This window comes from Pseudomonas idahonensis (genome assembly GCF_037903935.1).
GTDB lineage: Bacteria > Pseudomonadota > Gammaproteobacteria > Pseudomonadales > Pseudomonadaceae > Aquipseudomonas > Aquipseudomonas danubii.
Genome location: NZ_CP149586.1, coordinates 6250389 through 6306622, shown reverse-complemented (window position 1 = coordinate 6306622; position 56234 = coordinate 6250389). Strand labels below are relative to the sequence as shown.

52 protein-coding genes (2 of these 52 cut by a window edge) are annotated in these 56234 nt (G+C 63.7%); 30 read left to right on the top strand and 22 right to left on the bottom strand.

Translation table 11 applies throughout. The features are described from left to right. Together choW and WIN67_RS28565 are read right to left on the bottom strand one after the other, a co-directional pair. Positions 1 to 816 carry the 5' portion of a choline ABC transporter permease subunit gene (gene choW, locus WIN67_RS28570; protein WP_102862017.1) on the bottom strand. The gene continues 30 nt to the left of window position 1, outside the view, so only the first 816 of its 846 coding nucleotides appear in the window; its start codon is at positions 814 to 816; its stop codon lies off the left edge, out of view. Between the two features lie 65 nt (positions 817 to 881). Further along, positions 882 to 1829 carry a choline ABC transporter substrate-binding protein gene (locus tag WIN67_RS28565; protein ID WP_213665193.1) on the bottom strand — a complete coding sequence of 316 codons (948 nt, stop codon included), beginning with the start codon at positions 1827 to 1829 and terminating at the stop codon, positions 882 to 884. A 427-nt stretch (positions 1830 to 2256) separates the two neighbouring features. On the opposite strand from WIN67_RS28565, the gene WIN67_RS28560 reads away from it, so the two are divergent. Both WIN67_RS28560 and WIN67_RS28555 read left to right on the top strand, forming a co-directional pair. Beyond that, positions 2257 to 3633, top strand: a complete 1377-nt coding sequence (locus WIN67_RS28560) for an L-serine ammonia-lyase (RefSeq protein ID WP_102881116.1) — start codon at positions 2257 to 2259, stop codon at positions 3631 to 3633. A 447-nt stretch (positions 3634 to 4080) separates the two neighbouring features. Further along, positions 4081 to 5184: a GlxA family transcriptional regulator gene (locus tag WIN67_RS28555; protein ID WP_060841469.1), complete on the top strand. Its 1104-nt coding sequence runs from the start codon at positions 4081 to 4083 to the stop codon at positions 5182 to 5184. On the opposite strand, the gene aac(6') is transcribed toward WIN67_RS28555, so the two are convergent. After that, positions 5185 to 5631 (bottom strand): aminoglycoside 6'-N-acetyltransferase, encoded by a 447-nt coding sequence (gene aac(6') / locus WIN67_RS28550; RefSeq protein WP_102881115.1) that lies wholly within the window; start codon positions 5629 to 5631, stop codon positions 5185 to 5187. 65 nt (positions 5632 to 5696) lie between these two features. Further along, the gene (locus WIN67_RS28545) at positions 5697 to 5960 is read right to left on the bottom strand and encodes a hypothetical protein (protein WP_025131152.1); all 264 of its coding nucleotides are present in this window, start codon (positions 5958 to 5960) and stop codon (positions 5697 to 5699) included. Positions 5961 to 6273: 313 nt separating this feature from the next. On the opposite strand from WIN67_RS28545, the gene WIN67_RS28540 reads away from it, so the two are divergent. Continuing rightward, positions 6274 to 6702 carry a DUF4952 domain-containing protein gene (locus tag WIN67_RS28540; protein ID WP_110594394.1) on the top strand — a complete coding sequence of 143 codons (429 nt, stop codon included), beginning with the start codon at positions 6274 to 6276 and terminating at the stop codon, positions 6700 to 6702. Positions 6703 to 6954: 252 nt separating this feature from the next. Here WIN67_RS28540 and WIN67_RS28535 read toward each other — a convergent pair whose 3' ends face one another. From WIN67_RS28535 to WIN67_RS28515, 5 genes are all read right to left on the bottom strand, one after another. Continuing rightward, positions 6955 to 8115, bottom strand: coding sequence for a gamma-butyrobetaine dioxygenase (locus tag WIN67_RS28535; protein ID WP_110652405.1), 1161 nt, complete (start codon positions 8113 to 8115; stop codon positions 6955 to 6957). A 25-nt stretch (positions 8116 to 8140) separates the two neighbouring features. Further along, positions 8141 to 8617 (bottom strand): thioesterase family protein, encoded by a 477-nt coding sequence (locus tag WIN67_RS28530; RefSeq protein WP_110652404.1) that lies wholly within the window; start codon positions 8615 to 8617, stop codon positions 8141 to 8143. Between the two features lie 109 nt (positions 8618 to 8726). After that, the gene (locus tag WIN67_RS28525; RefSeq protein ID WP_110652403.1) at positions 8727 to 9692 is read right to left on the bottom strand and encodes an L-carnitine dehydrogenase; all 966 of its coding nucleotides are present in this window, start codon (positions 9690 to 9692) and stop codon (positions 8727 to 8729) included. 157 nt (positions 9693 to 9849) lie between these two features. Next, the gene (locus WIN67_RS28520) at positions 9850 to 10737 is read right to left on the bottom strand and encodes a 3-keto-5-aminohexanoate cleavage protein (protein ID WP_110594401.1); all 888 of its coding nucleotides are present in this window, start codon (positions 10735 to 10737) and stop codon (positions 9850 to 9852) included. 88 nt (positions 10738 to 10825) lie between these two features. Next, entirely contained in the window at positions 10826 to 11770 is a 945-nt protein-coding gene (locus tag WIN67_RS28515) for a choline ABC transporter substrate-binding protein (RefSeq protein ID WP_110652401.1), read from the bottom strand. Between the two features lie 194 nt (positions 11771 to 11964). Here WIN67_RS28515 and WIN67_RS28510 point away from each other — a divergent pair, with 194 nt between their 5' ends. After that, positions 11965 to 12924 carry a GlxA family transcriptional regulator gene (locus tag WIN67_RS28510; protein WP_339070350.1) on the top strand — a complete coding sequence of 320 codons (960 nt, stop codon included), beginning with the start codon at positions 11965 to 11967 and terminating at the stop codon, positions 12922 to 12924. A gap of 68 nt (positions 12925 to 12992) precedes the next feature. Next, a complete protein-coding gene (locus WIN67_RS28505; protein WP_102881107.1) occupies positions 12993 to 14168 on the top strand; it encodes an AAA family ATPase in 1176 nt (391 codons plus the stop codon). Between the two features lie 204 nt (positions 14169 to 14372). Here WIN67_RS28505 and WIN67_RS28500 read toward each other — a convergent pair whose 3' ends face one another. The 4 genes from WIN67_RS28500 to WIN67_RS28485 form a co-directional block, all read right to left on the bottom strand. Further along, on the bottom strand, positions 14373 to 14789 hold the full coding sequence (locus WIN67_RS28500) for a DUF3010 family protein (RefSeq protein WP_213665190.1): 417 nt from the start codon (positions 14787 to 14789) through the stop codon (positions 14373 to 14375). Between the two features lie 34 nt (positions 14790 to 14823). After that, positions 14824 to 15147 (bottom strand): helix-turn-helix domain-containing protein, encoded by a 324-nt coding sequence (locus tag WIN67_RS28495; RefSeq protein ID WP_110652400.1) that lies wholly within the window; start codon positions 15145 to 15147, stop codon positions 14824 to 14826. Next, positions 15131 to 15385 carry a type II toxin-antitoxin system RelE family toxin gene (locus tag WIN67_RS28490; protein ID WP_102881104.1) on the bottom strand — a complete coding sequence of 85 codons (255 nt, stop codon included), beginning with the start codon at positions 15383 to 15385 and terminating at the stop codon, positions 15131 to 15133. Before WIN67_RS28490 ends, WIN67_RS28495 begins: the two co-directional genes overlap by 17 nt. 99 nt (positions 15386 to 15484) lie before the next feature. Then, on the bottom strand, positions 15485 to 16399 hold the full coding sequence (locus WIN67_RS28485; RefSeq protein WP_102881103.1) for a LysR family transcriptional regulator: 915 nt from the start codon (positions 16397 to 16399) through the stop codon (positions 15485 to 15487). A 181-nt stretch (positions 16400 to 16580) separates the two neighbouring features. Here WIN67_RS28485 and WIN67_RS28480 point away from each other — a divergent pair, with 181 nt between their 5' ends. Genes WIN67_RS28480 through WIN67_RS28470 form a run of 3 tightly spaced genes read left to right on the top strand, consistent with a single transcriptional unit; the run spans position 16581 to position 18833 of the window. Continuing rightward, positions 16581 to 17918: a nucleobase:cation symporter-2 family protein gene (locus WIN67_RS28480; protein WP_339070349.1), complete on the top strand. Its 1338-nt coding sequence runs from the start codon at positions 16581 to 16583 to the stop codon at positions 17916 to 17918. 58 nt (positions 17919 to 17976) lie between these two features. Continuing rightward, on the top strand, positions 17977 to 18486 hold the full coding sequence (locus WIN67_RS28475) for a nucleoside deaminase (protein WP_102881101.1): 510 nt from the start codon (positions 17977 to 17979) through the stop codon (positions 18484 to 18486). Beyond that, positions 18483 to 18833: a hydroxyisourate hydrolase gene (locus WIN67_RS28470; protein ID WP_102881100.1), complete on the top strand. Its 351-nt coding sequence runs from the start codon at positions 18483 to 18485 to the stop codon at positions 18831 to 18833. The genes WIN67_RS28475 and WIN67_RS28470 overlap by 4 nt, the downstream gene beginning before the upstream one ends. Positions 18834 to 18940: 107 nt before the next feature. On the opposite strand, the gene WIN67_RS28465 is transcribed toward WIN67_RS28470, so the two are convergent. Then, positions 18941 to 19342 carry a lysozyme inhibitor LprI family protein gene (locus WIN67_RS28465; protein ID WP_110594409.1) on the bottom strand — a complete coding sequence of 134 codons (402 nt, stop codon included), beginning with the start codon at positions 19340 to 19342 and terminating at the stop codon, positions 18941 to 18943. Positions 19343 to 19578: 236 nt separating this feature from the next. Here WIN67_RS28465 and WIN67_RS28460 point away from each other — a divergent pair, with 236 nt between their 5' ends. From WIN67_RS28460 to WIN67_RS28420, 9 genes are all read left to right on the top strand, one after another. Continuing rightward, positions 19579 to 20556: a dipeptidase gene (locus tag WIN67_RS28460; RefSeq protein WP_102861999.1), complete on the top strand. Its 978-nt coding sequence runs from the start codon at positions 19579 to 19581 to the stop codon at positions 20554 to 20556. Between the two features lie 161 nt (positions 20557 to 20717). Further along, positions 20718 to 21248: a 4-vinyl reductase gene (locus WIN67_RS28455; RefSeq protein ID WP_102881098.1), complete on the top strand. Its 531-nt coding sequence runs from the start codon at positions 20718 to 20720 to the stop codon at positions 21246 to 21248. Between the two features lie 15 nt (positions 21249 to 21263). Next, a complete protein-coding gene (dgcA, locus tag WIN67_RS28450) occupies positions 21264 to 23324 on the top strand; it encodes a dimethylglycine demethylation protein DgcA (protein ID WP_102881097.1) in 2061 nt (686 codons plus the stop codon). Between the two features lie 147 nt (positions 23325 to 23471). Next, positions 23472 to 25421, top strand: coding sequence for a dimethylglycine demethylation protein DgcB (dgcB, locus tag WIN67_RS28445; protein ID WP_339070347.1), 1950 nt, complete (start codon positions 23472 to 23474; stop codon positions 25419 to 25421). Further along, positions 25421 to 26641, top strand: coding sequence for an electron transfer flavoprotein subunit alpha/FixB family protein (locus WIN67_RS28440; protein WP_110594416.1), 1221 nt, complete (start codon positions 25421 to 25423; stop codon positions 26639 to 26641). Before dgcB ends, WIN67_RS28440 begins: the two co-directional genes overlap by 1 nt. Before the next feature lie 9 nt (positions 26642 to 26650). Next, positions 26651 to 27421 carry an electron transfer flavoprotein subunit beta gene (locus WIN67_RS28435; protein ID WP_339070346.1) on the top strand — a complete coding sequence of 257 codons (771 nt, stop codon included), beginning with the start codon at positions 26651 to 26653 and terminating at the stop codon, positions 27419 to 27421. 1180 nt (positions 27422 to 28601) lie between these two features. Next, entirely contained in the window at positions 28602 to 32054 is a 3453-nt protein-coding gene (locus tag WIN67_RS28430; RefSeq protein WP_339070345.1) for an alpha/beta fold hydrolase, read from the top strand. A gap of 129 nt (positions 32055 to 32183) precedes the next feature. Then, positions 32184 to 34052 carry a hypothetical protein gene (locus tag WIN67_RS28425; RefSeq protein ID WP_339070344.1) on the top strand — a complete coding sequence of 623 codons (1869 nt, stop codon included), beginning with the start codon at positions 32184 to 32186 and terminating at the stop codon, positions 34050 to 34052. Between the two features lie 47 nt (positions 34053 to 34099). Next, positions 34100 to 35356 (top strand): metallophosphoesterase family protein, encoded by a 1257-nt coding sequence (locus WIN67_RS28420; RefSeq protein ID WP_102881091.1) that lies wholly within the window; start codon positions 34100 to 34102, stop codon positions 35354 to 35356. 180 nt (positions 35357 to 35536) lie between these two features. Here the strand turns inward: WIN67_RS28420 and gbcA are convergent, their stop codons facing one another. Next, positions 35537 to 36832: a glycine-betaine demethylase subunit GbcA gene (gbcA, locus tag WIN67_RS28415; RefSeq protein ID WP_102881090.1), complete on the bottom strand. Its 1296-nt coding sequence runs from the start codon at positions 36830 to 36832 to the stop codon at positions 35537 to 35539. 290 nt (positions 36833 to 37122) lie between these two features. Here gbcA and gbcB point away from each other — a divergent pair, with 290 nt between their 5' ends. Further along, complete coding sequence (gene gbcB, locus WIN67_RS28410) at positions 37123 to 38223, top strand: glycine-betaine demethylase subunit GbcB (protein WP_102881089.1); 1101 nt, start codon at positions 37123 to 37125, stop codon at positions 38221 to 38223. 70 nt (positions 38224 to 38293) lie between these two features. Here gbcB and WIN67_RS28405 read toward each other — a convergent pair whose 3' ends face one another. The 3 genes from WIN67_RS28405 to WIN67_RS28395 all read right to left on the bottom strand — a co-directional run bounded on the left by WIN67_RS28405 (position 38294) and on the right by WIN67_RS28395 (position 41857). Beyond that, complete coding sequence (locus WIN67_RS28405; RefSeq protein WP_339070343.1) at positions 38294 to 39121, bottom strand: nitrilase-related carbon-nitrogen hydrolase; 828 nt, start codon at positions 39119 to 39121, stop codon at positions 38294 to 38296. Next, entirely contained in the window at positions 39118 to 40563 is a 1446-nt protein-coding gene (locus tag WIN67_RS28400; protein ID WP_102881087.1) for a purine-cytosine permease family protein, read from the bottom strand. Before WIN67_RS28400 ends, WIN67_RS28405 begins: the two co-directional genes overlap by 4 nt. 253 nt (positions 40564 to 40816) lie before the next feature. After that, entirely contained in the window at positions 40817 to 41857 is a 1041-nt protein-coding gene (locus WIN67_RS28395) for a threonine aldolase family protein (protein ID WP_306382315.1), read from the bottom strand. Between the two features lie 116 nt (positions 41858 to 41973). Here WIN67_RS28395 and WIN67_RS28390 point away from each other — a divergent pair, with 116 nt between their 5' ends. From WIN67_RS28390 to fdhA, 8 genes are all read left to right on the top strand, one after another. Continuing rightward, positions 41974 to 42714 (top strand): TraX family protein, encoded by a 741-nt coding sequence (locus WIN67_RS28390; RefSeq protein WP_339070342.1) that lies wholly within the window; start codon positions 41974 to 41976, stop codon positions 42712 to 42714. 266 nt (positions 42715 to 42980) lie between these two features. After that, positions 42981 to 44234, top strand: a complete 1254-nt coding sequence (locus WIN67_RS28385; RefSeq protein ID WP_047289636.1) for a serine hydroxymethyltransferase — start codon at positions 42981 to 42983, stop codon at positions 44232 to 44234. Positions 44235 to 44257: 23 nt separating this feature from the next. Then, positions 44258 to 45508, top strand: a complete 1251-nt coding sequence (locus WIN67_RS28380; RefSeq protein WP_016964291.1) for a sarcosine oxidase subunit beta family protein — start codon at positions 44258 to 44260, stop codon at positions 45506 to 45508. Positions 45509 to 45522: 14 nt separating this feature from the next. Further along, positions 45523 to 45825 carry a sarcosine oxidase subunit delta gene (locus tag WIN67_RS28375; RefSeq protein WP_011063902.1) on the top strand — a complete coding sequence of 101 codons (303 nt, stop codon included), beginning with the start codon at positions 45523 to 45525 and terminating at the stop codon, positions 45823 to 45825. Next, positions 45822 to 48839: a sarcosine oxidase subunit alpha gene (locus WIN67_RS28370; RefSeq protein WP_110594433.1), complete on the top strand. Its 3018-nt coding sequence runs from the start codon at positions 45822 to 45824 to the stop codon at positions 48837 to 48839. The genes WIN67_RS28375 and WIN67_RS28370 overlap by 4 nt, the downstream gene beginning before the upstream one ends. Positions 48840 to 48997: 158 nt before the next feature. Beyond that, positions 48998 to 49630 carry a sarcosine oxidase subunit gamma gene (locus WIN67_RS28365; RefSeq protein WP_047306416.1) on the top strand — a complete coding sequence of 211 codons (633 nt, stop codon included), beginning with the start codon at positions 48998 to 49000 and terminating at the stop codon, positions 49628 to 49630. A 118-nt stretch (positions 49631 to 49748) separates the two neighbouring features. After that, positions 49749 to 50606: a formyltetrahydrofolate deformylase gene (gene purU, locus WIN67_RS28360; RefSeq protein ID WP_060841437.1), complete on the top strand. Its 858-nt coding sequence runs from the start codon at positions 49749 to 49751 to the stop codon at positions 50604 to 50606. Positions 50607 to 50790: 184 nt separating this feature from the next. Continuing rightward, entirely contained in the window at positions 50791 to 51990 is a 1200-nt protein-coding gene (gene fdhA / locus WIN67_RS28355; protein WP_047306414.1) for a formaldehyde dehydrogenase, glutathione-independent, read from the top strand. 101 nt (positions 51991 to 52091) lie between these two features. On the opposite strand, the gene WIN67_RS28350 is transcribed toward fdhA, so the two are convergent. Continuing rightward, entirely contained in the window at positions 52092 to 52364 is a 273-nt protein-coding gene (locus WIN67_RS28350; RefSeq protein WP_092309094.1) for a hypothetical protein, read from the bottom strand. A 293-nt stretch (positions 52365 to 52657) separates the two neighbouring features. On the opposite strand from WIN67_RS28350, the gene WIN67_RS28345 reads away from it, so the two are divergent. Together WIN67_RS28345 and WIN67_RS28340 are read left to right on the top strand one after the other, a co-directional pair. Then, a complete protein-coding gene (locus WIN67_RS28345; protein ID WP_102881082.1) occupies positions 52658 to 52948 on the top strand; it encodes a type II toxin-antitoxin system RelB/DinJ family antitoxin in 291 nt (96 codons plus the stop codon). Further along, on the top strand, positions 52908 to 53228 hold the full coding sequence (locus tag WIN67_RS28340; RefSeq protein WP_306766516.1) for a type II toxin-antitoxin system YafQ family toxin: 321 nt from the start codon (positions 52908 to 52910) through the stop codon (positions 53226 to 53228). Before WIN67_RS28345 ends, WIN67_RS28340 begins: the two co-directional genes overlap by 41 nt. 62 nt (positions 53229 to 53290) lie before the next feature. Here the strand turns inward: WIN67_RS28340 and WIN67_RS28335 are convergent, their stop codons facing one another. From WIN67_RS28335 to WIN67_RS28325, 3 genes are all read right to left on the bottom strand, one after another. After that, positions 53291 to 53854, bottom strand: coding sequence for a hypothetical protein (locus WIN67_RS28335; protein ID WP_110594435.1), 564 nt, complete (start codon positions 53852 to 53854; stop codon positions 53291 to 53293). A 150-nt stretch (positions 53855 to 54004) separates the two neighbouring features. Further along, positions 54005 to 54679 carry an anti-sigma factor gene (locus tag WIN67_RS28330; RefSeq protein WP_110652386.1) on the bottom strand — a complete coding sequence of 225 codons (675 nt, stop codon included), beginning with the start codon at positions 54677 to 54679 and terminating at the stop codon, positions 54005 to 54007. Further along, complete coding sequence (locus tag WIN67_RS28325; protein ID WP_102881080.1) at positions 54676 to 55320, bottom strand: sigma-70 family RNA polymerase sigma factor; 645 nt, start codon at positions 55318 to 55320, stop codon at positions 54676 to 54678. Before WIN67_RS28325 ends, WIN67_RS28330 begins: the two co-directional genes overlap by 4 nt. Before the next feature lie 186 nt (positions 55321 to 55506). Here WIN67_RS28325 and WIN67_RS28320 point away from each other — a divergent pair, with 186 nt between their 5' ends. After that, positions 55507 to 56070, top strand: coding sequence for a DUF2780 domain-containing protein (locus WIN67_RS28320; RefSeq protein ID WP_123389832.1), 564 nt, complete (start codon positions 55507 to 55509; stop codon positions 56068 to 56070). Between the two features lie 138 nt (positions 56071 to 56208). Further along, positions 56209 to 56234, top strand: partial view of a DUF350 domain-containing protein gene (locus tag WIN67_RS28315; protein ID WP_339070341.1) — the start only. Its footprint extends 403 nt past the window's final position; 26 of the gene's 429 nt are visible here — the first part of the coding sequence; the start codon lies at positions 56209 to 56211; its stop codon lies beyond the right edge, outside the window.

Sequence of the window (56234 nt, the reverse complement as noted above, 5' to 3'; positions counted from 1 at the left end):
TTGTTTGCAGATGCGGTCGAGCATGATCGCCAGCAGCACGATCGCCAGGCCGGCTTCGAAGCCCAGGGCAATGTCGGCGGTGTTGAGTGCGTTGACCACGGGTTTGCCCAGGCCGTCGGCGCCGACCAGGGCGGCGATCACCACCATCGACAACGACAGCATGATGCATTGGGTAATACCGGCGGCGATGCTCGGCATGGCGTGGGGCAGCTCAATGCGCGACAACAACTGACGGCGCGAACAGCCAAAGGCCTTGCCCGCGTCCATCAACTCTTGTGGAACATCGCGAATGCCCAGGTAGGTCAGGCGGATCGGCGCGGCAATGGCGAACACCACCGTGGAGATCAGGCCGGGTACCACCCCGAGGCCGAACAGGGTCAGGGTCGGGATCAGGTAGACGAATGTGGGGACGGTCTGCATCAGGTCCAGGACCGGACGCATCATGGTGTAGAACAGCGGCTTGTGCGCGGCGACGATTCCCAGGGGCACGCCGATCAGCACGCAGACCAGGGTGGCGAACAGCACCTGGGCCAGGGTTTCCATGGTTTCCTGCCAGTACCCCAGATTGAGGATCAGCAGGAAGGACAGCACGACAAATACAGTCAGGCCCCATTTGCGCTGGATCAGGTGCGCCAGCAGGGCAATCAGGCCGATCAGGGCCAGGGGATTGAACCAGGTCAGCGCGAACGTCACGCCGTGGATCATGGTTTCCAGGGTGGTAGCGATCGCATCGAAGGTGCTGGCACCGTGTTTCGTCAACCAGTCTACGAAAGCCGCGATGTACTGGCCCAGGGGGATTTTCTGATCAGTGAGCATGGTATTGAACGTCCGCATGCAAGGAAAAAACAGCCCGGGCGGGCAAGCCCGCCCGGCGTAAGCGATTACTGGGCAAGCTTGGCCTTCACGGCTTCCAGGCCGGGTTTACCGTCAATGGTGGTCACGCCAGCGAGCCAGGTATCGAGCACCTGTGGATTCTTCTTCAGCCAGGCCTTGGCGGCCGCGTCAGGTTTCATCTTGTCGTCCAGCACGTTGCCCATCAGGGTGCTTTCCATGTTCAGGGTGAACGATAGGTTCTTCAGCAACTGGCCCACGTTGCTGCACTCGGTGGTGTAGCCCTTGCGGGTGTTGGTGTAGATGGTGGCCTGGCCGAAGTTGGGGCCAAAGAAGTCGTCGCCACCGGTCAGGTACTTCATCTTGAAGCGTGTGTTCATCGGGTGCGGTTCCCAGCCCAGGAACACCACCGCGGTGTCGCGACGCTGAGCGCGCTCAACCTGGGACAGCATGCCCGCTTCGCTGGACTCCACCACCTTGAAGCCGGCGTCCTTGAGGCCAAAGGCGTTCTTGTCGATCATCGTCTGGATGGTGCGGTTGCCGTCGTTGCCCGGCTCGATGCCGTAGATCTTGCCGTCCAGCTCCTTCTTGAACTTGGCGATGTCGGCGAAGTCTTTCAGGCCTTTGTCATACAGCGACTCGGGAACTGCCAGGGTGTACTTGGCGTTTTCCAGGTTGGCGCGCACGGTCTCCACGGTGCCAGCGTCGCGGTAGGGCTTGATGTCGTTTTCCATGGTCGGCATCCAGTTGCCGAGGAACACGTCCATGTTCTTGCCGTCGGCCAGGGACTTGTAGGTCACCGGCACGGAAATCATCGTGGTCTTGGTCTTGTAGCCCAGGGCGTTGAGCACAACGCTGGTGGTGGCGGTGGTCACGGTGATGTCGGTCCAGCCGACATCGGAGAAGTTTACGGTGCTGCATTGCTCCGGTTCTGCGGCGTGTGCCAGAAGCGGCAGACTCAGCATGGCGGCCAACAACAACGACGGGGAACCTTTCATAGGGGAGACTCCTGGATGTTTTTTTGGCGGCGTATGGACCGCGCTTATAAGTGTGGCGGTTGGTGTGCCGGGGACAGCTCTACCACCGTGCCTTGCAATCGAGTCGAGACTGATCATGTACCAGTGAAAAACTGTCGCCTACGGGGTGCGTCGTATCCAGTACAGGGAGGGTCGCATCCAGTGTCGGTGAGGTCGCTTACAGTGTTTCCGGGCATTTTTTCCTGCATCTGAGCCGCAAAAAACGCCCAGAACCCGAGCCTCGCGCCAGGCGGCGTTGGTGGACATGAGTGAGTCGGTGTCAGACGTCGCGAGGCGCGGTAAAAGCCTGATGATGCGCCCTTCTCGGCGGATTGCAGCTTGAGCGTAGCAGCTCCGTCAGAGGGCGTTTTCAGCGCCTGGACTGTGCTCATCGAGGAGTTACGCAGTAATGGCTATCAGTGTTTTCGACTTGTTCAAGATCGGCATCGGGCCTTCCAGTTCCCACACCGTCGGGCCCATGCGCGCCGCGGCGTTATTCGTCCAGGTATTGAAGGAACGCCATCTGCTGGAGCAGGTGCGGCGGATCGAAGTGCAACTGTTCGGTTCGTTGTCGGCCACTGGCATTGGCCATGGCAGCGACAACGCGGTGATCATGGGCTTGATGGGGGAGTGGCCCGATGCGATCGACCCGTCGCTGATCGGCCCGCGTATCGAACGGCTCAGGGAAACCCACACCCTGTTGCTGGACGGACGGCTGGCTGTGCCGTTCACCTGGTCCCGGGACATGCGCCTGCTGGACGAAAACCTGCCCTTTCACCCCAACGCCATGACCCTGGTGGCTGAAGGTGAAGGCGGGGAGCTGTTGCGCGATACCTATTATTCAGTGGGCGGCGGTTTTGTCGTCGACCAGGCCCAGGCCAGTAGCGGCGTGGCGGACCTGGATCGTAGCGAGCTGCCTTACGATTTCTCCAGTGCGGTGGAACTGCTCAGCCTGTGCCAGAAGCACAACCTGCGAGTCGCCGAACTGATGCTGGCCAACGAGAAGGTCTGGCGTTCGGAAGAAGAAATCCGCAGCGGCCTGATGACGCTGTGGCGCGCGATGCAGGATTGCGTGGAACAGGGGCTCAAACACGAAGGCATCCTGCCCGGCGGGCTCAATGTACGTCGGCGCGCGGCCAAGCTGCATCGCAGCCTGCAGGAACTCAATAAACCCAATGTGATCGGCTCGACCTTGAGCGCCATGGAGTGGGTCAACCTGTTCGCCCTGGCGGTGAACGAGGAGAACGCCGCCGGTGGACGCATGGTCACCGCGCCCACCAACGGCGCAGCGGGGATCATTCCGGCGGTACTGCACTATTTCATGAAGTTCAGCGAGGACGTGACCGACGCCAACGTGGTGGACTTTTTTCTGGGCGCGGCGGCCATCGGCATCCTGTGCAAGAAGAACGCTTCGATTTCCGGGGCCGAAGTCGGTTGCCAGGGCGAAGTGGGTTCGGCCTGTGCCATGGCCGCGGCGGGCTTGGCGGAGATTCTCGGGGCCACGCCCGAGCAGTTGTGCAACGCCGCGGAAATTGGCCTGGAGCATAACCTCGGCCTGACCTGCGACCCGGTGGGCGGGCTGGTGCAGGTGCCCTGCATCGAGCGCAACGCGATTGCCGCGGTGAAGGCGATCAATGCCGCGCAGATGGCCTTGCGCGGCGACGGCCAGCACTTCATCTCCCTGGACCGGGTGATCCGCACCATGCGTGATACCGGGGCCGACATGCACGACAAATATAAAGAGACTTCTCGCGGTGGGCTGGCGGTGAGTGCCGTGGAGTGTTGAGTCTGCATGGGGCGTTACGCCGGCTACTGCACAGGGACGGCGGCGCGCCCAAATTGCTCATCAGAGGAGGGGCGCGCCACCTTTTAGCGCGTCGTGAATAGACAAGTGGCCAGGCGGGCTGATGGACCTCGGCGTCCGTCGCTCGGTTGTGCTTTGAGTGACACTCGCCAGTCCTGGCCCGACGCATCGGTCGCGCAAGTGCTACCTAACTGCTCACCGCTGCGCCTGCCGCCTTCTGTGCGGTGATTCCGGCGCTTCTTATCCGCACATTGCCAAGGGCTATATAGACGCGTCGCGACGTCGTTTTCAGGAGTTATTGAATGCCCATTCAACTTTAGGCATGGCAATTGCTCTGTGAATATCAAGCCCGCCTCCGATGAGTCGCAGGGCACATAAAAAGAGCCTCCGCCTGAGGCCATCACCCGCTTTGTGTGAGGAGATATCGCGATGACGTCGTTCAACTCCGGGGCCCAACCCCAGAACCGTGCGCCTCAATCCATCGGCTTTCTGCTGCTGGACAATTTCACGCTGATTTCCCTGGCCTCCGCAGTCGAACCCCTGCGCATGGCCAACCAACTGTCCGGCCGCGAGCTGTATCGCTGGACCACCCTCAGCGTCGATGGCGGTCAGGTCTGGGCCAGTGACGGTCTGCAAATCACCCCCGACGCCTCCATGCACAAAGCCCCCAGCCTCGACACCGTGATCGTCTGCGGCGGCATCGGCATCCAGCGCACCGTGACCCGTGAACATGTGTCCTGGTTGCAAAGCCAGGCTCGCCAGTCGCGCCGCCTCGGCGCGGTGTGCACCGGCAGTTGGGCCCTGGCCTGCGCCGGTCTGCTGGACGGCTTCGATTGCAGCGTGCACTGGGAATGCCTGGCGTCGATGCAGGAAGCCTTCCCCCGGGTCGCCATGAGCACCCGCCTGTTCACCCTCGACCGCAACCGTTTCACCAGCTCCGGCGGCACCGCGCCACTGGACATGATGCTGCACCTGATCAGTCGCGATCATGGCCGTGAGTTGTCAGCGGCGATCTCGGAGATGTTCGTTTACGAGCGCATCCGCAACGAGCAGGATCACCAGCGCGTGCCCCTCAAGCACATGCTCGGCACCAACCAGCCCAAGCTCCAGGAAATCGTTGCGCTGATGGAAGCCAACCTCGAAGAGCCGATCGATCTGGACGAGCTGGCGGTGTACGTGGCCGTCTCCCGGCGACAGTTGGAGCGGCTGTTCCAGAAGTACCTGCATTGTTCGCCGTCGCGCTACTACCTCAAGCTGCGGTTGATCCGCGCGCGGCAACTGCTCAAGCAGACGCCGATGTCGATCATCGAAGTGGCGTCGGTGTGTGGTTTTGTCTCTACGCCACACTTCTCCAAGTGCTACCGCGAGTACTTCGGCATTCCGCCCCGTGACGAGCGCATCGGCTCCAACACCACCCAGCAGGTGGCGATGATGCCGCTGCCGCAAGCCATGGTCCTGGCGCCGCTGTCCGGCCCGCTGTCGGCCTTGAGTCAGGCGCGCAACGAGTCGACCTTCGCCAGCGTGCGGCTGTAGTCACAGACGCTTCTTGAAATACACCACGCGTTCGGTTTCTTCGAAACCCAGCGCGTGGTGCAGTGTCTGGCTGGCCAGATTGTCCAGGCTGGTGTCAGACGCAATCTCCACACACCCGGCCTGGCGTCCCCACTGGCTGACCTGCTCGATCAGTTGCTGGGCAACGCCCTGGCGACGGTGCTCGGGAGCCACATAGATTCCTTCGAGAAACACCACCGGCGAACTCTCGGTGCCGTTGACGTAGTCGTGGCGCAGCGCCGCCTCGGCCAGGCCGATGGCTTCACCGTTCTGGGCAAAGGCCAGCCAGCAGCCATAGCGCTCGGGGGCGGCCAGCATCTGGCGGATTTCGGCCAGGTGCTCCTCTGGTGGGCAGTCGGGCCACAGGCCCAGGCGCAATTGCAGCCAGCTGGCCGCGTCGGCGGATGAGCCGGGCTGTATCGGGATCATGAGTGCTTGCCTGTTTTCGCCAGAGGGACGCGCACTCTAGCAATCCGCTCAGGGCACAGGGAGACTCACGCGCGTTTTTGCTGCAGGTACTCGGCCAGGGCCGGCAGCAACTGGCGATCAATGGCCTGGCGCACCGCGGGAAGAATGGTCGCATTACCGGTGAGCATCTGCTCCACCATGCCCTTGAGCGCCTTGGCCCGTGCATCGCTCAAACCGCGCACCGCACATTCACAGGCCTGCTCGGCGCTGGCGCCTGCGGGCATCTCGAAACCCAGGGCCCGGAGTTGTCCCAGCAGGTCGTCCTGATCAATCAAATCCGCATGCATCATGACGCTCATCCTTATTCAGGTAACGTGGTCGTCAGTCGATTCTGGTTGGCCGTCCGGGTGGCGGCAAGGGCAGATGGTCGCGATGGCCCGTTTACCTATGAACAGGTCGTTTTCGGCTAACTCGATGGCTGATGGCCGGTTGCAACAGCGTCTGGAAAAAGACGGTCAATCAAGTCTCGCGGCGCTTGCGTGTGATGGCCCGGGCTTGCATAAGGGTGGATATTGAGCCGTGCTGGCGCTAAAGGACCCCCGCCGCAAGCGGCGGGGGTTGGCAGGATGGCCGTTGGGGCAGAAATAAAGGGAGCTGTAGTGGATGAAAGTGATGTTCAACCTGGGTTTGGCCTGTTTGTTGTGGCTGGTTTGCAGCGCGGCTGCGGCAGCCACCGAGTGTGGCGATTTTTTGCGGGCCATGACCGATCCGCCGAAATCCCTGGAGTTTTTTCACTGTGAGTCGCAGCCCGAGGATCAGGGCGCACCACTGACCGCGAGGTATCGGGTCAAAGGTCAGGATGCCCATCAGGTAGAGCGCTATCTGCAGCGGGAACTGGGGCTGCAGGAGGGGCTCAAGTTTGTCTGCTGTGGCTGGGAAACGAAGGGGTTCATTTCCTATAGGGATAAGAAGACCGGGCGTCATTATCAGATCGGCATGGGCTCTGAAGAGACGCCCTACAACCAGCGCCGGGATTGGCACAAGATCGGCTATTTCTACGTGACGGTGGTGTTCTATACCGAGGACATCTGAACCCCTGCAATGGCCCTATTGCCTACGGGCAGGTCGTTTTCGGCTAACTCGCGAGCAGGCAGAGTGGGCAGACTGCAACCAGCTCGCGCCGTGTTGGTTTGGTCACCTTCTCACCGCAGCTCCTCAGCAGTAGTCCCTGCCTCGATCCTGTCACGGCTTGATCGGGGCTTTTTTTTGCCTGTGGAGGTTTTGCCGGCAAGCTTCGCTGGCCAGCCGGCTCCTGCGGGGAGCCGGTGGCCGGTGGGATGGGGATCAGCGCTGCAGGACCAGGATCCTGGAGAGCAGCTCGTCGCGGTCGATGTAGCAACCCTGGAAATGCCGGGCGCCGCTGGACGGGTCGAAGGCGTTGCGGGCATGCAGGGTCCGGCGGTTGTCGAAGCACCAGAGTTGTCCCGGGTCGAGGCGGCGGATCACTCGGAAGCGCGCCTCCCGGGTCATGGCGATAAATCGACGGTAGGCGTGATACAGCCGGGGCATCTGCTCCACCGAGGTGTCGAAGGGCCCGCGCAGGAAGTTGGCCATGCGGATCTCCGCCACCCGGCCCAGGGCATCCAGGGCAATGATCGGCGCCAGGCAGCGGTAGTCGCTGTGGCGGTCCTTGTTGCGAAATTCCACGGGTGTTTCACACAGCGTCAGGAAGGCCTCGGGGTCTTCACGGCGCAAGGCATCGGCGATGGCGAAGCCGTCGACGAAGATACTTTCACCGCCCACGGCGTCATTGACCAGGCAATGCAGGAACTGCAGTCCCGGTTGCAGCTCGCGGGTGGGCAGGTCGCTGTGCAGCGGCAGGTTGAAAGCGGTGTAGGCGTTGCTGTCGGCATCGGCCTTGGATTGCACGTTGAACAGCACGCCGAAGTTGCTCTCGCGGATAAACGAGATGCGTCGGGCGATCAGCGCCAGCGAACCGGGTTCCGTGGGGGCGCCCCGGACCTGGGTCAGGCCGGTGTCGCGCAGGGCCAGCAGCCATTGCAGCAGAGCCGCAGGATCGTCCATCAGGGCCTGATACTCGAATACCGGTAGTTGCAGGCTGCTGTCCCACAACTGGCTGTGCGCCTTGTGGGCGCGGCGCTCCTCGCGGGATTGCTCGTCATAGGCGTGGGCCCGCAGCCAGCCGGGATCGAAGCGGCTACGGTGGCCGTCCGACCATTCGAGGCACAGGCAGCCCTGGCTGTCGATGTGCGCCCCGTGGCAGCCGAGGTCCTCGGCCACATCGACGATTTCCAGCACCTGTTCACGGGTCACGCTGTAGACGCATTCCGGGCAGGGGCAGTTGTCCCGCAGCCATTGATGGTGAAAGGGGCTGAGGCGGCCATCGGCCCAGTGCACCTGGACCCGGTCCGGCAGTACCTGGACGGCGCTCAACGGGCTGATCAGCGGATAACGGCGATAGTCGGCAAGGGCGGCGATGTTCACGGCGATCTCCTTTTCGGGCTGGTTGTCATTTTTCCGTTGGCAGGCCAATTACCCGGCCGATGTAGGTGGGACGCGGCAGCTCGGCCTGCTCGGCCGCCATGGTTTGCAGGCGCTGCAACACCGCTTCGTCGAATGGCGCGGAGCGGGGGCCGGCGAGGTCGACGTGGAGCAGCATCTGTTCGTTGCCGGCCAGCTCCTGGGGATCACCGACCTTGTGCAGGCTGTGATACAGGTGCAGGCGCTTGCGGTCGTGGCCGATGATCCGGGTATGGACTTCGACCTCGGTGTCGAGCTTCACCTCGTGCAGGTAGTTCAGGTGCAGTTCCAGGGTGAACAGTGAGTGGCCGCTGGCGTCGCGGTTGTCGCTGTCGAGCCCCAGGCGATCCATCAGTGCATCGGTGGCATAGCTGAAGATCAGCAGGTAGAAGGCATCACGCAGATGGCCGTTGTAGTCGACCCAGTCTTTGATGATGCGGGTGCTGTAGGTGGTCAGGGCAGGCATAGGATCACCGGATAACGGTAGGAGCCGGCTTGCCGGCGCAGGCGTCCGTTGGGTTTGCGCCTGGCTTGAGGGCCTATTCGCTGGCAAGCCAGCTCCTACAGGGGTTGGGTTAGTCGTGAAAGTGCATGCCGTGCTTGGCCTTGGTGGTTTTCACCGCCTCCAGCACCGCCAGCAGGCAGTCATCACGATAGCGCTCCAGGGCCGAAATGCTGTGGCTGCCCAGTTGCTCGGCGGTGCCCTCGACCACGTCATCGATCAGTTTGTCGGTCAGCTCCGGGGCCGGCAGGTAGGTCCAGGGCAGTTGCAGCGCCGGGCCGAACTGGGCCATGAAGTGACGCATGCCGGCGTCGCCTCCGGCCAGGGTGTAGGTGAGGAAGGTGCCCATGAACGACCAGCGCAGGCCGGCGCCAAAGCGGATCGCGTCGTCGATTTCCCCGGTGGTCGCTACCCCGTCATTGACCAGGTGCAGGGCTTCGCGCCACAGGGCTTCGAGCAAGCGATCGGCGATGAAGCCCGGCACTTCCTTGCGCACATGCAGTGGCCGCATCCCCAAGGATTCATAGACCTGGATCGCCGCCTGTATCGCCTCGGGTGCGGTGTGCTGGCCGCCCACCACTTCCACCAGCGGCAGCAGGTACACCGGGTTGAACGGGTGACCCACCACGCAGCGTTGCGGGTGGGTCGAGCCTTCGTAGAATTCGCTGGGCAGCAGGCCCGAGGTGCTGGAGCCGATCAGGGCGTTGGGCTTGGCCGCAGCGCTGATCTTGCTGTGCAGTTCCAGCTTGAGCTCCAGTCGCTCGGGAGCGCTTTCCTGGATGAAGTCGGCGTCTTTCACACACTCTTCGATGGTGCTGACAAAGCGCAGGCGCTGTGGCGAGGCGCCGGGGGCCAGGCCCTGTTGTTCCAGGGCGCCCCAGGCGTTGGCGACCCGCTGGCGCAGGGCAGCTTCAGCGCCCGGCGCCGGGTCCCAGGCCACCACGTCCAGGCCGTGGGCCAGGGCGCGGGCCACCCAGCCACTGCCGATCACGCCGCTGCCCAGAGCGGCGAAGGTTTTGATGTTGGTGATAAAAGTCATCGCGTCTTCCTGAAAAAAGAGTCTGTAGGCGCTGGCTTGCCAGCGAAGCGCTTGGCGGCTTTGCGCGCACCTGCGTCGGCAAGCTGGCTGCTATGGGGTCTGATGTGACGGCCTCTTCGCGAGCAAGCTCGCTCCTACACAGAGAGGTGGATTGGGGTCAGCCGCGTTGCTTGAGGCCCATTTTCTGGCGGCCTTCGGCCGGGGTCAGGACCCGGGCGCCGAGACGGCTGAGGATCTCCGTGGCCCGCTCCACCAGTTGGCCGTTGGTGGCGAGCACGCCGCGATCCAGCCACAGGTTGTCTTCCAGGCCGACCCGCACGTTGCCCCCCAGCAGCACCGCTTGCGCGGCCATGGGCATCTGCATGCGCCCGATACCGAAGCCTGCCCAGACCGCATCCGCCGGCAGGTTGTCGACCATGGCCTTCATGGTGGTGGTGTCCGCCGGGGCGCCCCAGGGAATGCCCAGGCACAGTTGGAACAGCGGGTTGTCCAGCAGGCCTTCCTTGATCATCTGCTTGGCGAACCACAGGTGCCCGGTGTCGAAGATCTCCAGCTCGGCTTTCACCCCCAGCTCCTGGATGCGCCTGGCACCGGCCCGCAGTTGGGCCGGGGTGGACACGTAGATGGTGTCGCCATCGCCGAAGTTGAGGGTGCCGCAGTCCAGGGTGCAGATCTCCGGCAGCAGTTCCTCGACATGGGCCAGGCGGGTCAGCGGCCCGACCAGATCGGTGTTGGGCCCGAACTCCATGGGGCTTTCGCCGGCGCCGATCTCCAGATCGCCGCCCATGCCGGCGGTGAGGTTGACGATGATGTCGACGTCGGCCTCGCGAATGCGCTCCATGACTTCGCGGTACAGCGCGACATCACGGCTGAACTTGCCGCTCGCAGGGTCCCGGACGTGGCAGTGGACCACCGTGGCGCCGGCCTTGGCGGCTTCGACCGCGGCGGCGGCTATCTGCTTCGGGGTGACCGGCACATGGGGGCTCTTGGCGGTCGTGTCGCCAGCACCGGTGAGTGCGCAGGTGATGATGACGTCGTGGTTCATGGTGCGGTTCCTTACAGGCGTGTTTGCTGGGGGCATGAGGTGGCCATGCGCAGCCCGGTGCGGGCTGCGGGGCGGTAGTGGCGGTTGCTTACTTGCTGGTCAGTTGCAGGTGTTCGGCGGCCGGCTTGCCATCGAAGGTGGTCACCCCTTCCAGCCAGCGCTGCTGGTCCTGCGGGTGGTCCTTGAGCCACTGCCGGGCGGACTCCAGGGCGTCCTTGTGCTCCAGCAGCGGCTGCATCATCCGGCTCTCGTCCTCGGCGCTGAAGGTCAGGTTGGTCAGCAGCCGGTGCACGTTCGGGCACTGCTCGGCATAGTTCGGCGCGGTGACGGTCCAGACCGTGGCCTGGCCCTCGTTCGGGCCCAGGGCGTTTTCACTGCCGCTGAGGTAGGTCATCTTGATGTTGACGTTCATCGGGTGCGGCGCCCAGCCGAAGAACACGATGGCTTCATTGCGTTTCACCGCCCGGGCCACCGCCGACAACATGCCGGCCTCGCTGGACTCCACCAGCTGGAACTTGCCCAGGCCGAACTGGTTCTTGGCGATCATGTCCTTGATCTGGGTATTGGCTCCCGAGCCGGGCTCGATGCCGTAGATCTTGCCCCCCAGCTCCTTCTGGAACCTGGCGATGTCGGCGAAGGTCTTCAGGCCCTTGTCGGCCAGGTAGGAGGGGACGGCCAGGGTAGCGCGGGCGTCCTTGAGGCTGGGCTCGGCCAGGACCTTGACCTGGTTGGCGTCGACGAACGGGGTGATGGTCTGGGTCATCAGCGGGTTCCAGTAGCCGAGGAACAGGTCCAGGCGCTGGTCGCGGATGCCGGCGAAGATGATCTGTTGCGAGGCGCTGGTCTGCTTGGTCTTGTAGCCGAGGCCGTCGAGCAGGACCTGGGTCATGGCGCTGGTGGCGATCACGTCGGTCCAGTTGACCACGCCCAGCCGCACGTTCTGGCAACTGGGGGCGTCGGCGGCCATGGCTCCCGACGTCAGAAAAACGCTACCACTAAGCGCAAGCACACAGCGGCTGATCAGTCGTTTCATGTGGGTTCCCTCGGCAGGTTGTTATTGTCGATCCCGGCGTCTTGGTGCGTCGGTGAGCTCAAGGTACGCAGGCGTCGCCGGCGGTAAACGCACAGCGGCGACCGACTCTTGCACTGCAGCGACCTGGCCCCTTGTGGCTGGGGGGCATTTGGCGTATCACAGGGCCCACGCTGGCCGTCACCGGAGTGCGTTGCATGTCCCAGGACTTCTACTTCCTGCTGATGCCGGGGTTCTCCGCCATCGGTTTCATTTCCGCCATCGAGCCACTGCGGGTGGCCAACCGTTTTCGTGGCGAGCTGTATCGCTGGCATGTGCTCAGCGCCGATGGCGGCGCGGTGCTGGCCAGCAACGGTATGTCGGTCAATGTTGACGCGGCCCTGGAGCCGCTGAAGAAGGGCGCAACCTTGTGGGTGGTGGCCGGCTTCGAGCCGTTGAAGTGCCTGAGTCCCGCCCTGGAACACTGGTTGCGACGCCTGGACCTGGAGGGCGTGACCCTCGGCGGTATCGACACCGGCAGCGTGATTCTCGCGGAATCCGGGCTGCTGGAGGGGCATCGGGTGAGCCTGCACTGGGAAGCCATCGAGGCCTTCAAGGAGTCTTATCCACAGTTGAGCGTGACCCAGGAGTTGTTCGAGATCGATCGTCGGCGCATCACCTGTGCCGGTGGCACCGCGTCCATCGACATGATGCTCGACCTGATCGCCCAGGCCCACGGCCCGCAACTGGCGATCCAGGTCAGCGAACAGTTCGTGCTCGGGCGCATCCGCCCGCGCAAGGATCACCAGCGCATGGAAGTCGCCAGCCGCTATGGCATCAGCAACAAGAAACTGGTGCAGGTGATCGGCGAGATGGAGCAGCACAGCGAGCCGCCCCTGAGCACCCTGGCCCTGGCGGAATCGATCAAGGTCACCCGGCGCCAGCTGGAGCGGCTGTTCCGCCTGCACTTGAACGACACCCCGAGCAACTTCTATCTGGGCCTGCGTCTGGAGAAGGCCCGGCAACTGCTGCGCCAGACCGACATGAGCGTGCTGGAAGTGAGCATCGCCTGCGGGTTTGAGTCGCCGTCCTACTTCACCCGCAGCTACCGCGCGCGTTTTGTGCACTGCCCCCGTGAAGATCGGCGCCTGCTGGGGAGTGGCCGGGAGTCGGTTTGACAGGGGTTTATAGTCAATTATACTCGCGGCTATAAATTATAGTCCTGGCAATAATTGAGTATAAAACCATGTCGAAAAACACCGGTTTCGTGTTTCGTCGTCCTGCTCTGGCGCTCAATATTGCCGATGGCCTGGTGGGTTCGGGGATTCAGGATTACAGCTCGGGGCTGTTCCTGGCGGCGCCGCGGCGCACCGGGAAAAGTACCTTCCTGCGCGAGGACCTGCTGCCCGAATGCCAGAGCCGTGGCTGGCTGGCGGTTTATGTCGACCTTTGGGCCAATCGCGAAAAAGACCCCGCCGAGCTGATCGCCGCGGCCATTGCCGGGGCGCTGGTGCCTTTCGAGAAAGGCATTCGCAAACTGGCCAAGTCCCTCGGGGTGGAGAAGCTCAGCTTTCTGCGCACCCTGTCCTGGGATTTCAGCAAGTCCCAGTTGCCCGAAGGCGCGACCCTGACCCAGGCCCTGGAATTGCTCCACAGCGCCGCGGGCAAGACGGTGGTGCTGATAATCGACGAGGCCCAGCATGCCTTGAGCTCGGAGGCCGGGTTGAATGCCATGTTCGCGCTCAAGGCGGCCCGGGATCAGCTCAATCAGGGGCGGGACATGGATACCAGCGGCTTGCGCCTGGTGTTCACCGGGTCCAATCGCGACAAGCTGGCCCATCTGGTGCTCAACCGTAACCAGCCGTTCTTTGGTTCGAGCATCACCCCGTTCCCGCTGTTGGGACGGGATTTCACCAAGGCCTACACGGCCCATCTGAACGCTCATCTGGCGCCCACCAACCAGTTCAATGCCGATGATCTGGACCAGGCCTTCGAATGGGTTGGCCGGCGTCCGGAAATGCTCCGCAGCATCATTGGCCAGGTGGCCCTGGAGCTGGGGGAGGCGAGCCAGCTCAACGAGTTGTTGCGCAGCAGCGCCGAGATTCTCCGCGCCGGTGTCTGGAGCGAATTCGAAAGCGCCTGGAACGGTCTGACCCTGTCCCAGCGGGCGGTGCTGGAAGTGATGGTGGAGCGTTCGCGCAACAACCTGCCGTTCGCGCCCTTTACCGACGACACCCTGGCGGCGGTGGCCAAGGCGTTGCAGGCCATGGGCAGCGATACGCAACCGGGCACCCAGACGGTGCAAGCCTGTATCGATGCCCTGCGGGAAAAGGAGTTGGTGTGGAAGTCCAGCCGGGGCGCCTATGCCCTGGAAGACAATTCATTCGCCGACTGGCTGCAGCATTATCGGCGCCAACTGTAGCCGCTGCGCAGGCTGCGAACGGCCCGCAGGGACGCGAGGATCTCAGGCGCGCTGGATGTTTTGCGTTAGACCGCCAAGCAAGGCCCTGCGGTCCTTGTCGCAGCCTCGCCATGGCTCGACAGCGGCTACAGGTTTCGTTGCGAACGGTGAGGGTCTCAGGCGCGCTGGATGTTTGGCGTTAGACCGCCAAGCAGGGCCTCAGGATCATTTCTTCAGCAAGGCGGCGCAGGCGGTCTTGTAGGCTTCGTGCTGGTATTTGTTGAGGCTCGCCCCCAGCTCGAAGCTGTGCTTCTTGTGCTGGGCGTTGATGGTTTGCGGCGACAGCAGGGTCACTTCGCAATTATCCAGCAACTGAAACACGCCTTCGATCTTGAAGGTGGTGGGGCCGCCGGCAAATTCGCCTTTCTTGCTGCGCTTCTTGATGGCGATGCGGGTAATCCCGTGTTCGCGGACAAAGGCGTCGATCCGGGCGGCGAAGTCGCGAACGTTGCCCGCGTCATCGTCGTCTTCCAGGGCGATCTTCTTGATGGCCAGCGCCTGGTGGTACGGCGCGCCGTCTTGCAGGGAGGCGAGGGCGAAGATGGCTTCGCTGCCCTTGATCTCGATACCGCAGATGCTCATGAGTAACCCTTTCAATCGTTGAGTGGGGCGCAGCTTACAGCTCCAGCTGGTCGGCGCGTATACCGAAGACGGCGGCAATTTTTTCCCGGGTGCTCTTGCGGGGTCGGGCCACGCTCTCTTGTTGGGCGAAGGCCGGCTGAGAGATCCCCAGCCGCTTGGCAACCTCATCCTGGGTCAGGTGCAGGTACTCGCGCCAGGCCCGGATCGGCGTGGCGCCATCGACCATGCGACTGACCACGCCATGGGGGATCAGATCAGGCTCATTCTGCTGCGCAACGTACTGCGCGTAGGGAATCACCACGAACGCAGGCTTGCCGTCCGGGCCGTGGATGATCTGGATGTCAGTAGGTGCGTTCATCACGTTTTTTGACCTCTTGAACACTGACGATATGGATAACCCCGTCCCAATCAAACAGCACGCGGTACTGGCCAACCCGCAGGCGATAGGCATAGGTGTGGCCGGACAGGGCTTTGACGTTGCCACTGGCGGGCATGTCGGCCAGCAGGGCGATCGCATCACGAACCTGGACCTGATGCTCGTGGTGCAGTCGCATCAACTGCTTGACCGCTTTTCGACTCCAGAGGATTTCGTTCATGGCGGACTATATAAGCCTTTTATAAGGATTGCGAATCCTTGCTTATATTTGCTGTCCGGCCAAGCCTAGAACCTTGTCCCTTTGTTGCCCGCGCCAGCGTTACCAGGTCGTGGACTGTCCGCGCCGATCCACTTCGTACACCTTGTGCCGCAGCAGGCGTTCCTTGAGCCAGCGTTCGGCCTTGCCCATCACCCGTTGCCGGGCCCAGAGCAGGTCCACGCCCACCAGCCAGTCGGTGTGGGGATAGGCCCCCAGTTGCAGTTCCACCAGCTCGCCCTTGGCCAGTTCACGCTGGATCAGTTGCCGGGGCAGGGTGGCCCAGCCCAGGCCGGCGCGGACCATTTCCAGCAGCGCCAGGTAGTTTTCCGCCTGCCACAGTTGGCTGCAGCGCAGGTACTCGCTGCTGGGCAGCTTGTCGGCGTGGGCGCTGAAGGCCAGGCGTCGATGCCCATGCAGGTCGTCGAAGGTCACGTTGTCCAGCCGGGCCAGGGGATGATCCGGGTGGCAGACGTGCAACATGATCAACTTGCCCATCTGCTGGAACTCCAGCTCCTGGGGATAGCCCGGTTGCGAAAAGGCGATCCCCAGCACCGCATCGCCACGGGCCACCAGCTCACTGGCATCTCCGGACAGCGGATGACGGATCAGCAGGTCGACATAGGGGAAGGCCTGCTCGAACTCGCGCAAGACCGGCATCAGCGGGCCGTAAGGGGTTTCGATCACGATGGACAACTGCGGTTCCAGCGCCTCCGACAGGCAGTCGGCATTGGCTTGCAGGGTCAGGCAGCGCTCCAGCACCGCCTCGGCCTGCAGCAGCATCTTCTTTCCGCTGGCGGTCAGCACCGGGCTGCGGCTGCTGCGGTCGAACAGCTCCACCCCCAGGTCGGCCTCCAGGTTGGCAATGGCCACGCTGACCGTGGACTGGGTCTTGCCCAGCTTGCGGGCAGCGGCCGAGAACGAGCCGGTTTGTGCGGCCTGAACGAACATCTGCAGTTGTTCCAGTGAAAAGCGCATCGCGTCTCCCGCCCCCAGGACAGGGCTGTCCAATCCATCGTTAAAAACGATGGCTGCTCATTTGTTGCATCGTATTCAAGCACAGATCATGGGCGCCGACGTTCGTACATCCTGCCGGGGCATTGCCCCCGGATGCCTGCCAGAACAACAACAAGAGCTGCACTTTCAGGAGATCTGCGACATGAACATTCCCCGGGTTCACCCAGTGGACGAGGTCCTGCCCGTTCGCCAGTTGTTCACCTTCGGCCTGCAGCATGTGCTGGTGATGTATGCCGGTGCGGTGGCGGTGCCGTTGATTCTAGGCAATGCCCTGGGCTTGACTGCGGCCCAGGTGGTTTTACTGATCAACGCCAACCTGTTGACGTCCGGCGTTGCCACCCTGATCCAGACCCTGGGCTTCTGGCGCTTCGGCGCACGCTTGCCGTTGATCCAGGGCTGCTCCTTCATTGCCCTGGCGCCGATGATCATGATCGGCAAGCAGTTCGGCCTGGCCGAGGTGTTCGGCGCGGTAATCGCCGCCGGGGTCCTGACCATTGCCATGGCTCCGCTGTTCAGCCGTCTGCTGAGGTTCTTTCCACCGGTGGTGATCGGCAGTCTGATCACCATCATCGGCATTTCTTTGATGCCGGCGGCGGCCGTCTGGCTGGGGGGCGGCAACCCCGCCGCCGAGGATTTCGGCGCACCGGCCAACCTGTTGCTGGGGCTGGCCACGGTGGCGGTGACCCTGGTGATCTATGGCAAGTTCTCCGGCTTTATCGGCAACCTCAGTGTGCTGATCGGGCTGCTGGTGGGCAGCCTGATCGCTGCGGCCTGCGGCATGACCCACTTTACCCAGGTGGGCGAAGCGGCATGGTTCGAGCTGAGCCCGCCCATGGCCTTCGGGGTTCCGCAATTCTCCCTGATGCCGATCCTGATCATGACCCTGGCGATGCTGGTGATCATGGCCGAGACCACCGGCAACTGCCTGGCCATTGGCAAGCTCACCGGCAAGCCGACCACCCAGCGCACCCTGGGCGACGCCTTTCGCGCCGACGGCCTGTCCACCCTGCTCGGCGGCCTGTTCAACAGCTTCCCCTACAACGCCTTTACCCAGAACACCGGACTGATCGCGCTCTCCAAGATCAAGAGCCGCTTCGTGGTGGCGGCAGCCGGCGCGATCATGGTGCTCATGGGGCTGTTTCCCAAGCTCGGGGCGCTGGTGGCTGCGGTGCCGACCCCGGTACTGGGGGGCTGCGCCATCGTCATGTTCGGCATGACCACCGTGGCCGGCATCCAGGAGCTGTCACGGGTGAGGTTCGAGGGCACTGGCAACGGCATCATCGTCGCCGTGTCGGTCAGTGTCGGCGTGCTGCCGATGTCCTTTCCTTCGTTGTTCGCCCAGGCCCACGGCCCCCTCAAGTTGTTGCTGGAAAGCGGCATCTTCCTCGGCGCCCTCACCGCCATCGTGCTCAACCTGCTGCTCAATCCCCGCATGTCTGCGGCCCAAGAACTGGCCGCCCAGGCCGGGCTTGGTGACTGAAGACGGCTATCAGGCCCGCTTTTTTCGGCGGGCCCCTGTCCATGAAAAGGAGGTCAAGATGACCCAGATTCTTTCCCCCATCCCTGCCGGCGTCAGCCAGCTGGACCTGCAACTGCTGCGCCAGAGCATTGAGCTGGCCGAAGAGGCCAAGGCCCGCGGTCGCCACCCGTTCGCCGCCCTGGTGGCGGACCGCAACGGCAAGATCATTGCCAGTGCCGGCAACAACTCCATGCCCCCCGAAGGCGACCCGACCCAGCACGCCGAACTCGCCGCTGCCGCCAAGGCCGCAAGGCTCCTGGGCCCCGAGGAGCTGGCCCAGTGCACCCTGTACACCAGCGCCGAGCCCTGCTGCATGTGCGCCGGGGCCATCTACTGGACCGGGATTGGTCGGGTGGTCTACGCCCTGTCCGAACACGCCTTGCTGGCACTGACCGGCGATCACCCGGAAAATCCGACCTTTTCCCTGCCATGCCGTGAAGTCTTTGCCCGGGGGCAGCGGCAGATCCCGGTGCTGGGGCCGATGCTGGAACACGAAGCGGCCCAGGCTCACGTGGGGTTCTGGAAATGAACGGCGGAGTGTCCATCCATGTGGTGGATGTCGCCAGCGGCAAGGTGGCCGCAGGCATGCAGGTTCGGGTACGCCGCCTGGGCGAGGAGTGGCTCTGCGAAGGGCAGATTGCCGACAACGGCCTGCTGGCCCCGCTGAGCGAGCTGGCGGCCCGCTTCGACCGGGGCGTCTACGAGGTGGAGCTGGACGTGGCGGCGTTCTATCGAGCCCAGGGCCAGGCGTCACCGCAAGTGCCGTTTCTCGATGTGCTGGTGTATCGCTTCGGACTGGATGATCCGCGCCAGCACTACCATCTGCCGTTCAAGCTGACGGCCTGGGGTGTCTCGTGCTTTCGCGGCGGCGCCTGACTCCATGACCTGCGTAGGAGCGAGCTTGCTCGCGAAGCTTTTCCCGCCGCGACACGGGGCGGGGTCGGGCATGCTTCGCGGGCAAGCCCGCTCCTACCGGTGGCGGGTCATTCCTGGGCGATGGACTCGATGAACTCCGAGCGCTCGTCGCTCATCCGTGCCAGGCAATCATTGGTGGCGATGGTGTAGGCCTTGGTTCCGGGCTTGGCCGGGAAGGATTCCACCGCGCAGTCGGCGTCGCGCTGCTTCTGCCACAGCTGCTGGGCGTTCTTGACCTTGGCGCTGATGTCGGCCAGTTGCGCCTTGTCGTTGCCGTACAGGGTGCCCAGGCGTTCCAGCAGGCTTTGCACGTTGTCGCTCAGCAACTGCTCGGCGGTGGTGCGGTTGTAGGTCGCGCATTCCAGGGTCTGCACGTCGTTTTCCACGCCGTCGCAGGGCGTGCTGTCGGCCTCTTCGGCCGCCTGTACGCCGGTGGCTATCAATATCAAGGCCAGGAAGATCGGTTTCATTGCAGCACTGCCCCTCATCCAGTGAAGCTTTCGTTGAAGCGGCGAATTCTGGCGCAAGCCCCAGGCAAAGAACAGAGGGCGCCATGCCCCTACATCCGGCCCTTTGTCGGGTCTTGACGCTTTCGGCAATTCCCCTGTCGTTTTTGCACCGGGGCGCCCCGGCCCTCAAGCATATGCTGACCCCAAAGCGCCGGCAGACGATTCGGCGCAGGAATCGCCAATAAGGGGACAGCCTGATGAGCCCAGCCGAATTACACGCCGACAGCATCGTTATCGACGGGCTGATCATTGCCAAGTGGAACCGCGAGCTGTTCGAGGACATGCGCAAGGGCGGCCTGACCGCAGCCAACTGCACGGTGTCGGTTTGGGAAGGGTTTCAGGCCACGGTCAACAACATTGCCGCCAGCCAGAAACTGATTCGCGAAAACAGCGACCTGGTGATGCCGGTGCGCACCACCGCGGATATCCGCAAGGCCAAGGAAGTGGGCAAGACCGGCATCCTCTTCGGCTTCCAGAATGCCCACGCTTTCGAAGACCAGATCGGCTACGTCGAGGTGTTCAAGCAGCTGGGCGTGGGCATTGTGCAGATGTGCTACAACACCCAGAACCTGGTGGGCACCGGCTGCTACGAGCGTGATGGCGGGCTCTCGGGGTTCGGCCGCGAGATCGTCGCCGAGATGAACCGCGTCGGGGTCATGTGCGACCTGTCCCACGTCGGCTCCAAGACCAGCGAGGAAGTGATCCTCGAATCCAAGAAACCGGTCTGCTACTCCCACTGCCTGCCGTCCGGGCTCAAGGAGCACCCGCGCAACAAGTCCGACGCCGAGTTGAAATTCATCGCCGACCACGGCGGTTTCGTCGGCGTGACCATGTTCGCGCCGTTCCTGGCCAAGGGCATCGATTCGACCATCGACGATTACGCCGAAGCCATCGAATACACCATGAACATCGTCGGTGAGGATTCCATCGGCATCGGCACCGACTTCACCCAGGGCCACGGCCAGGACTTCTTCGAGTACCTGACCCACGACAAGGGCTACGCCCGGCGCCTGACCAACTTCGGCAAGATCATCAACCCCCTGGGCATCCGCACCGTGGGCGAGTTCCCCAACCTCACCGAGACCCTGCTCAAGCGCGGCCACAGCGAGCGCGTGGTGCGCAAGATCATGGGCGAGAACTGGGTCAGCGTCCTGAAGGACGTCTGGGGCGAATAAGGCCACCCCCCACAGCACATTCCTGTAGCCGCTGCCGCAGGCTGCGATCGGCTCCGAAGGAGACGCGCTCTTGCGGCCCTCGGAAGGCTCTTGGAGCCTTTTCGCAGCCTGCGGTAGCGGCTACAGACGTACTTATCCACAGAATTCCGGAGTTTTGAAACATGGCCAAGATCGCCCCGCAACTGCCTATCGAAGTCGACAGCGAAACCGGTGTCTGGACCTCCGACGCCCTGCCGATGCTCTACGTGCCACGGCATTTCTTCGTCAACAACCACATGGGCATCGAGGAAGTCCTGGGCGCCGATGCCTACGCCGAGATCCTCTACAAGGCCGGCTACAAGTCCGCCTGGCACTGGTGCGAAAAAGAAGCCGAATGCCACGGCCTGGAAGGCGTCGCAGTGTTCGAGCACTACATGAAGCGTCTGTCCCAGCGCGGCTGGGGCCTGTTCAAGATCCAGGACATCGACCTGGATAAAGGCACCGCCAGCGTCAAGCTCGAGCACTCGGCGTTCGTCTACGTGTACGGCAAGGTCGGGCGCAAGGTGGACTACATGTTCACCGGCTGGTTCGCCGGTGCCATGGACCAGATCCTGGAAGCCCGTGGCAGCAAGATCCGCACCGTGGCAGAGCAGGTTTACGGTGGTTCCGAAGAAGGCCACGACGATGGCCTGTTCGTCGTCAAACCGTTGTAAGCGGAGTTAAGAAAAATGGCTTTCGAAGCGATGTTCCAGCCGATCCAGATCGGCAAACTGACCATCCGCAACCGTGTGCTGAGCACCGCCCACGCTGAGGTCTATGCCACCGACGGCGGCATGACGACTGAACGGTATGTGAAGTACTACGAAGAAAAGGCCAAGGGCGGCATCGGCCTGGCCATCTGCGGTGGTTCCTCGGTGGTGGCCATCGACAGCCCCCAGGAATGGTGGAGCTCGGTGAACCTGTCCACCGACCGCATCATCCCGCACTTCCAGAACTTGGCCGACGCCATGCACAAGCATGGCGCCAAGATCATGATCCAGATTACCCACATGGGCCGCCGCTCGCGTTGGGACGGCTTCAACTGGCCGACCCTGATGTCGCCGTCCGGGGTGCGTGAGCCGGTGCACCGCGCCACTTGCAAGACCATCGAGCCGGAAGAGATCTGGCGGGTGATCGGCAACTACGCCCAGGCTGCGCGTCGGGCCAAGGCTGGCGGCCTGGACGGCGTCGAGCTGTCGGCGGTGCACCAGCACATGATCGACCAGTTCTGGAGCCCGCGGGTCAACAAGCGCACCGACGAATGGGGCGGCACTTTCGAGAAACGCATGCGCTTCGGCCTGGAAGTACTCAAGGCGGTGCGCGCTGAAGTGGGCGACGACTTCTGTGTCGGCATGCGCCTGTGTGGCGACGAATTCCACCCGGACGGCCTGTCCCACGAGGACATGAAGCAGATCGCCAAGTATTACGACGACACCGGCATGCTGGACTTCATCGGCGTGGTCGGCTCGGGCTGCGACACCCACAACACCCTGGCCAACGTGATCCCCAACATGAGCTTCCCGCCGGAGCCGTTCCTGCACCTGGCGGCGGGCATCAAGGAAGTGGTCAAGGTCCCGGTGCTGCACGCACAGAACATCAAGGACCCGAACCAGGCCACGCGGATTCTCGAAGGCGGTTACGTCGACATGGTCGGCATGACCCGCGCCCACATGGCCGACCCGCACCTGATCGCCAAGATCAAGATGGGCCAGATCGACCAGATCAAGCAGTGCGTCGGTGCCAACTATTGCATCGACCGCCAGTACCAGGGCCTGGACGTGCTGTGCATCCAGAACGCCGCCACCTCCCGTGAATACATGGGCGTGCCGCACATCATCGAGAAGACCACTGGCATCAAGCGCAAGGTGGTGGTGGTCGGCGCCGGCCCTGCCGGTATGGAAGCCGCTCGCGTGGCGGCCGAACGTGGCCACGACGTGACCCTGTTCGAGAAAAAAGACGCCATTGGCGGGCAGATCACCACCGCCTCCAAGGCCCCGCAACGGGATCAGATCGCCGGCATTACCCGCTGGTATCAGCTGGAACTGGCGCGCTTGAAAGTCGACCTGCGCCTGGGCACCGCGGCGGACACCGCGACCATCCTCGACCTGCGCCCCGACGTGGTGGTGCTGGCCGTGGGCGGCCATCCGTTCATCGAGCAGAACGAGCACTGGGGCGCCGCCGAAGGGTTGGTGGTCAGCAGCTGGGACATCCTCGACGGCAAGGTGGCGCCGGGCAAGAACGTGCTGGTGTACGACACCATCTGCGAGTTCACCGGCATGTCGGTCACCGACTTCATCGCCGACAAGGGCTCGCAAGTGGAGATCGTCACCGACGACATCAAGCCGGGCATCGCCGTGGGCGGCACCTCGTTCCCTACCTACTACCGCAGCCTGTACCCCAAGGAAGTGATCATGACCGGGGACCTGACCCTGGAGAAGGTCTACCGCGAGGGCGACAAGCTGGTGGCGGTGCTGGAGAACGAATACACCGGCGCCCGCGAAGAGCGGGTGGTGGATCAGGTGGTGGTGGAAAACGGCGTGCGTCCTGACGAAGAGCTCTACTACGGGCTCAAGGAAGGTTCGCGCAACAAAGGCCAGATGGACGTCGAGGCGCTGTTCGCGATCAAGCCGCAGCCGTGCCTGAGCGAGACGGGGGAGGGCTACCTGTTGTTCCGCATCGGCGACTGCGTATCCCAGCGCAACACCCATGCTGCGATCTACGACGCACTGCGCCTGTGCAAGGATTTCTAAGCCACCTGTAGCCGCTGCCGCAGGCTGCGATAAGGCCCGAAGGGCCTTCCGGGGCCCTCAAGAGCATCTGTCCTGTGACGCAGTGCCGCCCGGGCGCAGCCTGCGGCAGCGGCTACAACGACCGACCCGGTCTTTGGGAGCTCCACCATGTTGAACACCCTTCTTCCCATTCTGTTGTTCGCCGCCGTCGGCCTCGCGGTCCTCGGCGCGCTGCGGCGCGTGGCCATGTGGCGCCAGGGGCGAGCCTCCAAGGTCGATCTGATCGGCGGGCTGCTGGCCATGCCCAAGCGCTACATGGTGGATCTGCACCATGTGGTGGCCCGGGACAAATACATGGCCAACACCCACGTGGCCACGGCGGGCGGCTTTGTCCTGGCGGCGGTGCTGGCGATCCTGGTGCATGGTTTTGGTCTGCATAACCGCATCCTCGGCTACGCCTTGCTGCTGGCGACCACGCTGATGTTCGTCGGCGCGCTGTTCGTCGCCAAGCGTCGGCGCAACCCACCGGAACGCCTGTCCAAGGGCCCGTGGATGCGCCTGCCGAAAAGCCTGCTGGCGTTCTCGGTGAGTTTCTTTGTGGTGACCTTGCCGGTGGCGGGCATCCTTCCCGAACATTTCGGTGGCTGGCTGCTGGCGACGATTCTGGCGGTCGGTGTGCTGTGGGGCGTGTCCGAGCTGTTCTTCGGCATGACCTGGGGCGGGCCGATGAAGCACGCCTTCGCTGGCGCCTTGCACCTGGCCTGGCACCGTCGCGCGGAACGCTTTGGTGGTGGCCGTTCCACGGGCCTTAAGCCCCTGGACCTGGAAGACCCGAGCGCGCCTTTGGGGGTGGAAAAGCCCAAGGATTTCACCTGGAACCAGCTGCTGGGCTTCGACGCCTGCGTGCAGTGCGGCAAGTGCGAGGCGGCGTGCCCGGCCTTCGCCGCCGGCCAGCCGCTGAACCCGAAGAAGCTGATCCAGGACATGGTGGTCGGCCTGGCTGGTGGCACCGACGCGCAGTTCGCTGGTAGCCCTTACCCAGGAAAGCCCATCGGCGAACATGGCGGCCATCCGCACCAGCCTATCGTCAACGGCCTGGTGGACGCCGAGACCCTGTGGTCCTGCACCACCTGCCGGGCCTGCGTCGAGGAATGCCCGATGATGATCGAGCACGTCGATGCCATCGTCGACATGCGTCGCCATCTGACCCTGGAGAAGGGCGCGACGCCGAACAAGGGCGCCGAGGTCCTGGAAAACCTCATCGCCACCGACAACCCCGGCGGCTTCAACCCGGGCGGACGGATGAACTGGGCGGCGGACCTGAACCTGTCCCTGCTTAGCGACAAGCAGAGTACCGATGTGCTGTTCTGGGTCGGCGACGGCGCCTTCGACATGCGCAACCAGCGCACCCTGCGCGCCTTCGTCAAAGTGCTGAAAGCGGCCAAAGTGGACTTCGCCGTGCTCGGCCTGGAAGAGCGTGACAGCGGCGATGTGGCCCGGCGCCTGGGCGACGAAGCAACCTTCCAGCTGTTGGCCAAGCGCAATATCCAGACCCTGGCCAAGTACCGCTTCAAGCGCATCGTCACCTGCGATCCCCACAGTTTCCATGTGCTGAAAAACGAGTACGGCGCCTTCAACGGCCACTATCTGGTGCAGCACCACAGCACTTACCTGGCCGAACTGATCGGCGCCGGTGCGCTGAACCTGGGCCAGCACAAAGGCAGCAGCGTGACCTATCACGATCCTTGCTACCTGGGCCGCTACAACGGCGAGTACCAAGCCCCTCGGGACGTACTGCGGGCCCTGGGCATCGAGATCAAGGAAATGCAGCGCTCGGGCTTCCGTTCCCGTTGCTGCGGCGGTGGCGGCGGGGCGCCGATCACCGACATTCCGGGCAAGCAACGGATACCCGACATGCGCATGGAAGACATCCGCGAGACCGGCGCCGAGCTGGTGGCCGTGGGTTGTCCACAGTGCACGGCCATGCTCGAAGGGGTGGTAGAGCCGCGGCCGATGATCAAGGACATCGCCGAACTGGTGGCCGATGCCTTGCTCGAAGACGCCGCCCCGGGCAAAGCGCCGGCGTCGGTGAAACCCGAACCTGCGGAGGTGCACTGATGAGCGACATTATCCGCCGCGATCCCCGGGCCGAATGGATTGCCCGCAACCGCCTGCACCCGCTACACGCGGCCATGCAGCCGGCGCAACACAGCTGGATGGGGCCCAATGGCCTGATCCGCAAGAATCCCCATGGCATCGGTTTTATCGGCCCCAACGGCCTCAAGCGCATCGACCGCAGTGGCGCCCAGCAGGGCGGTAGCGCCAAGCGCACGGCCGCGGCCGAGGTGCAGTTGCCGCTGCATCAGGTGGCGCAGCCGGCGTTCTACATCAGCGTGGTGCCGGACATGGTCGGCGGCCGCCTGAGCAGCCACGACCGCGACCTGCTGGGCCTGGCCCGCCAGTTGGCGGGCCAGGACGGCGCGGTGCTGGCGGTGGTGTTTGGCGAGCACAAGGAATCGGCCTTTGCCACGGCCGGCGTCGACCGCCTGCTGGTGCTGCAAGGCAGCGAGTTCGACGGTTATGCACCGGAACAACGGGTGCAGGGCCTGCGGGCTGTGGATAACCAGTTCAGCCCGCGTCACTGGCTGCTGCCCGACAGCCGCAGCGGTGGCGGCGAACTGGGCCGGCGTTTGGCCGCGGCCCTGGGCGAACGCCCGGCGACCCGGGTCTGGCAGGTCAAGGACGGGCAGTGCATCGGCCGTGCCGGTGCCGGGCTGCAGGACCTGGCGCGGCCAGCGCCACGCTTGATCCTGGCCGCCGCCGAATGCGCCGAGCCGGTCAGCGAAACCCGCCACGAAGCCTTGCCGGTGGAGTTATCCACAACGGTGGCCCGCAGTCTGGCGCGGATCGAGGATCTGGGCGCGGTGGCGGTGGACCCGGCGGCGATTCCCATGGCCGAGGCCGAATTCATCTTTTCCGGGGGCAACGGGGTCAAGGACTGGCCACTGTTTCACCAGACCGCCGCGGCCCTGGGTGCTACCGAAGGCGCCTCGCGGGTGGCGGTGGACGACGGCTTCATGGCCCGGGATCGGCAAGTGGGGGCCAGCGGCATCTGGGTCACCGCGCGGGTCTACGTGGCGGTGGGGATTTCCGGGGCGATCCAGCACCTGCAGGGCATCGGCGCCTGCGACAAGGTGGTGGCCATCAACCTCGACCCGGGCTGCGACATGATCAAACGCGCCGACTTGTCGGTGATTGGCGACAGCGCGGAAATTCTCAAGGCCTTGATCGCGGCGGTAGCGGCTTACCGCAACGATGCCAAGCGCGATGCCGCTTAAGGGGACGTTATGAACAGCACTGTGATCAGCCTGGTATCGATAGGCGCTCACCCGACCTCCGGCCGTCCACGGCGTGCCGAGCAAGACGCCCGTGCGGTGGAACTGGGCCTGCAACTGGCGGGGGACAAACTGCAGGTGCTGCATGCCGGCGACGTCGCCGAACCGGCCCTGCGCGCTTACCTGGGCATGGGCCTGGACCAGTTGCACGTGCTGGAGCAACCGGCAGGCGCCGATGCTTTGCCGATCCTGACCCAGTACCTGCGCGACGCGGGCGCTCAGATGGTGCTCACCGGCAGCCAGGCAGAAACCGGCGAAGGCTCCGGCATGCTGCCGTTTTTGCTGGCGGAAAACCTCGGCTGGCCGCTGGTGGTGGGACTGGCGCAAGTCGAATCCCTGGCCGATGGCGTGGCCCATGTCCTGCAAGCCTTGCCCCGTGGCCAGCGGCGGCGGCTCAAGGTGCGCCTGCCGTTTCTCGCCACTGTGGATAACGCCGCGCCGAAACCGCGTCAGAGCGCCTATGGCCCGGCGCGCCGTGGTCTGTTGCAGGCCGATCAGGTCGTGGTGGTGGAAGACGAGTTATTCACAGCCTCCAGCCTGCAACCGGCCAAACCGCGGCCCAAGCGCCTGAAAGTGATCAAGGCCAAGAGCGGCGCGGATCGCATGAAGGCCGCCACCGCCAAGGCCAGCGGCGGCACCGGCCAAGTGCTCAAGGGCGTGAGCCCCGAGGCCGGCGCCGAGGCCATTCTCAAGTTGCTCATCGAAGAGGGCGTGGTCCGCTGAGCTCAGGCTTATGCACAGCCCTCGGGCCGTGCACCCACCTCTGGGCACCGCCGTTCGCTGGCAAGCCAGCTCCTACCAGGGAAATCGCGCCTGCACCCGCCGTAGGAGCCGGCTTGTCGGCGAAGGGGCCGCTAGGGTTTTGCTCACCTCTGGGCATCGTCGTTCCCTGGCAAGCCAGCTCCGATAAGGGGCTGGTGGGTTTACTCACAATCCCTGTGTGCGTACCTGTGGATAAGGTGTTCGCGCCTTGCTCAAGCCCTTGTGGAACAAGCCCTGTAGCCGTCTGTTCGAATTTTGATCAGTCTAAGCTGGCGATTTTCATGGCTTTTTTTCCAGGGCAGGGAAGTAGTCGAAGAGACTTTTGCACAGCACTTGCCCCCAAAGTCTGTTGGCGCTTCTGTGGATAAGATGTTCGCTTAGCGCTGCAGGCCCCGTAGAACCTGAGTTTGAATGGTTTGATCAAAAAACATCCAAATACGCTGTTCAGGCTCGATTATTCGGGTAAAGCCTCGATATTTCGCGGCCTCCAGGGGTTTTCCACAGTTGCTGATGCTTCTGACCCCAGTTGCCCCCAAAGTCTGTTGGCCGTTCTGTGGATAAGGTGTTCGCCTTCCTCTACAGGCCTCTGAATACGTGCCTTTCAGAGCTTTGTTCAATAATTGATCAATTGCCGGCAAAACCGCTGTTTTCCCATAAGTCACGGATTTTCTTGGCATTGCCTGCTGAAATATCCCCAACCCTCGCTCATTTGCCCACAGTTGCTGTGGGCCAAGGTGTGGATAACATGTTCGCGGAAGGCTGCACCCCCTGTAATCCATAGCGTGTACGGCAATAGATCAAATTTCGTACAGTTCTAATGGCTTTCTTGACAGTGATAGGTGGCCTGTCTTCACTGATGCCACAAGGACTTAGCGGCAACTTATCCACATCCGGCTCAGGGAGTGCAGGCAATGGATTGTCGTTTATCGCAGGTTTATCCGACCGGGGCCCCCCTCCCTAGACGTACCCGTCGCCGTGCCGCCAACCAGCGCGCACGTCTGTAGCCCTGCCCTTCGTTTTGTCCCTTCACTGCTTGTGTTTCAGGCGCCAAGGCCTGCCTGTTCGGCTGCCTGCGCGCTGACGGATGCACCCATTAGAGGCGACCACAGAGTTGCCCCATCAGCCTGAGAGGAACCCCGCCATGACTCGGATCGCGACCCCCATCAGCGAGATCCAGGAACACTACGACGTTGTTGTCATCGGTTCCGGCTACGGAGGTGGCATCGCCGCTTCCCGATTGTCCCGGGCCGGTCGGCGTGTCTGCCTGCTGGAGCGAGGGCGGGAGATCCAGCCGGGCGAGTACCCCAACACCCTGGCTACTGCCACCGAAGAGCTGCAGGTGCATGACCCCGACGGCCACATCGGTTCGCGCACCGGGCTCTTCGATCTGCACGTCAACGCCCAGCAGAACGTGGTGGTCGGTTGCGGCCTGGGAGGCACGTCGCTGATCAATGCCAACGTCGCCCTGGAGCCCGAACCCGGGGTCTTCGACGACCCGCGCTGGCCCCGGGCGGTGCGCGAGCATCGCGATACCCTGCTCAAGGAGGGATATGCCCGGGCCCGGGAGATGCTCAAGCCCAATCCCTATCCCGACTCGGCGCCGACCTTGCCCAAGCTCCAGGCCAACCAGAAGTCCGCGGAGTATCTCAAGCAGGGTGCGCACTTCTACAAGCCGCCGATCAACGTGACCTTCGCCAAGCTGCCCAACAACCTCAACCATGTCGGGGTCGAGCAACTGCCGTGCAACCACTGTGGCGACTGTGTCTCGGGCTGTAACAACAAGGCCAAGAACACCACCTTGATGAATTACCTGCCGGACGCCAGCAATCATGGCGCCGAGATTTTCTGCCAGGCCGAAGTGCGCTACCTGGAGCGGGAGGGCGATGGCTGGATCGTGCATTTCCAATACCTGGACAGCGGTCGCGAGAAGTTCTCGGCGCCGACCCTGTTCGTCAAGGCCGACATTGTGGTGCTCAGTGCCGGCACCCTGGGTTCCACGGAAATTCTCCTGCGCTCCAAGGCCAAGGGCCTGTCCACCTCGGACCAGCTGGGTGAGCACATGAGCGGTAACGGCGACATCCTCGGGTTCGGCCACAACTGTGAGCAGACCATCAACGGCATCGGCTTCGGCACCCATTCGGCCAGTGAGCTCAAACCCGTGGGGCCGTGCATCACCTCCATCATCGACATGCGCACCGAAGGCGACTGGCGCAGCCGCATGGTCATCGAGGAGGGGTCGATTCCCGGTGCCCTGGGCCGGGCCATGGTGCCCAGCATGGCGCTGTTTGCCGCGACCCTGGGCAAGGCCACCGACAACAGCCTCAGCGCTCAGTTGGGCTACAAGGAGCGCGAGGCCGAGAGCTTTCTGCGAGGGCCTTATTACGGTGCGCTGCACAACATGCAGACCTACCTGATCATGAGCCATGACGATGGCCGCGGCCGCATGCTGCTGGACGCCAAGGATCAACTGCGCATCGACTGGCCGGGCGTTGGCCAGCAGCCCAACGTGATTCTTGGCAACGAGCGCCTGTACCAGAGCACCAAGGCGCTGGGCGGAGTCTGGGTGGAGAACCCGATCTGGACCAAGCTGCTCAAGCACAGCATCGTTTCGGTGCACCCGCTGGGCGGCTGCGTCATGGGCGAAGACGCCGCTCAGGGGGTGGTCAACCACAAAGGCCAGGTGTTTTGCGGCGCCAGCGGCACCGAGGTCTATCCCGGGTTGTATGTGGCGGACGGCGCGGTGATTCCGACTTCACTGGCGGTCAATCCGCTGCTGACCATCTCGGCGGTCAGCGAGCGCAACATGCGCCTGCTGGCTGAGGATCGCGGCTGGAAGATTGACTACAGCCTGCCCTCGGCCCCCAGCAAGGCGGTGCCGGCACCGACCCTGGGCGTGCAGTTCACCGAGACCATGAAGGGATATTTTTCCACGGCCTTCACCCAGCCCCAGGGCACCGATCTGGCGCTCTATCAGGAGGCGGCCAAGCGCGGCGAGGCGCAGAACTCTCCCATCGAGTTCACCCTGACCATCACGGCCAACGACCTCAACCGGATGATCAAGGAGCCCGAGCACGCCGCCACCCTGGTGGGCACCCTGGAGGCTCCGGCGCTGTCGGCTCAGCCCCTGGTGGCCAGCCACGGGGTGTTCAACCTGTTCGAGGAGTTCCAGCAGCAGGTGGGCGTGCGCCACATGAACTACGACATGCGCCTGACCGCCGAGGACGGCAACCAGTACTACTTCAGCGCGTTCAAGACCGTGCCCGAGGATCACGGCGTGCTGAACATCTGGCCCGACACCAGCACCCTGTACGTGACCCTGTACCGCGGCCAGGACAAGAGCGGCCCGGTGCTGGGCTCCGGGGTGATGCACATCCTGCCGGCGGACTTCGCCAGGCAGATGACCACCATGAAGGTGCTCAATGCGCGCAACGAGCGTGAGCGCATCGAGGCCCTGGCGCGCTTCGGCAAGTTCTTCGCCGGGATTCTCTGGGAGAGCTACGGCGGCGTGTTCGCCGGAGACATCTACTTCAACCCCGACGCGCCGCCGCGGAACAAGCGGCCCCTGGATGCGCCAGTGCCCACGGTGCAGTTCTTCGAGACCGAAGACCGGGTGCAGCTGCGCCTGACCCGCTACCAGGCCGGCAGCAAAGGCCCGGTGATGCTGGTGCACGGGCTTGGCGTGGGCTCCAACATCTTCTCCACCGACACCATCCAGACCAACCTGCTGGAGTACCTGTGCAAGCACGACTATGACGTCTGGCTCCTGGATTTCCGGGTCAGCATCCTGTTGCCGGCGAGCAAGCGGGAATGCAATGGCGACCAGATCGCGGCCTATGATTTCAAGGCCGCCATCGGCCAGATCAAGCAGGCGACCGGGGCCCGTGACGTGCAATGCGTGGTGCATTGCTACGGCGCCACGACCTTCTTCATGTCGCTGCTGGCGGGCCTGGAGGACGTGCGCTCGGTGGTCTGCTCGCAGATTGCCGCCGATACCGTGGTGGCCACCGCCACCGGGATCAAGGCCGGATTGCACCTGCCGGGCATGCTCGACGCCATCGGCATCAAGTCCCTGACGGCCTACGCCGACAGCAAGGAAAGCCTGTTCAACCGCCTCTACGACACGGCGCTCAACGGCTACGCGCGGATCGAGGCCCAGGGTTACTGCACCAATCCGGTGTGCCACCGCATCACCTTCATGTACGCCTCGCTGTACCGCCATGACACCCTCAACCAGACCCTGCACGACAACCTGCACGAGCTGTTCGGCGCCTCCAACATCGAGACCTTCGAGCATCTGGCACTGATCTGTCGCAAGGGGCACCTGGTGGACTTCAAGGGGCGTGACGTCTACATGCCGCATTTCGATCGGCTGAAGTTGCCCATCTGCTTTATCAGTGGCGCCGACAACCAGTGCTACCTGCCGCTAAGCACGCAGAAGACCTATGAACGCCTGTGCCAACTGCATGGCCCCGAGTTGTTCAGCCGCCACGTGGTGCCGGGTTACGGACACATCGACTGCATCTTCGGCAAGAACGCGGTGGTCGACGTGTACCCGCTGATGCTGGCGCACCTGGAAAAGACCGCCCGGGGCTGACCCAGGCCAGCCCGCGGCAAGATCGCCGCGGGCCCGCTCCAGATCAGGCAACAGGCACCGCAGCAAGCGCGCTTGGAGGCCAAGTGCAGGCTGCGGCGGCCGCTACACATGGATGCAGGGAAGGTTGATATGAACGCTTATATCCGCTGGTTCCAACGCTTCATCTGGCTGGGCATCGCCATGAACATGGTGTTCGCCCTGCCGGCGCTGTTTGCCCCGGCGCTGCTGACCGCGGTGGTCGGCCTGCCGCCGGTGCTGTCCGACCCCTGGCTGGAAAACACCGGCATGCTGCTGGTGGGCATCAGCCTGTTCTACATGCCTTCGGGCTGTAACGCGCCGCGCTTCGTGGTGCATTCCTGGCTGTGCGTGCTGTCGCGGCTGATCGCCGTGGCGTTCTGGATCTACCTGATCAATACCAGCAACCAGGCCCAGGTGTTCGTGCCCATGCTGATGGGCGACCTCAGCATGTTCCTGATCCTCGGCATCCTGCTGTACCTGGGCAGTGCCCCGGCCAACCGGCCCTGGGCCCTGCTCTGTGCCGGGCTGCACGACTGGCGCCAGTACTGGGCCGCCTGCTGGAAGCGCCACAGCTTTCGCGTGGGCAGCCTGGTCCTGCTGCTGGTCCTGGGGGTGGTCGGTTATGCCACGTGGGTCAACATGATTCGCGAGGTGCCCCAGCCGCCGGAAGCCTCCGACGAGGATCACTTCAAGTACGCCGCCATCGGCCTGGGGATCGAAGCGCGGATTCCTTACTACCTGTTTGCCGTGCTGCCGCAACTGTGCCCGGAAAAACTCCCGCGCCCCGGCGGTTACGAGGTCTTCGGCTTCCTCTACGAGAACGGCCGGGACCTGCCGGTGGGCATGGCCAAGCGGCAGCTCGGCTACCCCACGGTGGAGCCCAACTGCGCCCTGTGCCACACCGGTGCCTACCGGGCCAGCGCCAGCGATGTGTCCCAGGTGGTGCCCACCGCACCGGCCAACCTGATGCAGCTCCAGGCCTTCCAGTGGTTCGCCTACGATTGCGCCAGCGATCCGAAATTCACCGTGGATGCGCTGATGAACGCGATCAACGCCAAGTTCCAGCTGGGCTTTGTCGAACGCCTGTACAACCGCTACCTGATCATGCCCATGGCCAAGAGCGCGCTGCTCAAGCAGAAGCAGGCCTATGCCTGGCAGAAGCTGCGGCCGCAGCAAGGGCCAGGGCGCACCGACACCTTCAACCCGACCAAGATGGTGGTGTTCGGCTTCCCCAACGACTCCACCATCGGCACCGTGGACCTGCCGCAGATCTGGAACCAGAAGCCGCGGGAATCGATGTACCTGCACTGGGACGGCAACAACAACCAGATCCGCGAGCGCAACTACGCGGCGGCGATGGCGGTGGGCGCGACTCCGGAATCGGTGCTGCCTGAGAGCTTCAACCGTGTCACCAACTGGCTGCTGGGGCACAAACCGCCGGCCTGGCCGTTCGCCCTCGACCAGGCCAAGGTGGCGCAGGGCAAGCCGCTGTGGGAGGCCAACTGTGCCGGTTGCCATGATTTCGGCAAGGCCGACACCGGCCAGGTCACGACCAATATCCAGACGCTGGGCACCGATCCCCACCGCCTGGACTCCTTCACCACCGGCCTGGTGCAAGCCTTCCATGGGTTCAAGAAGCCGCCTTTCGATTTCGGTGCCTATCGCAAGACCCAGAGCTACAGCAACACCCCCACCGACGGTGTCTGGCTGCGGGCGCCTTATCTGCACAACGGCTCGGTGCCGAGCCTCTGGGACCTGTTGCAGGCTCCGGAATTGCGGCCCCAGGTGTTCTACACCGGCTCGGATGTGTATGACCCGCAGAAGGTCGGTTTCATCACCAGTGGCGCGGCGGTGCAGGGGCCGGGCTCCTTCAAGTACGACACCCACCTGGAGGGCAACAGCAACAGCGGCCATCTGTACGGCACGCAGCTTTCCGCAGAGCAGAAGTGGCAGTTGATCGAATACATGAAGACCCTGTGACGCCCGTTCGGCGTTTGGGCAAAGGGACCATCAAGAGGGATGCCGGCATGTCATTTGTGAGCAATCTGGAACATGAATACGAACAGGTCAAAGCCCGGGTCGACGGGCTGCTGGCCAGGCTCGAGCTGGCCTGGAAAAAACTCCGTAGCGAGCTTGAACCGAAGGAGCTGCAGGCGATCGTGCAACTGCTGCAGCGCGCCCATGACCAGGCGCAGTACGCCCTGATTCACGGCGACTTGCCCCCCGGTCAGGCGCCGGTGCCCTGGGAGCTGGCCCACGGCCTGTCGGTCCTGCACCTGGGGAACGCCAAGCCCTTGCCGCAAACGGTGGCCGAGCTGCAGACCCAGGTGATGAAGGACGGCACCCTGCTGGGTTGTCGCCAATGGGAGCTGCTGGACCTGCGCTGGAGCGAGGCCTTGCTCAACTGGATCGAGAACCTGCGCAAGCACGCGACCTTCGGCACCACCCCGGCGCTGATCGAGATGGCCGACAACGTGCTGCTGGACATGGCCGGGGATTGGGGCACCGGCTACTTCCAACCCAATTCGGCGGCGCAGCGCGTGGCGGACCTGATCAAGCAGGACCAGCCGGATTTCACCGTCCACCTGGGAGATGTGTATTACGCCGGTACCGGCAGCGAAGAGAACGCCGACCTTGCCGACTGGCCCATGGGCCGCCAGGCGTCATTCAGCCTCAACTCCAACCATGAAATGTACAGCGGTGCCCATGGCTACTTTGCCGAGATCGCCGCGCTGTTTCCCAAGCAGCAAGGCACCAGCTACTTCGCCCTGTTCAACAGCCACTGGCTGATCGTCGGCCTGGACAGCGCCTATGCCGCCGATGAAATGAACCTGTACATGGACGGCAACCTCAATCCCCCGCAGCAGCAATGGCTCAAGGACCTGGTGGCGAGCAAGGGGCAGGGGCGCAAGATCATGGTCCTCAGTCATCACCAGGGGCTGGATATCAGCGGCCAGCAGCAGACCGCGCTGTACAAACAGGTGGTCGCGGCCCTGGGTCGGGTGCCGGACTACTGGTACTGGGGGCACCTGCACAACGGCATCTGCTATGCGCCCAAGGACGGTATGTACGGGCGCTGCATCGGCCACGGGGCGATTCCCTATGGCGTCACCCGCGAATTGAAAGGCAACCCTCAGGTGCTGTGGTCGGAAACCCTGTCGGCGGGTGATCCGAACTACCCGCTGCGGGTGCGCAATGGCTATGTGAGAGTGAAGTTGAGCGGCTCGCAGATCAGCGAAGACTTCATTGGCGAGACCGGCGCGGTCAGTTGGTCACAGCCCTGAAGGCCCTGTAGCCGCTGCCGAGCCCGCGAGGCTGCGACAAGGTCCGCAGGACCTTGCTTGACGGTTTTCCGCCGGACCTCAAGCGCTCTCAAACTCGCCGCGTCGCAATGCCGCCCAAGCCGTTCGCAGCCTGCGGCAGCGGCTACATAATCCTGTAGCCGCTGCCGAACTCCTGCGGTGTCAGCCAGTGACCGGCACGCCCTTGAGATAAGGCGCCGGTTCTGCGCCGAGGTTGCTCAGCATGCGCTCGCTGTACCAGTCGACGAAGTTGACCACGCCGAACTCATAGGTCTTGGAGTACGGACCCGGCTGGTAGGCGGTGGAGTTGATGCCACGCTGGTTTTCTTCCGCCAGGCGCCGGTCCTGGGCGTTGGTGGCGTCCCACACCTGACGCATGCGCTCGACGTCGTAGTCCACGCCTTCCACCGCGTCCTTGTGCACGATCCACTTGGTGGTGACGATGGTTTCCTGAGCGCTGATGGGCCACACGGTGAACACGATGATGTGGTCGCCCATGCAGTGGTTCCACGAGTGCGGCAGGTGCAGGATGCGCATCGAGCCCAGGTCCGGGTTCTTGATCCGTCCCATCAGCTTGGCGCAGCCCTGCTTGCCGTCCAGGGTCATGGACACGGTGCCCTTGAGCAGGGGCATGCGCACGATGCGATTGCGCAGGCCGAAGCTGGCGTGAGCGTAGGGGATCTTCTCGGCTTCCCAGGCGGCGGCGGACGCGGCCACATGGTCCTTGAACGCCTGGTCGGCGCGGGGGTCGGTGACGTCGTCCCATTCCAGCAGGGTTTTCAGCAACTCGGGGTGCGAGCCGACGCAGTGGTAGCACTCGCGGTTGTTCTCCAGTACCAGCTTCCAGTTGGCCTTTTCGTGCAAGGTGGTCTGCACCGCCACCTTGGTGTTCTCCATGTCGTAGGGCTCCATGTAATGGGCCAGCGTGGAGAGGAAGTCGTCGATGGCCGGCGGATTCTCCGCCAGGGAGATGAAGATGTAGCCGCCGGCGGTTTTCACGTTCACCGGTTTCAGGCCGTATTGCTTCATGTCGAAGTCGGCGCCCATCTCGGTGCCGGCGAACAGCAGGCGCCCGTCCAGTTCGTAGGTCCACTGGTGGTAGTGGCAGACCAGCTTGGCCACCTTGCCCTTGTCGCTGGTGCACAGCCGCGAGCCGCGATGGCGGCAGACGTTGTGGAAGGCGTGGACCACACCGTCGGCGCCGCGGATGACAATGATCGGGTTCTTGCCGATCTGCAGGGTGATGTAGTTGCCCTTGGTGGGGATCTCGCAGGTCATGCCGGCGATCAGCCATTCCTTCTGGAAAATCTCCTGCATGTCGATATCGAACAGCCTGTCGTCGCAGTAGAAAGGCTGCGGCAGGGAGAAGGTCCGCTCGCGCTCCTGCAGCATCTGTGCAGTGGCCTTGCGTGCAGGTTCCAGTGGATCGCCCAAGCTCAGGGTTGCGGTGACGTCCATCGTTCAAGTCCTCATGGCCGTTCGGTGCGGCCGGCGAATTAAATAGTGGCTACGGTGGGTGCTACGCAAGTCACGAAAAATCGGTTGTCGTGTTTGAGGCGAGTGTGGGTCCGCGGGCGCCTTGAACCTTATCCATGGGCGACATGGCCCAATCTGTTCCCGACGGGGGAGCCCCTGTAACTGGGGGCTGGTCGCGATAAGCATGTGAATGTCGCAGATAGGTAAATGGGCGCGAGAAGCCTTACGCAGAATCGCTGACAAGACGCCGACAGTCGGCCGTGGAGAACAGCATGTCCAACACCTTCCTCAACCCGGTAACCACCCAGACCTGGGCCAATGGCCGTCACATCGTCCGTTGCGTCAAAGTCATCCAGGAAACCTGGGATGTGCGGACCTTCTGCTTCATGGCCGACCAGCCGATCATGTTCTTCTTCAAACCGGGGCAGTTCGTCACCCTGGAGCTGGAGATCGAAGGCCAGCCGGTGATGCGTTCCTACACCATCTCCAGCTCGCCATCGGTGCCCTACAGCTTCTCGGTGACCATCAAGCGCGTGCCGGGCGGCAAGGTCTCCAACTGGTTGCACGACACCTTGCATGAAGGCCAGGAACTGGCGGTGCACGGGCCGGTGGGGCTGTTCAACGCCATCGATTTCCCCAGCCCGAAAGTGCTTTACCTCAGCGGCGGCGTCGGCATCACCCCGGTGATGTCCATGGCGCGCTGGTTCTACGACACCAACGGCAACGTCGACATGGTGTTCATCCACAGCGCCCGCTCACCCAAGGACATCATTTACCACCGCGAGCTGGAACACATGGCGTCGCGGATCGACAACTTCAGCCTGCACCTGATCTGCGAGAAACACGGCCTGGGCGAGCCCTGGGCCGGCTATCGCGGCTACCTGAACCACAAGATGCTGGAACTGATGGCCCCGGACTTCCTGGAGCGGGAAGTGTTCTGCTGCGGGCCGACGCCTTACATGAATGCGGTCAAGCGCCTGCTGGAAGCTGCCGGCTTCGACATGGCGCGCTACCACGAGGAATCTTTCGGCGCGACCCCGCCCGAAGCCCGGGCCGACGCCGTGGAGCATGCCGAGCAAGCCGCCGAAGCGCCGGAAGTGGATGTCGCCGACCTGCATCAGGTGGAGTTCACCGCCTCCGGCAAGAGCATCCGCGTGGCCCCGGGGGAAACCGTGCACGCGGCCGCAGCCAAGCTCGGCCTGATGATCCCCAAGGCCTGCGGCATGGGCATCTGCGGCACCTGCAAGGTACTCAAGCTGGGCGGCGAAGTGGTGATGGAACACAACGGCGGGATCACCGAGGAAGACGAAGCCGAAGGCTACATCCTGTCCTGCTGCAGCGTGCCCAAGGGCGACGTGCGCGTGGAGTTCTGATCGCCGGCAAGCCGGCTCCTACACCCATCTGCTGTAGGAGCTGGCTTGCCAGCGAACAGGGGCAACCCGGCTACTGATACAACGCCGGCCGCCGATCCAGGTGCACATGGTTATGTTCACTGATGGACTTGTGCCAGGCCTGGGCCAGCTCCAGCTCCGCCAGCAGCAACTGCTGCCCGTTTTCCCGATTCTTGCCCGCCAACGGATAGCCATCGGCATCGACGATGGTCGAGCCGCCCACCCAGTTCACCCCACGCTCCTCGCCACAACGGTCGCAGGCGGCAACGAACATCCGATTGACTGCCGCATTGGCCTGTACCCGAATCATCTCCGCCGGGCGTTCGCTGGGCGGGCGCGGGCCGTCTGGCCAGTTCACCGGCGCGCACAAAAGCGCGGCCCCGGCCAGGGCCGGCAGGCGCACCCATTCGGGGAACTCCAGGTCGTAGCAGATCATCATGGCGATCGGCCCGAAGCGGGTGGGCACCACGGGGGGCGGCTCGTCGCCCGGGGTGAAGATCAGGTTCTCCCGGTCCCACAGGTGCGCCTTGCGATACACCGTCAGCGTTCCTTCAGGCTCGATCAGGGCGGCGCTGTTGGCCACTCGCTGATCGTCCAGGCGCTCGCAGAAGCCGCCGACAATCACCACCTGCAGTTCTTCGGCCAGGGTTTTCCACAGGCTCAAGGTCGGCCCGTCGAGGCTTTCCGAAAGCGCCAGGGCTTCTTGCAGGTCGCGGAACACGTAGCCGCTCTGCACCAGCTCCGGCAGCACCACCACTTGGGCGCCGTGGGCGGCGGCCTGGCGGATGGCCTCGGTGCTGAGGGTGCGGTTGTAGTCCAGGTCGCCGATTCGTGGTGCCAGTTGCTGGCAGGCCACTTTCAGGGATGTCTGGGGGATCATTGCGCGCCTCCTTCCAGTTGCTGTTCGCTGGCCTGGATAGCCAGGCGTTCGGCTTCCAGGTCCAGGTTGCGGGTCAGCGCCCAGTAGACCAGCCCGGCCACCGCCAGGCCAATCACGAAGGCGACGTCGGCGCCGCCCAGGGCCTGGGACAGTGGGCCCTGGTAGAAGCTCAGGGACATGAACGGCACCATCGCCAGCAAACCGAGGAAGTAGGCCAGCAACCCGGCGCTGGACCAGCGGCCATAAATGCCGGCGGGATTGAAGATGTGGCTGATGGCGTAGCGGCCTTTGCGCACCAGGTAGAAGTCCGCGAGGTTGACCGCGGTCCAGGGCACCAGGAAGTACAGCATCAGCAGGACAAAGGTGTTGAAGCTGCCCAGGTAGCTTTCGGGAATGTTCATGGCGATCAGGAAGATCACCACCGCCACCAGCAGGATGCCGGTTACCCGGCTCTTGAGGTTGGGCTTGATCGACTTGAAACCGTCAATGGCACTGATGCCGGTGAGCATCGCGCCATAGCAGTTGACTGCCATGATGCCCACCAAAGCCGGCACCGCGATCAGCACGGTGAAGGTGCCGAAGCCGGGAATCAGGGTGTTGCCCACTTCGCGCACGCTGGCAATGGCGTCCGGCGAGGGCAGGGCCGAGGCCAGGAAGGCTCCCAGGGACATCAGCCACAGGGCCGAGCCGGCGGCGCCCAGGTAGGTCCAGAAAATCACCTGGCGCGACGGCGTCTGGTGCGGCAGGTAGCGCGAATAGTCGGAGACGTACACCGAATAGCTGATCTGGTAACCGGCGGCGGCCGACAGCTGGATCAGGAACGCCGACCAGGAAAACTGCGGGTCGGCCAGGGCCGAGTCGGCCTGCAGGGTCAGCAGGGCGCTGACGGTGAGCACCGCGAACACGCTGATCATCACGTAGGTCAGCCAGCGCTGCACGGTGTGCAACAGGTCATGGCCAACCACCGCGATCAGCACCGCGATGGCGATCATCAGGGTGTACCAGGGCGCCCGGGCCCCGGGGATCACTGTGTTGATGGCGTCGGTGGCGAGGATCACGTTGAACACGTTGAAGCCTATGTAGACGAACACCACCGCGGTGAACGGCACGATGGCCCCGCGCAGGCCGAACTGGGCGCGGGACTGGATCATCTGCGGCAGGCCCATGCGCGGGCCCTGGTTGGCGTGGAAGGCCATGCAGAAGGTGCCCAGGCACACACCGATGACGATCGCCAGGATGGCATAGGGCAGACTCAGGCCCAGGGCCGCGCCGGTGAAGCCGGTGACCATGGTGGTGAGCACGAAGTTGCCGGTGAACCAGAACGGTCCCTGGTGCCAGACCTTGCCGTGGCGCTCGTTGCGCGGCACGTAGTCGATGGAACGGGTTTCGATCGCAAGGCCAGGAGACTGGGCCTTTTCGGTGACGCAAGACTGAGTCGTCATGGGTGGAGCCTTTGTTTTTATAGGTCGACCCCGGAGTCTCGGATAAAGGTGGCGGATGTTGAATCAGCAGGGGCAAATAATCAGTTCAGGAATTTGTGAACTGATGCTTTCGCTGGCCAGCCAGCTCCTGCGGGGTGGGAGGTGCGCTGGCCGTTGTAGGAGCCGGCTTGCCGGCGAAGGCGCCTGTGAGACCGGCGCCCGGGTTGCGGGCCTCTTCGCTGGCCAGCCAGCTCCTACATGCGAAAGGGATGGGTCAGGCGCTCATGACGGTGCGGATGTCCGCTGCCAGTTCGCGCACGCGCTCTTCTTCGGTGTCCCAGGAGCACATGAAGCGCGCGCCGCCCTTGCCGATGAAGGTGTAGAAGCGCCAGCCCTTGGCCGTCAGGGCGGCAATCGCCGGTTCCGAAAGTTGCAGGAACACGCCGTTGGCCTGCACCGGGAACATCAGCTCCACGCCAGGGATGTCGGCCACCAGTTGGGCCAGCAACTGCGCGCAGTGGTTGGCGTGGCGGGCGTGCTTGAGCCAGGCGTCGTGTTCCAAGAGGCCGACCCAGGGCGCCGAGAGAAAGCGCATTTTCGAGGCCAGCTGGCCGGCCTGCTTGCAGCGGTAGTCGAAGTCTTCCGCCAGCTTGTGGTTGAAGAACAGGATCGCTTCACCCACCGCCATGCCGTTTTTCGTACCGCCAAAGCACAGCACGTCGACGCCGGCCTTCCAGGTCAGCTCCGCTGGGGTGCAGCCGAGGAAGGCGCAGGCGTTGGAGAAACGCGCGCCGTCCATGTGCAGGTTCAGCCCCAGTTCCTTGCAGGTGGCGCTGATGGCACGGACTTCTTCAGGGGTGTAGACGCTGCCCACTTCGGTGGCCTGGGTCAGGGTCACCACCCGCGGCTTGGGATAGTGGATGTCCTGGCGCTTGAGGGCGATCTCGCGGATCGATTCCGGGGTCAGCTTGCCGTTCTGGGTGCCGGCGATCAGCAGTTTGGAACCGTTGGAGAAGAACTCCGGAGCGCCGCATTCGTCGGTTTCGACGTGGGCGGTTTCCGAGCAGATCACGCTGTGGTAACTCTGGCACAGCGACGACAGGGCCAGGGAGTTGGCGGCGGTGCCGTTGAAGGCGAAAAACACTTCGCAGTCGGTTTCAAAGAGCTTGCGGAAATGATCGGCGGCGCGAGCGGTCCACTGATCGTCGCCGTAAGCGCGCTCGTGGCCGTGGTTGGCCTGCTCCATGGCGGCCCAGGCTTCAGGGCAGATGCCGGAGTAGTTGTCGCTGGCGAACTGTTGGCTTTTGTCGGTCATGGCCGGCTTCCGTGTAAGAGAGTTCCGTGGTCGATGATGGTGCGCACTTTACCCAAGAACAATGGCCGAGCACACGCTCTGTTTATGCCGGAATAATGCAGGGCCCATAAGGATTTATGCGTGATGCGATGCTGAAAACCGACAACCGCCGGCGCGATGAGGCGCTGGATGCGCTGAAGTGGCTGGCGCTGCTGAGCATGGTGCTGGATCACCTGCGGTATGTGGGCTTGAGCCTGGACTGGCTGTACGTGCCGGGGCGCCTGGCGTTTCCCTGGTTCTGCCTGGCGATGGCGGTGAATCTGACCCGGGCCAGGGTTGAAACCGACCGTCGGCCCGGACCATGGCGTTACCTGGGCTGGCTGCTGCTATTCAGCCTGCTGAGCGAGATTCCCTATCGCCTGTTTGTGCCTGATCCCGACACCTTGAATGTGTTGCCGACCCTGGCCCTGGGCCTGCTGGTGGCCCGGGGCTGGCAGCAGCGTCGGGGACTGGCCTTGGCGCTTGGCCTGGTGGCCCTGTTGCTGGCGCTGGTTTTTTCCCGCTGGCTGATGTTTGGCGCCTTCGGGGTGTTGCTGCCACTGGCCTTGCTGCTGGTGCTGCGTCGCCCCTGGTATTTCAGCCTGTTGCCCGGGGCCTTGTGTCTGGCGGCCAACCAGTGGGAAACCTTGTTCCCGGCGGCGCGCCTGGGCAATCCGGTGGCGACCTGCGGTATTGCCGTTTGTCTGCTGGCGCCGTGGCTGGGAGTGATGCTGCTGCGGGGGCTGCGTGGCAGGTCGGTGCCGGCCATGCGCCGCTGGGCCTACCTGCTGTACCCGGCGCACTTTCTCCTGCTGCTGGCCCTGCGCCAACTCCTGTAGCCGCTGCCGCAGGCTGCGAACGGCTTGGGCGGCATTGCGATGCAGCAGACGCGGAGATCCTGAAGGCGCCGATCCAGAGCCTTCACTGGGCAGCGGTTCGAGGCATTTGTCCGTGGGCGCCAAGGCATGTCGTAAACGCACCTTTGCGTGGCGTCCATAGGCATTTGAGTTCCCCTTGCCGGTCATACCATCGCATCCAAAGGGCGCAGCTTTAAGGCTGGCCTCACCGAGACGAAAGGCGCAGCGCCGCCGCTGGGAGAGACGTGATGTTCAGCAAGCAAGACCAGATCCAGGGTTACGACGATGCACTGCTGGCGGCGATCAATGCCGAGGAACAACGCCAGGAAGATCACATCGAGCTGATTGCGTCGGAGAACTACACCAGCAAGCGGGTGATGCAGGCGCAAGGCAGCGGGCTGACCAACAAGTACGCCGAGGGCTACCCGGGCAAGCGCTACTACGGTGGCTGCGAGCATGTGGACAAGGTCGAGGCCCTGGCCATCGAGCGTGCCAAGCAGCTGTTCGGCGCCGATTATGCCAACGTCCAGCCGCACTCCGGTTCTTCCGCCAACAGCGCGGTGTACCTGGCCCTGCTGCAGGCCGGCGACACCATCCTCGGCATGAGCCTGGCCCATGGCGGCCACTTGACCCACGGCGCCAAGGTGTCGTCCTCGGGCAAGCTGTACAACGCCGTGCAGTACGGCATCGATACCCGCACCGGGCTGATCGACTACGACGAGGTCGAGCGTCTGGCCGTGGAACATAAGCCGAAGATGATCGTCGCCGGCTTCTCGGCCTACTCCAAGACCCTGGACTTCCCGCGCTTCCGGCAGATTGCCGACAAGGTCGGGGCGCTGCTGTTCGTCGACATGGCCCACGTCGCCGGGCTGGTGGCCGCCGGTCTGTATCCCAACCCGCTGCCTTATGCCGACGTGGTCACCACCACCACCCACAAGACTCTGCGCGGTCCCCGTGGTGGCCTGATCCTGGCCAAGGCCAACGAAGAGATCGAGAAGAAACTCAACGCTGCGGTGTTCCCGGGTGCCCAGGGCGGTCCGTTGATGCACGTGATCGCCGCCAAGGCGGTGTGCTTCAAGGAAGCGCTGGAGCCCGGGTTCAAGGCCTACCAGCAACAGGTGATCGACAACGCCCAGGCCATGGCCGGCGTATTTATCAAACGCGGCTACGATGTAGTGTCCGGTGGCACCGACAACCATCTGTTCCTGGTCAGCCTGATCCGTCAGGGCCTGACCGGCAAGGATGCCGACGCCGCCCTGGGCCGCGCCCACATCACCGTGAACAAGAACGCCGTGCCCAACGACCCGCAGTCGCCGTTTGTCACCTCCGGCCTGCGCATCGGCACCCCGGCGGTCACCACCCGCGGATTCAAGGTCACCCAGTGCACTGAACTGGCCGGTTGGATCTGCGACATCCTCGACCACCTCGGCGATGCCGACGTCGAGGCCAATGTCGCTCGCCAGGTGGCAGCCCTGTGCGCTGATTTCCCGGTTTACCGCTGAGAGCCGCAACTGGAGCAATGACTATGCAACGCTATTCGGGCTTCGGCCTCTTCAAGCACTCTCTCAGCCACCATGAAAACTGGCAGCGCATGTGGCGCACGCCGACCCCGAAGAAGGTCTACGACGTGGTCATCGTCGGCGGTGGCGGGCATGGCCTGGCCACGGCCTACTACCTGGCCAAGGAACACGGCATCACCAATGTCGCGGTGGTGGAAAAGGGCTGGCTGGGTGGCGGCAACACTGCGCGCAACACCACCATCGTGCGTTCCAACTACCTGTGGGACGAGTCGGCGCAGCTTTACGAACACGCCATGAAGTTGTGGGAAGGCCTGTCCCAGGACCTCAACTACAACGTGATGTTCTCCCAGCGCGGGGTCTACAACCTGTGCCACACCCTGCAGGACATCCGTGATTCCGAGCGCCGGGTCAGCGCCAACCGCCTCAACGGCATCGATGGCGAGCTGCTCAACACCCAGCAGGTGGCGGACGAGATTCCCTACCTGGATTGCTCGAAAAACACCCGTTACCCGATCCTCGGCGCCACAGTCCAGCGCCGTGGCGGCGTGGCCCGTCACGACGCCGTGGCCTGGGGTTTTGCCCGGGCTGCCGACGCCCTGGGCGTGGACCTGATCCAGCAGACCGAAGTCATCGGTTTTCGCAAGGAAAACGGCGTGTGCATCGGCGTCGAGACCAACAAGGGCTTTATCGGCGCCAAGCGCGTCGGTGTGGTCACCGCCGGTAACTCCGGGCACATGGCCAAGCTCGCCGGTTTCCGCCTGCCGATCGAATCCCACCCGCTGCAAGCGCTGGTGTCGGAGCCGATCAAGCCGATCATCGACAGCGTGATCATGTCCAACGCGGTGCACGGCTATATCAGCCAGTCGGACAAGGGCGACCTGGTGATCGGCGCCGGTATCGACGGCTGGGTCGGCTACGGCCAGCGCGGCTCCTATCCGGTGATCGAACACACCATCCAGGCCATCGTCGAGATGTTCCCGGTCCTCTCCCGAGTGCGCATGAACCGCCAGTGGGGCGGCATCGTCGACACCAGCCCGGACGCCTGCCCGATCATTTCCAAGACCCCGGTGCCGAACATGTTCTTCAACTGCGGTTGGGGCACCGGCGGCTTCAAGGCCACCCCGGGCTCGGGCAACGTGTTTGCCGCGAGTCTGGCCAAGGGCGAGATGCATCCATTGGCCGCCCCTTTCTCCATCGACCGTTTCCACAACGGCGCGCTGATCGACGAACACGGCGCTGCTGCGGTCGCCCACTAAAAGGACAACTCCCTATGTTGCATATCTTCTGTCCTCACTGCGGCGAGCTGCGCTCCGAAGAGGAATTCCACTCGTCCGGCCAGGCGCACATTCCCCGGCCGCTGGACCCCAACGCCTGCACCGACGAGGAGTGGGGCGACTACATGTTCTTCCGCGATAACCCTCGCGGCCTGCACCACGAGCTGTGGATCCACGCCGCCGGTTGCCGCCAGTACTTCAACGCCACCCGCGACACCGTGACCTACGAAATTCTTGAAACCTACAAGATTGGCACCAAACCGCAGTTCACCGCCAAGGCTGCTGGAGAGAAGGTATGAGCCAGACCAATCGCCTGTCCAACGGCGGGCGCATCGACCGCAACAAAGTCCTGACCTTCACCTTCAACGGCCAGACCTACAAGGGCTTCGAGGGCGACACCCTGGCCTCGGCCCTGTTGGCCAACGGCGTGGACATCATCGGTCGCAGCTTCAAGTATTCCCGGCCCCGGGGCATCTTCGCCGCGGGCTGCGAAGAGCCCAACGCGGTGCTGCAGATCGGCGCCACCGAAGCCACCCAGATCCCCAACGTGCGCGCCACTCAACAGGCGCTGTACCAGGGCCTGGTGGCCACCAGCACCAACGGCTGGCCCAGCGTCAACAACGACATGATGGGGATTCTCGGCAAGGTCGGCGGCAAGCTGATGCCGCCGGGCTTCTACTACAAAACCTTCATGTACCCGCAATCGTTCTGGATGACCTACGAGAAGTACATCCGCAAGGCAGCGGGCCTTGGCCGTTCGCCCACCGAGAACGATCCGGACACCTACGACAACATGAACCAGCACTGCGACGTGCTGATTGTCGGTGGCGGTCCTGCTGGTCTTGCAGCTGCGCTGGCCGCTGCCCGCAGTGGCGCCCGAGTGATCCTGGCCGATGAGCAGGAAGAATTCGGCGGCAGCCTGCTGGACAGCCGCGAAAGCCTGGACGGCAAGCCGGCGGTGGAGTGGGTGGCCAGTGTGGTCGCCGAGCTCAAGTCGCTGCCGGATGTATTGCTGCTGCCACGGGCCACGGTCAACGGCTACCACGACCATAACTTCCTGACCATTCACGAGCGTCTCACCGATCACCTCGGCGACCGCGCGCCGATTGGCCAGGTGCGCCAGCGTATCCACCGGGTCCGCGCCAAGCGCGTGGTGCTGGCCACCGGCGCCCACGAGCGGCCGCTGGTCTACGGCAACAACGACGTGCCCGGCAACATGCTGGCCGGTGCCGTCTCCACCTACGTGCGTCGCTACGGCGTGGCCCCGGGCAAGAAACTGCTGCTGTCCACCAACAACGACCACGCCTACCGCGTGGCCCTGGACTGGCTCGACGCCAGCCTGCAAGTGGTGGCCATCGCCGATGCGCGGCACAACCCCCGCGGCGCCCTGGTGGAAGAAGCCCGGGCCAAGGGTATTCGCATCCTCACTTCCAGTGCGGTGATCGAGGCCCGTGGCAGCAAGCACGTGACTGGCGCGCGCGTAGCGGCCATCGACGTCAAGGCGCACAAGGTCACCAGCCCCGGCGAATGGCTCGACTGCGACCTGATCGCCAGCTCCGGCGGCTACAGCCCGGTGGTGCACCTGGCTTCGCACCTGGGCGGCAAGCCGGTGTGGCGTGAAGACATCCTCGGTTTCGTGCCCGGTGAAGCACCGCAGAAACGCGTGTGTGTCGGTGGCATCAACGGCGTCTACAGCCTCGGCGACACCCTGGCCGACGGTTTCGAAGGTGGCGTGCGCGCCGCCAGCGAAGCCGGATTCCAGAGCGTGGAAGGCGTGTTGCCCAAAGCCCTGACCCGCCTGGAAGAGCCGACCCTGGCGCTGTTCCAGGTGCCCCATGAAAAAGGCACCGCGCGTGCGCCCAAGCAATTCGTCGACCTGCAGAACGACGTCACCGCCGCCGCCATCGAACTGGCGACCCGCGAGGGCTTCGAGTCGGTGGAGCACGTCAAGCGCTATACCGCGCTGGGCTTCGGCACCGACCAGGGCAAGCTGGGCAACGTCAACGGCCTGGCCATTGCCGCCCGTTCGCTGAACGTCAGCATCCCGCAGATGGGCACCACCATGTTCCGCCCGAACTACACGCCGATCACCTTCGGCGCCGTGGCCGGTCGTCACTGTGGGCACATCTTCGAGCCGGTGCGTTTCACCGCGCTGCATGCCTGGCATGTGAAGAACGGCGCCGAGTTCGAAGACGTCGGCCAGTGGAAGCGCCCTTGGTACTTCCCGAAAAACGGCGAAGACCTGCATGCCGCAGTCAAGCGTGAATGCCTGGCGGTGCGCGATAGCGTCGGCCTGCTGGATGCCTCGACCCTGGGCAAGATCGACATCCAGGGCCCGGACGCCCGGGAATTCCTCAACCGCATCTACACCAACGCCTGGACCAAGCTCGACGTGGGCAAGGCCCGCTACGGCCTGATGTGCAAGGAAGACGGCATGGTCTTCGACGACGGCGTCACCGCCTGTCTGGCCGACAACCACTTCCTGATGACCACCACCACCGGCGGCGCGGCCCGCGTGCTGCAGTGGCTGGAGATCTACCAGCAGACCGAATGGCCGGACCTCAAGGTGTACTTCACCTCGGTCACCGACCACTGGGCCACCATGACCCTGTCGGGCCCCAACAGCCGCAAGCTGCTGAGCGAAGTCACCGACATCGACCTGGACAAGGACGGCTTCCCGTTCATGACCTGGAAGGAAGGCCTGGTGGGCGGCGTGCCGGCGCGGGTGTTCCGTATCTCGTTCACTGGCGAGCTGTCCTACGAGGTCAACGTCCAGGCCGACTACGCCATGGGTGTGCTGGAGCAGATCGTCGAGGCTGGCAAGAAGTACAACCTGACCCCTTACGGCACCGAAACCATGCACGTGCTGCGGGCCGAGAAGGGTTTCATCATCGTCGGCCAGGACACCGACGGCTCGATGACCCCGGACGACCTGAACATGGGTTGGTGCGTGGGCCGGACCAAGCCGTTCTCGTGGATCGGCTGGCGCGGCATGAACCGTGAAGACTGCGTGCGCGAGCAACGCAAGCAACTGGTGGGCCTCAAGCCGATCGACCCGACCCAGTGGTTGCCGGAAGGCGCGCAACTGGTGTTCAACCCCAAGCAGGCGATTCCCATGAGCATGGTCGGTCACGTGACCTCCAGCTACGCCCACAACTCCCTGGGTTATTCCTTTGCCCTGGGTGTGGTCAAGGGCGGCCTCAAGCGCCTGGGCGAGCGGGTCTTCGCGCCCCTGGCCGATGGCCGGGTGATCGAGGCGGAAATCGTTTCCTCGGTGTTCTTCGACCCCAAGGGCGACCGCCAGAACATATGACATGAACCCGGGCACGCACCCTGTAGCCACTGCCGCAGGCTGCGCCAAGGTCCGCAGGACCTGCCCGGGATGCAAAACCTTGCGCCCGGTTCCCAAGCGACCGCAGCCCCTGGCAGCGGCAACCGGAACCGGACCACAGAATAAAGGACAGGTGCTCCATGACCGCAGTCAACGTTTACCAACAGCGCCCCACCACCGGGGCCAAGGCCGAGTCGTCTTTGCACCACGCCGACCTGCCGAGCCTGGTGGGCAAGGGCCGCAAGAACGCCGGTGTGATCCTGCGCGAGAAAAAACTCCTCGGTCACCTGACGATCCGTGGCGACGGCCACGATCCGGCCTTCGCCGCCGGCGTGCACAAGGCCCTGGGCATCGAATTGCCGGGTGCCCTGAGCGTGGTGGTCAAGGGTGAAACCAGCCTGCAATGGCTGGGCCCGGATGAGTGGCTGCTGATCGTGCCCAGCGGCGAAGAGTTCGCCGCCGAGCAGAACCTGCGCGCCGCCCTGGGCGACCTGCATATCCAGATCGTCAACGTCAGCGGCGGCCAGCAGATCCTCGAACTGTCCGGCCCCAACGTGCGCCAGGTGCTGATGAAGTCCACCAGCTACGACGTGCACCCCAACAACTTCCCGGTGGGCAAGGCGGTGGGCACGGTGTTCGCCAAGTCGCAACTGGTGATCCGCCGTACCGGCGAAGACACCTGGGAGTTGCTGGTGCGCCGCAGCTTCTCCGATTACTGGTGGATGTGGCTGCAGGATGCCGCCGCCGAATATGGCCTCAGCGTCCAGGCCTGAACCCTAACCCTGTGGCCGCTGCCGCGGGCTGCGACAAGGCTCGAAGAGCCGCCCCCTGCGGGGCCGAGCGCAGCCTTCGGCAGCGGCTACAGTGCTTTCGTCAACAGGAGCCCATCTGATGAGCCGCGCCCCCGATACATGGATTCTCACCGCCGACTGCCCCAGCGTGCTCGGCACGGTGGACGCGGTGACCCGCTTTCTGTTCGAGCAGGGTTGCTACGTCACCGAGCACCACTCCTTCGATGACCGACTCTCGGGCCGCTTTTTCATTCGCGTGGAATTTCGCCAGCCCGACGGCCTCGACGAACAGGGCTTTCGTCAGGGGCTGGCCGAGCGCGCCAAAGCCTTCGAGATGAACTTCGAGCTGACCGCGCCGCACTACCGGCCGAAGGTGGTGATCATGGTCTCCAAGGCCGACCACTGCCTCAACGACCTGCTCTACCGCCAGCGCATCGGCCAGTTGCCCATGGACGTGGTGGCGGTGGTGTCCAACCACCCGGACCTCAAGCCCCTGGCCGACTGGCACCAGATTCCCTACCACCACTTCCCCCTCGACCCCAATGACAAGCCGTCCCAGGAGCGTCAGGTGTGGCAGGTGATCGAGGAGTCCGGCGCCGAACTGGTGATCCTTGCCCGCTACATGCAAGTGCTGTCGCCGGAGCTGTGCCGCAAGCTCGATGGCAAGGCGATCAATATCCATCACTCGCTGCTGCCGGGCTTCAAGGGCGCCAAGCCTTATCACCAGGCTTACAACAAGGGCGTGAAACTGGTGGGGGCCACGGCGCACTACATCAACAACGACCTGGACGAAGGCCCGATCATCGCCCAGGGCGTGGAAGTGGTGGACCACAGTTACTACCCCGAAGACCTGATCGCCAAGGGGCGTGACATTGAAGGCCTGACCCTGGCTCGGGCGGTGGGTTATCACATCGAACGGCGGGTGTTCTTGAACGGCAACCGCACGGTAGTGCTCTGATGATTCTTGGGGCTGCTGCGCAGCCCTTCGCGAGCAAGCTCGCTCCTACGGGAGTCACGCCGTGTGGGAGCGAGCTTGCTCGCGAAAGCGATTTTGAAAACGAAACAGCATCCGTACCCGAGCAATCCACGTGTTTCCCCCTTTGGGTCACACGGTTCCATAACAACAACAGCGAGGTGAAAGCATGTCTGGTAATCGTGGTGTCGTGTATCTGGGCAGCGGCAAGGTCGAGGTACAGAAAATCGACTATCCAAAAATGCAGGACCCGCGCGGCAGGAAGATCGAGCACGGCGTCATCCTGCGCGTAGTCTCCACCAACATCTGCGGTTCGGACCAACACATGGTCCGTGGCCGTACCACCGCCCAGGTCGGCCTGGTCCTGGGTCATGAAATCACTGGCGAAGTCATCGAGAAGGGCAGCGACGTCGAGAACCTGAAGATCGGTGATCTGGTGTCGGTGCCGTTCAACGTGGCGTGCGGGCGCTGCCGTTCCTGCAAGGAGCAACACACCGGGGTCTGCCTGACCGTCAACCCGGCCCGCGCCGGTGGCGCCTACGGCTACGTCGACATGGGCGACTGGACCGGCGGCCAGGCCGAGTACGTGCTGGTGCCTTACGCCGACTTCAACCTGCTGAAACTGCCGGATCGCGACAAGGCCATGGAGAAGATCCGCGACCTGACCTGCCTCTCCGACATCCTGCCCACCGGTTATCACGGCGCGGTGACTGCCGGCGTTGGCCCGGGCAGCAGCGTTTATGTGGCCGGGGCCGGCCCGGTCGGCCTGGCCGCCGCTGCGTCTGCGCGCCTGCTGGGGGCGGCGGTGGTGATCGTCGGCGACGTCAACCCGGTGCGCCTGGCCCACGCCAAGGCCCAGGGTTTTGAAATTGCCGACCTGTCCAAGGACACCCCGCTGCACGAACAGATCGCCGCCCTGCTGGGCGAGCCGGAAGTCGACTGCGCGGTGGACGCCGTGGGCTTCGAAGCCCGGGGCCACGGCCATGCCGGTGCCCAGCACGAAGCCCCGGCCACCGTGCTCAACTCGCTGATGGGCGTGGTACGGGTGGCGGGCAAGATCGGCATTCCCGGTCTGTACGTCACCGAAGACCCGGGCGCGGTGGACGCCGCGGCGAAGATGGGCAGCCTGAGCATCCGCTTCGGCCTGGGCTGGGCCAAGTCCCACAGCTTCCACACCGGCCAGACCCCGGTGATGAAATACAACCGCCAACTGATGCAGGCCATCATGTGGGACCGCATCAACATCGCCGAAGTGGTGGGCGTGCAAGTCATCAGCCTTGACGATGCCCCGCGCGGCTATGGCGAGTTCGACGCCGGCGTGCCGAAGAAATTCGTCATCGACCCGCACAAGCTGTTCAGCGCTGCCTGAGGACCGTCAGCCTTTGGGTTGAAGCCTGTCAGTCACTTAAAACGCCGCCTTCTCTTACCGAGAACGCGGCGTTTTTTCTTCTGGGGTGAGGGCACTTTCAATCAGGCGATCAGTGTGGCGCGCAAGCGCCGCCCCAGCACATCCATCAGGTCGCAGCCATCGCGCAGGGGAATGGCGCAGAGCTGGGCCAGCTCCTGGGCCAGTACAGGGTCCTTGCCCAGCGCATCGCTCAAGGCCAGTTGCTCCAGCACCTGGGTCACGGCGCGGATACGGAAGGCGGCGGCTTCATGGAGCACATCCAGCGGCGCCTGAGTGTCGATCAGTAGGGAGGGGATATTGCAGTCTTGCCCGGTGATGGGCATGTAGCGGTCCATAAGTAAATCTCCGTAATGAGTAAGAGATGCTTCTGACCGTAGTTCGTCGGGTCGCCAAACCCGGTCGCTATTTGAGCGACCGGCGGACTATAAGCCGCCGGTGCGTGAGGCAGCAAGGCGCTGGGGGGTGGATGTCTTGCAGGAGGTTTCGTCCGCTGTGGCGTCGTTGAACGTGCACGAGGTCCTATTTACGAGTCCGGTCCACTGAAATCGGTTGACCGCAAAGAGTCGACCTCGCAGAATGGAAAAACGTAGCCACAATGTAGCTACAAATAACTAATAGAGGTGATACCTTGGCTGCATTACTGAAAACCACTGACGTGCGTTGCCGCATAGACGAGGATTTGAAGGTCAGTGCCACCGCTGTGCTCAATGCCTGTGGGCTGAGCCTGAGCGATGCCATGCGTCTTTTCCTGCGTCAGGTTGTGGCCGTGCAGGGACTGCCTTTCGAAGTGCGTGTCCCATCGGAGAAAACCGCTCGTGCGATGGCGCAGGCGCGTGAGATTCGTCGTCAGTACGACTCGATTGACGACATGTTGAGGGATGCTGATGGCGAAGCCGGAGAGGAACCCAAAGCGCGCTGACCTGCCCAGGCAATGCGCACAAACGCCGGAGTTTAAAAAGTCCTGGGAGCGCTATCGGCGTGCAGGGCGTCGTGACATGCACGAAGTGCGCAAGGTCATGGTGCTGCTGTTCCTGGGGGAGCCGCTACCGGCGCAGTATCTCGATCATGCGCTGAAGGGGGAGTGGGACGGTTTCAGGGAGTGTCATATCGGTGGCGATTTTCTGCTGATTTATGACGTGGCCCGAGCCGGTCTTGTGACCTTTGTCGATCTGGGCAGCCATGCCGAATTGTTCAGATAGCCTCATGCAGATTCACAAACCCGTCTATTGGCGGGTTTGTGTTGCCCGCCAATCAAGCCTGATCAATAGCCTCTGCCCGGGTAGTCGAACCAGTGTTCGCCACTCAGGATTTCCTTTATGTCGGTCTCGGCCAGGATGCCTGGCGCATCCCGCTGGAAGCGTGAGCGCCACTGGGGCAGCCACCAGTAGTTCAGCGCCGTGCCTCTTGGTATCAGCACCAGGGTCAGGACGGGGCGGTCCATGGCCCCGCGCTGATACAACTGGTGGCTGCGGTCCATGAGGTCCAGGTAGTAGTCGAGGGGCAGGGACAGCATCAGGGCCGTGGTATGCACCTTTTCCGTCTGGGTTCGCTGTGGGTCCTGCAGCAGGTTCAGGGCTTCGCAGTAGTAACGCTCGGGTTGGCGGGCGAACGCCTGGGCCTCGGCAACGCCAAGAATGCCCAAGGCACTGCCGTCGTCGCGCCAGTCGGCTCCCTGGCGATCGCTGAAGTGCTGGCGGATGAAACCGGTCAGGGGGCCCGGGGCTGTGTCGGCGCATTGGCTGCTATCAACCGGGGTGCCGATTCGCCAGAGCAAGACGGCGATTGCCAGGGCCAGCAGAAGACCGCTGTAGAGCGCAGCTTTCATAAGAGTCCGTTCTGTTGATGGCGCCAGGCAAGGCGGGGGCTTGCATGGCAGGCAAGGGCCTGCCTGCAAGGATGCGACGGGGGGCCTGGGCGCGGAGTTTACCCTGACGACGTTCGCGGGCAAGCCCGTTCCTGCGGCAGCAGGTGCCTGTTACAGCGCCGCCAGTTGCCCCTGGTACAACACCGGCCCGGTGGGTTGCCCAGTAGGTGAGCCGCCGTGGGGTTCCAGGCTCACGGCCAGGGCGATCGGGGTGCCCAGCAGTTCGCGTTGGGCCGGGCTCAGGTTGATCTTGCCTTGGCCGCCTACCGGCACCACGCCGAGGGAAATCGGTTTGCCGTCGGCAGGGATCGCCCAGAGTTCCAGGCTGCGGTCCAGGCCAACAGCCGCCAGGGTCAGGGGTTCGACTTGCAGGTACTGGGCATGGGCCTTGATCCGCAGGGCCGGTTGCTGGTCGGCGCTGAGCAGGGTGGCGCTGTAGCGCACCTGATCGCTCTGCTGGATAAAGCCGATGTACAGGGTCGCCAGCACGGCGCAGGCGGCGAGCGCCAGACGCAGGCGCATCCACAGCGGGTTCTTCTGCGGTACGTGCAGCACTTGCGGTTCGATGCGTGCCTGGATGCCCGCCCAGACCCGTTCCGGCACCGCGGCTTCAGGCAGGGCTTCGGTCAGGCTGGCGAGGCTTTCCTGCCACTGCGCCAGTTCTTCGCGCAGCGCCGGGTCGTCCAGCAGGAGCATTTCGAAGCGCCGGCGGGCGGCGCCCTGCATCAGGCCGATGGCGTAGTCGGCGGCCAGGGCGCGGCGGCGTTCTGGGGTTCGATAGTTCATGATTCAAGGCACCGGCGCAGGCGTTCCATGCCCCGACGAATCCAGGATTTGACCGAGCCCAGGGGCGCGGCCAGGTGTTCGGCCAGCTCCGAGCAGGACAGGCCCTGGAAGTAGGCCACGGTGATGGACTGGCGCTGCATGCCGTCGAGGCTTTCCAGGCAGCGGTTCAGGGCCCGGGCGGCGCGGGCGCTGTCCAGTTGGTCGTGGGCCGAAGGGCTTTGATCCTCCAGCTGTTGTTCTTCGAGTTCGCCCAGGGGCCGTTCGCGGTGTTTGCGCAACTGGTCGATGGCCTGGTTGCGGGTGATGTTGACCATCCAGGTCAGGGGCGCGGACAGGTGCGGCTGGTAGCGTACGGCGTTGTTCCAGATGCGCACGAAGCTTTCCTGCAGCACCTCTTCGGCCAGATCGCGGCGGCCCATGAAGCGCAGGGCGACGCCGTGCAGGCGTGGCGCAACACTGCGATAGAGGGTTTCGAAGGCCCGGCGGTCGCCCAGTGAACACTGGGCCAGCAGGTGTCGCAGTTGATCGGTGTCGAGGCTCGAGATGGCGGTTCTCCTGGCAGGAACTGGGGCAAGGGGCAACGACAGGCGCCGACTGACGCAGCCAAAGATTAGTCCAGGGGGGGCGGTTGTTCCATTCACGTCTTGCTGCCTCGCGCCGGGGGGCTGGGGTTGGCGCTTGTGGACGATATACGCAGCAGCAACGGGCCTGGATGCAGCCGCCGGACGGCAGGGCGGGCGTCGGAACATTCAGTGTCGGGCTCAGTCAAAACACTGCTTTCCCGCCGCCCGAATCCGGGTGGTTTCTCGCCCCATGAGGTTGTTTCGATGAATATTCCACGCGGTTTCGCCCTGGCTACCCTGATGACCCTGGCAGCCGGTTCGGCTCTGGCCGGCGGTTTCAGCCTGAACGATGCGGCCAACGCCATTGCCGGCATGCAAGGCGGCGACAAGGCTGCCGCCGCCGCGCCGACTTCCCAGACCGCCGGCCTGCTGGGCACGCTGGCACAACTCAATGTCACCCCCGAGCAAGCCATCGGCGGCACTGGCGCCATGCTCGGCCTGGCGAAAAATCAACTAAGCAGTTCGGACTATTCGCAACTGAGCCAAAGCGTCCCGGGCCTGGACCAACTGTCGGGCAGCAACGCCCTGGGCAGCCTGGGCGCCTTGGGTGGCCTGCTTGGCCAGTCTTCCGGCAAGAGCGCCGGCCTGGACAGCGCCCTGGGCAACGTCAAGGACACCAATGACTTGAACAACGCCTTTGGCGCCCTGGGCATGGACAGCGGCATGATCGGCCAGTTTGCTCCGCTGATCCTGCAGTACCTGGGCCAGCAGGGCGTTGGCGGTTCCCTGCTGCAAAGCCTGAGCGGCATCTGGGGCGTGCCCAAGTAACCTCCTGTGGCCCCGGCGCCGAGTGCGTCGGGGCTTGCCTTGAGGGTTGAAACAGTCGTCTTTACCTTTCCTGGAGTTTTCGCCGAATCGGGCCTGTGCTATATCTCGCGCCCCGTTTTCCAAGGAAGCTTGAACGCGATGTTCATGGATGCACTGAAGATGTC

Bases quoted from the DNA above. Each gene is read 5' to 3' on its own strand.
- WIN67_RS28465 (WP_110594409.1), bottom strand. From the start codon at position 19,342: ATGAAACCGATCTTCCTGGCCTTGATATTGATAGCCACCGGCGTACAG.
- WIN67_RS28515 (WP_110652401.1), bottom strand. From the start codon at position 11,770: ATGAAACGACTGATCAGCCGCTGTGTGCTTGCGCTTAGTGGTAGCGTT.
- WIN67_RS28405 (WP_339070343.1), bottom strand. From the start codon at position 39,121: ATGATCCCCCAGACATCCCTGAAAGTGGCCTGCCAGCAACTGGCACCA.
- WIN67_RS28530 (WP_110652404.1), bottom strand. From the start codon at position 8,617: ATGCCTGCCCTGACCACCTACAGCACCCGCATCATCAAAGACTGGGTC.
- WIN67_RS28460 (WP_102861999.1), top strand. From the start codon at position 19,579: ATGAGCCCAGCCGAATTACACGCCGACAGCATCGTTATCGACGGGCTG.
- WIN67_RS28370 (WP_110594433.1), top strand. From the start codon at position 45,822: ATGAGCCAGACCAATCGCCTGTCCAACGGCGGGCGCATCGACCGCAAC.
- WIN67_RS28390 (WP_339070342.1), top strand. From the start codon at position 41,974: ATGCGTGATGCGATGCTGAAAACCGACAACCGCCGGCGCGATGAGGCG.
- WIN67_RS28440 (WP_110594416.1), top strand. From the start codon at position 25,421: ATGAGCGACATTATCCGCCGCGATCCCCGGGCCGAATGGATTGCCCGC.
- WIN67_RS28565 (WP_213665193.1), bottom strand. From the start codon at position 1,829: ATGAAAGGTTCCCCGTCGTTGTTGTTGGCCGCCATGCTGAGTCTGCCG.
- WIN67_RS28430 (WP_339070345.1), top strand. From the start codon at position 28,602: ATGACTCGGATCGCGACCCCCATCAGCGAGATCCAGGAACACTACGAC.
- gbcB (WP_102881089.1), top strand. From the start codon at position 37,123: ATGTCCAACACCTTCCTCAACCCGGTAACCACCCAGACCTGGGCCAAT.
- WIN67_RS28425 (WP_339070344.1), top strand. From the start codon at position 32,184: ATGAACGCTTATATCCGCTGGTTCCAACGCTTCATCTGGCTGGGCATC.
- WIN67_RS28330 (WP_110652386.1), bottom strand. From the start codon at position 54,679: ATGAACTATCGAACCCCAGAACGCCGCCGCGCCCTGGCCGCCGACTAC.
- WIN67_RS28385 (WP_047289636.1), top strand. From the start codon at position 42,981: ATGTTCAGCAAGCAAGACCAGATCCAGGGTTACGACGATGCACTGCTG.
- WIN67_RS28380 (WP_016964291.1), top strand. From the start codon at position 44,258: ATGCAACGCTATTCGGGCTTCGGCCTCTTCAAGCACTCTCTCAGCCAC.
- fdhA (WP_047306414.1), top strand. From the start codon at position 50,791: ATGTCTGGTAATCGTGGTGTCGTGTATCTGGGCAGCGGCAAGGTCGAG.
- WIN67_RS28480 (WP_339070349.1), top strand. From the start codon at position 16,581: ATGAACATTCCCCGGGTTCACCCAGTGGACGAGGTCCTGCCCGTTCGC.
- WIN67_RS28435 (WP_339070346.1), top strand. From the start codon at position 26,651: ATGAACAGCACTGTGATCAGCCTGGTATCGATAGGCGCTCACCCGACC.
- WIN67_RS28505 (WP_102881107.1), top strand. From the start codon at position 12,993: ATGTCGAAAAACACCGGTTTCGTGTTTCGTCGTCCTGCTCTGGCGCTC.
- WIN67_RS28495 (WP_110652400.1), bottom strand. From the start codon at position 15,147: ATGAACGCACCTACTGACATCCAGATCATCCACGGCCCGGACGGCAAG.
- WIN67_RS28420 (WP_102881091.1), top strand. From the start codon at position 34,100: ATGTCATTTGTGAGCAATCTGGAACATGAATACGAACAGGTCAAAGCC.
- dgcB (WP_339070347.1), top strand. From the start codon at position 23,472: ATGTTGAACACCCTTCTTCCCATTCTGTTGTTCGCCGCCGTCGGCCTC.
- WIN67_RS28485 (WP_102881103.1), bottom strand. From the start codon at position 16,399: ATGCGCTTTTCACTGGAACAACTGCAGATGTTCGTTCAGGCCGCACAA.
- WIN67_RS28395 (WP_306382315.1), bottom strand. From the start codon at position 41,857: ATGACCGACAAAAGCCAACAGTTCGCCAGCGACAACTACTCCGGCATC.
- WIN67_RS28475 (WP_102881101.1), top strand. From the start codon at position 17,977: ATGACCCAGATTCTTTCCCCCATCCCTGCCGGCGTCAGCCAGCTGGAC.
- WIN67_RS28335 (WP_110594435.1), bottom strand. From the start codon at position 53,854: ATGAAAGCTGCGCTCTACAGCGGTCTTCTGCTGGCCCTGGCAATCGCC.
- WIN67_RS28525 (WP_110652403.1), bottom strand. From the start codon at position 9,692: ATGACTTTTATCACCAACATCAAAACCTTCGCCGCTCTGGGCAGCGGC.
- WIN67_RS28375 (WP_011063902.1), top strand. From the start codon at position 45,523: ATGTTGCATATCTTCTGTCCTCACTGCGGCGAGCTGCGCTCCGAAGAG.
- WIN67_RS28510 (WP_339070350.1), top strand. From the start codon at position 11,965: ATGTCCCAGGACTTCTACTTCCTGCTGATGCCGGGGTTCTCCGCCATC.
- WIN67_RS28540 (WP_110594394.1), top strand. From the start codon at position 6,274: ATGAAAGTGATGTTCAACCTGGGTTTGGCCTGTTTGTTGTGGCTGGTT.
- WIN67_RS28365 (WP_047306416.1), top strand. From the start codon at position 48,998: ATGACCGCAGTCAACGTTTACCAACAGCGCCCCACCACCGGGGCCAAG.
- WIN67_RS28470 (WP_102881100.1), top strand. From the start codon at position 18,483: ATGAACGGCGGAGTGTCCATCCATGTGGTGGATGTCGCCAGCGGCAAG.
- WIN67_RS28545 (WP_025131152.1), bottom strand. From the start codon at position 5,960: ATGATGCATGCGGATTTGATTGATCAGGACGACCTGCTGGGACAACTC.
- WIN67_RS28455 (WP_102881098.1), top strand. From the start codon at position 20,718: ATGGCCAAGATCGCCCCGCAACTGCCTATCGAAGTCGACAGCGAAACC.
- WIN67_RS28340 (WP_306766516.1), top strand. From the start codon at position 52,908: ATGCTGATGGCGAAGCCGGAGAGGAACCCAAAGCGCGCTGACCTGCCC.
- WIN67_RS28560 (WP_102881116.1), top strand. From the start codon at position 2,257: ATGGCTATCAGTGTTTTCGACTTGTTCAAGATCGGCATCGGGCCTTCC.
- WIN67_RS28490 (WP_102881104.1), bottom strand. From the start codon at position 15,385: ATGAACGAAATCCTCTGGAGTCGAAAAGCGGTCAAGCAGTTGATGCGA.
- WIN67_RS28350 (WP_092309094.1), bottom strand. From the start codon at position 52,364: ATGGACCGCTACATGCCCATCACCGGGCAAGACTGCAATATCCCCTCC.
- WIN67_RS28555 (WP_060841469.1), top strand. From the start codon at position 4,081: ATGACGTCGTTCAACTCCGGGGCCCAACCCCAGAACCGTGCGCCTCAA.
- gbcA (WP_102881090.1), bottom strand. From the start codon at position 36,832: ATGGACGTCACCGCAACCCTGAGCTTGGGCGATCCACTGGAACCTGCA.
- WIN67_RS28500 (WP_213665190.1), bottom strand. From the start codon at position 14,789: ATGAGCATCTGCGGTATCGAGATCAAGGGCAGCGAAGCCATCTTCGCC.
- WIN67_RS28320 (WP_123389832.1), top strand. From the start codon at position 55,507: ATGAATATTCCACGCGGTTTCGCCCTGGCTACCCTGATGACCCTGGCA.
- dgcA (WP_102881097.1), top strand. From the start codon at position 21,264: ATGGCTTTCGAAGCGATGTTCCAGCCGATCCAGATCGGCAAACTGACC.
- purU (WP_060841437.1), top strand. From the start codon at position 49,749: ATGAGCCGCGCCCCCGATACATGGATTCTCACCGCCGACTGCCCCAGC.
- WIN67_RS28520 (WP_110594401.1), bottom strand. From the start codon at position 10,737: ATGAACCACGACGTCATCATCACCTGCGCACTCACCGGTGCTGGCGAC.
- WIN67_RS28400 (WP_102881087.1), bottom strand. From the start codon at position 40,563: ATGACGACTCAGTCTTGCGTCACCGAAAAGGCCCAGTCTCCTGGCCTT.